Raw genomic sequence first — 57,671 nt, 5'->3', positions numbered from 1 at the left:
CCTTCGAACAATTGCAGAAACTGGTGAGCGACGAATGGCAGCGCAACAATACGGATTTGCTCAGCCCCGGCGAGGATGACTCTGGGCGCACCACCGCAGAAATTATTCAGGATGAGGTCAAAAATGACATGCGCAGCGCAGCGCTTGCCGCACATTTTGGCATCAGCCATTTACTGGAAAGGCGCTTTAAATATCTGTCTACCGGCGAAACGCGTAAAACCCTGTTGTGTCAGGCGCTGATGGCGGAGCCCGATTTATTGATCCTTGATGAACCGTTTGACGGGCTCGACGTTGCCTCCCGCCGGCAGCTGGCACAGCATCTCGCCAGCCTCAGTGATGCCGGTTATACGCTGGTGCTGGTTCTCAACCGCTTCGATGATATCCCCGATTTTGTGCCGTTTGCCGGGGTGCTGGCCGATTGTACGCTCACCGAAACCGGCGAGAAAAACGTGCTGCTGGCACAAACATTGGTCGCTCAACTGGCGCACAGCGAAAAACTGGCCGGCATGACCTTGCCCGAGCCTGACGCCCCTTCTGCGCGGTTATCCCTTGCCGACGATGAAGCACGCATTGTGCTGCGCGATGGCGTCGTCTCCTATAACGATCGGCCCATTATCAACCACCTGAGCTGGACCGTTGCGCCAAATGAGCACTGGCAGATTGTGGGGCCTAACGGCGCGGGGAAATCCACGCTATTAAGCCTGGTCACCGGCGATCATCCCCAGGGTTACAGCAATGATCTCACCCTGTTTGGTCGCCGTCGCGGCAGCGGCGAAACCATCTGGGATATCAAGAAGCACATTGGCTACGTCAGTAGCAGCCTGCATCTGGATTATCGCGTCAGCACCACGGTGCGCAACGTTATTCTCTCCGGCTATTTTGACTCCATCGGTATTTACCAGGCAGTGTCGGATAAGCAACGCAAGCTGGTCGAGCAATGGCTCGCGATTCTCGGTATGAACGCGCGTACCGCCGATGCGCCATTCCACAGTCTGTCGTGGGGCCAGCAGCGTCTGGCGCTGATTGTCCGCGCCCTGGTCAAACATCCTACGCTACTGATCCTCGACGAACCGTTGCAGGGGCTGGACCCACTCAACCGCCAGGTGGTGCGCCGCTTTATCGACGTGTTAATCAGCGAGGGGAAAACGCAGTTGCTGTTTGTCTCACACCATGCGGAAGATGCCCCAGACTGCATTACCCATCGGCTGGAATTTATTGCCGATGGCGAAGGATACCGCTATCAGTTAGGCAAAATATAAATATCAGGGCCCCAATTGAGGGGCCCGAATTATATATAAAGAGAACCTTAATCCTGCATTAACAAAAACTAAAAAGTGAAAAGCTAGCGCCCGGAATAAAATCCCGGTGCTCGTTTATTTTTTAGCGCTGACAATGAGGTCGGCTGTGTTACTTACAGGAAAATATATGAATCTGTCGTTTAGACTTCCCCGTACACGTTGCGTATTTCTCAGTTTTCTTTTTGCATTATCTTTTCAGGTTATTGCGGCTAATCAATCGGAACAGCAGCAGGCCGAAGACCCTGCAGAAATTGCCTTTGCCGCGATGAAGCGCGTGGCCGTTCCCGGTCCGGCGACCATTCCTCTGGGCAAAAAAGCCACCATTCAATTACCGAAAGACTACGTCTATTTCCCACCGAAAGAGTCGTCGGTATTTATGATTGAACTGGGGAATTACGTCGATGATGAGAATTTTTATGGTTTGGTTTTCCATAAAAACATCAATGGCTTTATTTCTATCGATTATGACAATTCCGGTTATATCAAAGACGATGATGCGAAAGACTGGGATGCCGATGAATTACTCAGCAGCCTTCGCGAAGGTACAAAAGAAGGTAATAAAGACCGTGTGAAAAAAGGCATTCCGGCCATTGAAGTGATTGGCTGGGTAGAAAAACCAGGCTACGATGCCGCCACGCATCGCCTGATTTGGTCTGCCGCCTTAAAAGACATTGGCAGCAATGTGCCCGTGAACGAACAGGGTGTGAACTACAATACCTATCTGCTGGGCCGTGAAGGTTATTTCGAGCTAAACCTGATTACCGATCGCGGTAGCGTGGAGGCCGCCAAACCTCTGACGAAAACGCTGCTTAACGCCGTAAACTTTAACGAAGGTCAGCGTTACAGCGACTATAACGCCAAAACCGATAAGCTGGCTGAATATGGTCTGGCCGCGTTGATTGGCGGGATTGCGGCGAAGAAAATCGGTCTGCTGGCGATGATTGGCATCACGCTGCTCAAATTCTGGAAAATTGCCGCCATTGCCGTGGTCGCTTTCGGCGCCGGGCTGAAGCATCTGGTGTTCCGTAAAAAATCTGACGACTAATCCGCCTTCCCCCTGCTGCGCCGGTGTGGCTTTACTGCGCTGGCGCAACATCAAGCTGTTCCACAAAAATTTCACCGCACATTTTTAAGATTTATACGATTAAGCATAACCAATTGAAAATAAAGAACTAATAATAAAATTCACTTTCATGCGCTTAGTGTAAACGATTCCACTAATTTATCCCATGTCACACTTTTACCTTCTCTGATATGCTATCTTCATTACATACCATATGCCTAATGGAGCGAAAAATGAGAGTACTGGTTACGGGTGGTAGCGGTTACATAGGAAGTCATACCTGCGTGCAGCTGCTGCAACAGGGTCACGATGTCATCATTCTCGACAACCTGTGTAACAGCAAACGCAGCGTCTTACCGGTGATCGAACGTCTGGGCGGGAAAAAGGCCACGTTCGTGGAAGGCGATATTCGCGATGAAGCATTGATGACCACGATCCTGACCGATCACGCCATCGAGGCGGTGATCCACTTCGCGGGCCTGAAGGCTGTTGGCGAGTCGGTGCAAAAACCGCTGGAGTATTATGACAATAACGTCAACGGAACACTACGACTGGTTTCCGCGATGCGTGCCGCGAATGTTAAAAACTTCATTTTCAGCTCCTCCGCCACCGTATATGGCGACCAGCCAAAAATCCCTTACGTTGAAAGCTTCCCAACCGGTACCCCACAAAGCCCGTACGGCAAAAGCAAACTGATGGTCGAGCAAATCCTGACCGACCTGCAAAAAGCACAGCCGGAATGGAGCATTTCGTTGCTGCGTTACTTCAACCCGGTAGGCGCACATGCGTCTGGCGACATGGGTGAAGACCCGCAGGGCATTCCAAATAACCTGATGCCGTATATCGCTCAGGTTGCCGTTGGCCGCCGTGAATCGCTGGCGATTTTCGGTAACGACTACCCCACGCCTGACGGTACCGGCGTGCGCGACTACATCCACGTGATGGACCTCGCCGACGGCCACGTCGCCGCGATGGAAAAACTGGCGAACAAAGCCGGTGTGCATATCTATAACCTCGGTGCTGGCGTAGGCAGCAGCGTGCTTGACGTGGTGAACGCCTTTAGCAAAGCCTGCGGCAAACCGATTAACTACCATTTCGCTCCGCGTCGCGATGGCGACCTTCCGGCCTACTGGGCCGATGCCACCAAAGCTGACAAGGATCTGAACTGGCGCGTAACCCGTAATCTCGATGAAATGGCGCAGGACACCTGGCACTGGCAGTCCCGTCATCCTCAGGGATATCCAGACTAAGGATTTGTGATGACGCAATTTAACCCCGTCGATCATCCCCACCGCCGTTATAACCCTTTAACGGGGCAGTGGATTTTAGTTTCACCGCATCGCGCAAAACGCCCCTGGCAAGGGGCGCAAGAGACACCGTCAAAACAGACGCTGCCCGCGCACGATCCGGACTGCTTTTTATGCCCGGGCAACACCCGGGTGACGGGCGACAAAAACCCCGACTACACCAGCACTTACGTCTTTACTAATGACTTCGCCGCGCTGATGACCGACACGCCTGATGCGCCGGAAAGCGACGATCCGTTGATGCGTTGTATGAGCGCGCGCGGCACCAGCCGCGTGATCTGCTTCTCGCCGGATCACAGCAAAACGCTGCCCGAATTAACGCTACCCGCGTTGCAGGACGTGGTCAAAACCTGGCAGGAACAAACCGCCGATCTGGGGCAAACCTACCCGTGGGTTCAGGTCTTTGAAAACAAAGGCGCGGCGATGGGCTGCTCTAATCCGCATCCGCACGGTCAGGTTTGGGCCAACAGCTTCCTGCCAAACGAAATCGAACGCGAAGATCGCCTGCAACGCGCCTATTTCGCCGAGCAGGGCGCGCCGATGCTGGTCGATTATGTTCAGCGCGAACTGGCAGACGGCAGCCGTACCGTCGTGGAAACCGAACACTGGCTGGCCGTAGTCCCTTACTGGGCGGCATGGCCGTTTGAAACGCTGCTGCTGCCGAAAACGCATATCTTGCGTATCACCGACTTAACGGATGCCCAGCGTGACGATTTGGCGCTGGCGCTGAAAAAACTGACCAGCCGCTACGACAACCTGTTCCAGTGCTCCTTCCCCTACTCGATGGGCTGGCACGGCGCGCCGTTTAATGGCGAAGAAAATGCACACTGGCAGCTGCACGCGCACTTTTACCCGCCGCTGCTGCGCTCCGCCACCGTGCGTAAATTTATGGTTGGCTATGAAATGCTGGCAGAAACCCAGCGCGACCTGACGGCAGAACAAGCCGCCGAGCGCCTGCGCGCGGTCAGTGATATCCATTTTCGCGAGTCCGGAGAATAACAATGAGTCTGAAAGAAAGAACACAATCCCTGTTTGCTGAAAAATTTGGCTACCCTGCTACCCACATCATTCAGGCGCCGGGTCGCGTTAACCTGATCGGCGAACACACCGACTATAACGATGGTTTTGTGCTGCCCTGCGCCATTGATTACCAGACGGTGATCAGCTGCGCACCGCGTCAGGATCGCACCGTTCGCGTGATTGCTGCCGATTACGATAACCAGACCGATGAATTCTCCCTTGATGCGCCGATCGTTACGCATGACACGCAACAGTGGTCTAACTATGTGCGCGGCGTGGTGAAACATCTGCAAAAACGCAACGCAGGCTTCGGCGGTGCGGATCTGGTGATCAGCGGTAATGTGCCGCAGGGCGCGGGCCTCAGCTCTTCCGCCTCGCTGGAAGTCGCCGTCGGCACCGTGTTCCAGCAGCTGTATCATCTGCCGCTGGATGGCGCGCAGATTGCGCTGAACGGTCAGGAAGCCGAGAACCAGTTCGTGGGGTGTAACTGCGGCATAATGGATCAGCTGATTTCCGCGCTGGGTAAAAAAGATCATGCGCTGCTGATCGACTGCCGCACCCTGGGCACCAAAGCGGTGTCCATGCCAAAAGGCGTGGCAGTGGTCATCATCAACAGCAACTTCAAACGCACCCTGGTCGGCAGCGAGTACAACACGCGCCGCGAACAGTGTGAAACCGGCGCACGCTTCTTCCAGCAGCCTGCCCTGCGCGATGTCACGCTGGATCAGTTCAACGCGGTTGCCAGCCAGCTTGACCCCATCGTTGCGAAGCGTGTGCGTCACGTGCTGACCGAAAACGCCCGTACCGTAGAAGCCGCTGAGGCGCTGGAAAAAGGTGACTTGCAACGCATGGGTAAACTGATGGCGGAATCTCACGCCTCTATGCGTGACGACTTTGAAATCACCGTACCGCAAATCGACACCCTGGTTGAGATCGTGAAAGCCACCATTGGCGACAAAGGCGGCGTACGTATGACCGGCGGCGGCTTCGGCGGTTGCATCGTAGCGCTGGTACCGGAAGAGATGGTGGATGCCGTACAGCAGGCCGTGGCTGACCAGTATGAAACCAAAACCGGCATCAAAGAGACATTCTACGTCTGCAAACCTTCACAAGGAGCTGGACAGTGCTAACCGAAACGCCAACTCTGGCCCCCGATGGCCTTCCCTATCGCCTTGTCACTCTGCGCAATGCGCAGGGTGTGGTGGTGTCACTCATGGACTGGGGCGCGACGCTGCTCTCCGCCCGTATTCCGCTGGCGGATGGTTCTATTCGCGAAGCGCTGCTGGGCTGCGCCTCGCCGGAACAGTACAGCCAGCAGGCCGCCTACTTCGGCGCGTCGATTGGCCGTTACGCCAACCGTATCGCCAAAAGTCGCTTTACGCTGGATGGCAAAACCTATGCGTTGACCCCAAGTCAGGGCGAAAACCAGCTGCACGGCGGCACCGAAGGGTTTGATAAACGTCGCTGGGCCATCAGCAACCAGAATGACACCCAGGTGCTGTTCACGCTGACGTCCGACGATGGCGACCAGGGTTTCCCGGGCACGCTCAACGCTTCGGCGCTTTACCGCCTGACGGAAGATAACCGTATCTCTATCGAGTATCGCGCAACGGTCGATAAAGCCTGTCCGGTGAATATGACCAACCACGTCTACTTCAACCTCAATGGCGAGCAGAGCGACGTGCGTAGCCACAAGCTGCAACTGCTGGCGGATGCCTACCTGCCGGTGGATGAAATGGGTATTCCCCATGACGGCCTGAAAGACGTGGCTGGCACCAGCTTCGATTTCCGCCAGCCGAAGGCAATTTCCGCCGATTTCCTTGCCGACGGCGATCAGCAGAAAGTAAAAGGTTACGATCACGCCTTCCTGTTACAGGCGAAAGGCGATGCTTCTCAGGTTGTCGCCCACCTGTGGTCGCCGGATGAGAAATTGCAGATGAAGGTCTATACCTCAGCCCCTGCCCTGCAATTTTACTCCGGCAACTTTCTCGATGGCACCCCATCGCGCAGCAGTGAAGCTTACACCGCGTGGCAAGGTCTGGCGCTGGAAAGCGAATTCCTGCCCGATAGCCCGAACCACCCGGAATGGCCGCAACCTGACTGCGTGCTCCTGCCAGGCGAAGAGTATGTCAGCCTGACGGAATATCAGTTTATTGCCGGTTAACCGCGCAGACCGGATGTCCCCCTGACATCCGGTCACTATTTTTTGCGCATTTTGCTGAATTTAGCGTCAACCATCGACAAATTCACAACCCTGCATTCACAACCACCTTACACTCAGCCACTATTTTCGCTATGGTTATGCATAAGCGTTGCCGTCGACACGATCACGGCAATATAATGAGAATTGTTATCATTCAAATAAAGCTTGAGGAGTGAGAGTATGGCTGTAACTAAGCTGGTACTGGTTCGTCACGGTGAAAGTCAGTGGAACAACGAAAACCGCTTTACCGGTTGGTATGACGTTGACCTGTCAGAGAAAGGCGTTGGCGAAGCGAAAGCGGCCGGTAAACTGCTGAAGGCTGAAGGCTACACCTTCGATTTTGCTTATACCTCTGTGCTGAAACGTGCCATCCATACGCTGTGGAACGTACTGGACGAGCTGGATCAAGCGTGGCTGCCGGTTGAGAAATCCTGGAAACTGAACGAACGTCACTACGGCGCGCTTCAGGGTCTGAACAAAGCGGAAACCGCAGCAAAATATGGTGATGATCAGGTAAAACAGTGGCGTCGTGGTTTTGCCATCACTCCGCCAGAGCTGACCAAAGATGACGAACGTTTCCCAGGCCATGACCCGCGTTATGCCAAACTGACCGACAAAGAGCTGCCGGTTACCGAAAGCCTGGCGCTGACCATCGATCGCGTAGTGCCGTACTGGAACGAAACCATTCTGCCGCGCATTAAAAGCGGTGAGCGCGTGATCATCGCCGCTCACGGTAACTCTCTGCGCGCGCTGGTGAAATACCTGGATAACATGGGCGAAGAAGAGATCATCGATCTGAACATCCCAACTGGCGTTCCGCTGGTGTATGAGTTCGACGAAAACTTCAAACCGATCAAACATTACTATCTGGGCAATGCTGACGAAATCGCTGCGAAAGCGGCGGCCGTTGCGAACCAGGGTAAAGCGAAGTAATTCGCCCTGTACCGGGCAGTCCTGACTGCCCGGTCTGTTCCACGTTTTACACCTCTACGCTGGTCATCCCCCCCGCTTTTCTATACACCACCATAAGTTGTCGCCCGATTGACGACGTAACGCATTTTTTCGCAACTGAATTACAAATGCTGATGTACATCACTTATCGTCTTTGACACTCCTTATATTATCGGCGGCACGTCCGAGTCTCGGAGTTCTTCCAACATGATTGCAGCCCATTCTTCAACTGCCCGCTTTTACGCGCTTCGTTTGCTTCCCGGGCAGGAAATATTTTCGCAGCTTCACACATTTCTTCAGCAACACTCCCTCCATGCCGCCTGGATCGCAGGCTGTACCGGTAGCCTGACTGATGTGGCATTGCGCTATGCAGGCAAGGATGAAGTCACCCTGATGCGCGGTAAATATGAGGTTATTGCGATGAACGGCACGCTTGAGTTAACCGGCGAACATCTTCATCTTGCCGTCGCGGACGCGCATGGTTCCATGCTGGGCGGGCATATGATGCCTGGATGTACCGTTCGCACCACGCTTGAATTGATCTTAGGCGAGCTTACGGAGCTGGCGTTCAGCCGCCAGCCTTGCGCCGTGTCCGGCTATGACGAACTTCATATCTCCCCCATTAACTGACTACCCTGTAAGAGGTGTTCTATGGCACGCCCGTTTTCAAGCCAATCGCTGGTTCTGATTGTTATCGCTATCGCCATCAATATGATCGGTGGCCAGCTTATCAGTATGCTTAAGCTCCCCATTTTCCTCGACTCTATCGGCACACTGCTCAGCGCAGTACTTCTTGGGCCGGTTATCGGTATGATCACCGGACTACTGACTAATTTGCTGTGGGGATTACTCACCGATCCGATTGCCGCAGCCTTTGCACCGGTAGCGATGGTTATTGGTCTGGTTGCGGGCTGGCTCGCACGAGCAGGCTGGTTTCGCACCTTACCCAGAGTGGTCTTCAGCGGCATCATTATTACGTTGGCCGTTACGATTGTGGCCGTACCGCTACGCACAGTGTTGTTTGGTGGTGTCACCGGTAGCGGTGCGGATTTGTTCGTAGCCTGGATGCATTCTGCAGGGCAAAATCTGGTGGAATCCGTCGCAGTAACGGTACTGGGCGCTAATTTGATCGACAAAATCCTGACCGCCGCGATTGTCTGGATATTGCTGCGCCAGCTACCGCTACGCACTACCCGACATTTCCCAACCATGTCAGCTGTACGCTAAATGCACCCATTCACCTCCCTGACCTTATGGGCGCTGATAGCCAGTACGACGCTGATTCTTCCAACACAGACGTTGCTTCCCGCCTTTAGCGTTTCCGCATTTCTCTGCTTGCTGTCGCTAAAATCGACGCGGCAACGAGCAAAGTATGTGGCCTGGCTGATGTTTTCATTGGGTGTGGGTCTGTGGTTGGTCCACGGGGGCTGGCTGACGGCGTGGATTAGCGGGCAGCCACGCGATCCGCAGAAATGGGTCTATGCCATCACGCTCTGGCTGCGGATCCTGGCTATTGTCTCAACATCCCAATTGTGGATGCAGTATGTGCCGATGCAACAATTTATTCGTGCGCTGTTTGCTTCGCGCCTGCCACCCGGCGTGGCCTACCTGTTTGCAGGGCCATTACTGGTCACCGAACAGTTAAAGCGCCAGTTGGCGATTGTCCACGAAGCGCAACGTGCGCGCGGTGTGCCGCTCGATGAAGGCTGGTATCAGCGCCTGCTTGCTATACCCGCGCTGATCGTGCCGCTCGCGCATAACGCGCTCAATGATTTAGCCGTGCGCAGCGCAGCGTTGGATATGAAAGGCTTTCGATTACACCGGCACCGCACAACGCTGTGGGCCCCGGCAGACAGCAGCTTACAGCGGTTTGTACGCTATACCCTGCTCTGCCTGATACTGGCTGAAATCGGAGTATGGATATGGTTACACTAGAACAGCTTCGTTATCACCCGGCGCAGACAACCCGCCCGGCGTTATGTTTTGATTTTCATTACTCAGCACCAGGCATGATTGCCATCTTTGGTGAGAACGGTAGTGGAAAAAGTACGCTAGCCCAACTAATGGCGGGTTGGTATCCCGATTTTCTGCCCGGCGACATTGAAGGTCATGGCTCCCTGCTCGGCGTCCCCGTTGGACAACATTCTCTGGTCGAGCGCTCGCCTTTCATCCAGTTGGTGCAGCAATCGCCCTATTTGCAGCTTTCAGGCTGCACCTTCAGCGTTGAAGAAGAGGTTGCCTTTGGTCCGGGTAATCTCTGTCTGGACGAAACAGAAATCCTGCGTCGCATCGATGCGGCCCTCACGTTCACCGGGTGTCAACCTTTACGCCATCGACATCCCGGCACACTTTCCGGCGGCGAGACTCAGCTCGTTGTGATCGCTTGTGCGTTAGCGATGCAGCCCAAGCTATTGATTCTCGACGAAGCATTCAGCCGCCTGACTTCACAGATGACCGAAATGTTGTTGCAGAGGTTGCAAAACTGGGCACAGGAACAGCAATCTCTGGTTATCCTTTTTGAACGTCAGCACATGCCATTTATCAACCAATGCCAGCAGGCATGGCATCTTCGTGAAGAGGGACTTTTTCCACTATGCTAACCCTGAATCAGGTAGTTTATCGCTGGCCTGGCGCGGCGGATAACTGCTTACGCAACATTTCACTGACGCTTGAAAAAGGGGAATGGCTGGCATTGACCGGGAGAAATGGTGCGGGAAAATCCACGCTGTTACGCATCATGGCCGGACTACTTTCACCTTCAACCGGAACGGTTACCTTCGATGGAAAAAATCTCACCTTGCTGAAGAATCGCCAACGCGCCGTAATATCAGGCGTTTTATTTCAGGAAGCAGAAAATCAACTCTTCCAGAGCAGCGTAATGGCGGAAGTCTCCTTCGGGCTCAGGCTGCAAAAACGTTCTGCTGCCGAAATAGCACAACGTGTACAGGCCGCGCTGGAGCTCTGCCAGCTGGCGGATGTTGCTGATGCGCACCCTCTGGACCTTCATTCGGCACAGAGACGCATGGTTGCCGTTGCCAGTCTGGAGGCGATGTCGCCAGACTTACTCTTGCTTGATGAACCCAGCAGAGACTTTGACGCCCACTGGTTAGCGGTATTCGAAAACTGGCTGGTTACGTGCAGAGAAAGAGGGCGCAGCGTGGTAGCAATTAGTCACGATGCCGCGTTTACCCGACGCCACTTCTCCTCGATTGTTCGTCTGGAGGAAGGTCAGTTACAGACACTCAGCAAACGCAGTCAGGCAGACTGAAGATCTGGCAGTCTCTTTTTCATTTCAATCAATAAACAAAAACCGGCGCAGAGGCCGGTTCCATTAAGCATAATGCGTATTAACCGCGACGTGCTTTTACCGCATTCGCCAACTGACGCAGGATGGTTTCCGTATCTTCCCAACCAATGCAGGCATCGGTAATACTTTTACCGTAAACCAGCGGTTCACCGTTGTCCGGGTTCTGATTGCCTTCAACAAGGTGGCTTTCAATCATCACGCCAATAATCGCCTGTTCTCCGCCCGCAATTTGCTGGCAGACGTCCGCGCCCACTTCCATCTGTTTTTTGAACTGCTTGCTGGAGTTAGCGTGACTGAAGTCGATCATTACCTGAGCGGGCAGATCGGCTTTTTTCAGGGATTCTTTTACGCTGGCCACGTGAGCTGCACTGTAGTTCGGCTCTTTGCCGCCGCGCAGGATGATGTGGCAGTCGCCGTTACCGCTGGTGTTAACGATAGCGGAATGCCCCCATTTGGTGACAGAAAGGAAGCAGTGTGGCGCGCCCGCGGCATTGATGGCGTCAATAGCCACTTTCATGGTGCCGTCGGTACCGTTTTTGAAACCAACCGGGCAGGAAAGGCCAGAAGCCAGTTCACGGTGCACCTGAGATTCGGTAGTACGCGCACCGATTGCACCCCAGCTCATTAAATCGGCCAGGTATTGTGGCGTAATCATATCAAGGAACTCACCCGCCGCCGGTAGGCCGGTGTCGTTAATATCGAGCAGCAGCTTACGCGCGATGCGCAGGCCGTCGTTGATTTGATAGCTGTGATCCATATGCGGATCGTTGATCAGCCCTTTCCAGCCCACCGTGGTGCGCGGTTTTTCAAAATAGACGCGCATGACGATTTCGAGCGAATCATTAAGCTCTTCACGCAACGCCAGCAGGCGTGACGCGTACTCTTTCGCCGCAGCCGGATCGTGGATAGAACATGGGCCAATCACCACCAGAAGACGATCGTCATTGCCTTTCAGGATTTTGTGAATCGCTTTGCGCGCACGGGAAACCGTATTAGCCGCGTTTTCTGTGGCGGGGAATTTCTCAAGGAGTGCGACCGGAGGCAATAACTCGTTGATCTCTTTGATACGTAAATCGTCGTTCTGATAATTCATGTTCGTTCCAGTGTTGCCATACTTATATGATTGAAAGCAATCCCCTCAATCTATATCTTTCGCCAGAAAGTGTAAACGGGGTTTTACACTTTGCGCAGAATAATCCTGGAATTAGCCTAAAAAACGCCAGAAAGTAGCGAATAACGAGATCTAACCTACAATTTTTAACTGTAACGACTCTGTTTTATTATTTTTTCGAGATTCTCTACTGGCCTAAGCAGCCTGTGGCGACATCTTCAACCATTGCCTGCCACCCTCGCTGGCATAAGTACGTCGGAAGATGCTATCCGGTACTGAATTCATAACAGGAGCACCTTATGAAAACGACTAAACTGGCCACACTTCTCCTTACCGCTACGCTCAGCCTCGCCAGCGGCGCGGCCCTGGCGGCCGATACGGGCGCGCAAAGTAACAATGGACAGGCGAATGCCGCCGCTGACGCCGGCCAGGTCGCCCCTGATGCGAAAGAAAACGTTGCGCCGAATGGTGTCGATAATAGCCAGATCAATACCGGTTCTGGCGGCACCATGCTGCACCCGAATGGCTCGGCCAGCGGTCATGACGGCATGACCAAAGATGAAGTGCACAAAAATTCGATGTGCAAAGACGGTCGATGCCCGGATATTAACAAGAAAGTTGAGACCGGTAATGGCGTCAATAACGATGCCGACACCAAAACGGACGGTACCACTCAGTAACGTTTGAAACACGGCGAAAACGGGAGAGCTTATGCTCTCCTTTTTTATTTTGTTGGCGCAAAAAAGGTATGATGTCATACAGTTAACAAAAGCATAAAAACGGATGACACTATGGCGCACTCACACTCGCACGCTTCCCCTCACCTTCCCGAAGACAAAAACGCCCGTCGTCTGCTACTGGCGTTTATTATCACCGCTGGTTTTATGGTGGTGGAGACCATCGGTGGGGTCATTTCTGGTTCGCTGGCGCTGCTGGCCGATGCCGGGCATATGCTGACCGACTCAGCCGCGCTGCTGTTTGCGCTGCTGGCCGTCCACTTTGCACGTCGTCCGCCAAATGCCCGTCATACCTTTGGCTGGCTGCGTCTCACCACCCTTGCTGCGTTTGTTAACGCCATCGCACTGGTGGTCATTACCATTCTGATCGTCTGGGAAGCTATTCAGCGCTTCTATCATCCGCAGCCCATCGCCGGGGCAACCATGATGATCATTGCCGTCGCAGGCTTGATTGCCAATATTCTTTCGTTCTGGATCCTGCACCGCGGCAGCGAAGAGAAAAACCTTAATGTACGCGCAGCGGCACTGCATGTGATGGGCGATCTGCTGGGATCGGTAGGCGCGATTGCCGCCGCGGTGGTGATCATGATGACGGGCTGGACGCCTATCGATCCGATTCTGTCAGTGCTGGTATCGTGCCTGGTGCTGCGCAGCGCGTGGTCGCTGCTGAAAGAGAGCGTTAATGAACTACTGGAAGGCGCGCCGCGCACCATGGACGTCCAGGCGCTGAAACGAGACCTGCGCCGGGCCATTCCTGAAGTCCGCGACGTGCACCACGTTCACGTCTGGCTGGTGGGCGAAAAGCCGATCATGACGCTGCATGTTCAGGTGGTACCGCCGCACGATCATGATGCGCTACTCGACAGTATTCAGCACTTTCTTGAACATCATTATCAGATTGAGCACGCTACCATCCAGATGGAGTATCATCCCTGTAGCGGCCCGGAATGCCATCTCAACGAGACGACAGCCGGACACGGGCATCATCACCATCATTAATGAGAAAACGCGCGAGAGCCTCGCTCACGCGCGCTGTTCATCCACATTCGACTACCGTTAAGCGCGATAAAGGTCAGAATCAGGTATTCCAGCGACATGGCGTACACGCCCTGAAGGGCAAAAATCACCACGCTGATAACGTTGATTATCACCCACAGCAGCCAGTTCTCCACGTATTTACGCGTCATCAGCACCATCGCCACAATCGACAACACCATCATGCAGGAATCCCAGAACGGGAACGCGTCAGGCTGCAGCGTGGGCTGCGTGACGTTCAGGCCAAAGAATTGCATCACGTTCACCGCCACGCGCGTCAGGAAAGCAAACACCGGGTCGATGTAAACCGTCATCAGGCCAATCGCCACCACACAGGCCGCCAGCCAGCCGATGGCTTTCGGCTTCGGCAGCCAGCGGATTTGCAGTTCAGCTTCATGTTGTTGCGTTTGCCGCGACCAGGCATACCAGCCATAAATATTTGCCGCAAAGAAGAAGAGTTGCAGCAGCAGGCTGGCGTAGAGCTGAATCTGGAAGAAAATAATCGCGAACAGGGTGACGTTAACCAGCCCGAAAAAGTAGTTCACGATTTTTTCCAGGCTTGCCAGCCAAATGCACAACAGCCCCGCTACCGTGCCGACGGCTTCAATCCACGAGAGATCGTAACCGCCCGCGCCGATAGGGATGTGCACCAGAATGTTTTGCGTACTAAAGAAATCCATTTTATCTCCAGAGGGTTATCACGCTATCCCCGAAGTGTAGCCGCAAAATCAAGCATGCGGTTCAGCGGCACCAGCGCGCCCTGACGCAGCGTCTCATCAACGTGGATTTCATGCGCGGCACCGCCCTGCTCCAACCCTTCAGCAATGGCTTTCAGACCATTCATCGCCATCCAGGGACAGTGTGCGCATGTGCGGCAGGTGGCACCTTCCCCCGCCGTCGGCGCTTCCAGCAGTTCTTTTTCCGGTACGGCCTGCTGCATCTTGTAAAAAATCCCACGGTCGGTCGCGACAATCAGCTGTGGATGCGGCAGCGTTTTCGCGGCGTTGATAAGCTGGCTGGTTGAGCCCACGGCATCAGCCATATCGACAATCGCCTGAGGCGACTCCGGGTGTACCAGAATGGCCGCCTGGGGATACAACGCTTTCATACGCGCAAGTGCCTGGGTTTTGAATTCATCATGCACGATACAGGCGCCCTTCCAGCACAGCACATCTGCGCCGGTCTGTTTCTGCACATAACTGCCAAGGTGGCGATCCGGTGCCCAGATGATTTTTTCACCTAAACTATCGAGATGCTCAATGAGTTCAACCGCGATGCTGGAGGTCACCACCCAATCCGCGCGCGCTTTTACCGCGGCGGAAGTATTGGCATAGACCACGACAGTGCGATCCGGATGCGCATCACAGAAGGCGTTAAACTCTTCACTGGGGCAGCCAAGATCAAGCGAACACTCCGCGTGCAGTGTGGGCATGAGAATGGTTTTCTCAGGGCTAAGGATTTTCGCCGTCTCGCCCATAAAACGCACACCGGCGACCAGCAAGGTCGTTGCCGGATGCTTTGCACCAAAACGCGCCATCTCCAGAGAGTCAGAGATGCATCCCCCTGTCTCTTCCGCCAGTTGCTGAATTTCCGGGTCGGTGTAGTAATGCGCCACCATCACCGCATTGCGTTCTTTCAGCAGGCGTTTGATTTTCTCGCGGTAGAACTGCTTTTCATCCACGCTGAGGGCCACCGGCTTTGGTGGGAAGGGGTAAATTGCGGCTTCTGGGTCAAACATCACGCTCATCATGCTGTCTCGTTTTACTGACTTAACGATATTGCCGATAACAGGCGTATAAAACGCATCAATCGGGCACCGGTGTTTTATATGCTAAACAAGATAGCTGAAATGAGGGGAAAAGTCGTGGAGATTTTAGGGAGAGTTTTGTGCGGGCGGTGCCGGGCGGCGCTGCGCTTACCCGACCTACAAGGCGATGCGGACAATTTCCTAAACCCCAGATAGCAAAAAGGCGCCTTTAGGGCGCCTTTTTACATTGATGGGTCGTGCAGGATTCGAACCTGCGACCAATTGATTAAAAGTCAACTGCTCTACCAACTGAGCTAACGACCCCTTGCGGGATTTTACTGCTTAAATCATTCAGGATGGTGGGTCGTGCAGGATTCGAACCTGCGACCAATTGATTAAAAGTCAACTGCTCTACCAACTGAGCTAACGACCCATTCGGGTGTTGCCTGAAAGATTTTTACTCGGTTACCAATCTAAAATTGGTGGGTCGTGCAGGATTCGAACCTGCGACCAATTGATTAAAAGTCAACTGCTCTACCAACTGAGCTAACGACCCGAGTGGTGGGTGATGACGGGATCGAACCGCCGACCCCCTCCTTGTAAGGGAGGTGCTCTCCCAGCTGAGCTAATCACCCGATACTGCGCTGGATACTACAAACTGCTTCCACCGACTCCACCAGAATGATGGTGGGTCGTGCAGGATGACTCGGCTTCGCCTCGCCCTACGGGCCGTTGCTATGCAACGTTATCCTACACGGTTAACATCGTCATTCGATGTTAAAGTGGTGGGTCGTGCAGGATTCGAACCTGCGACCAATTGATTAAAAGTCAACTGCTCTACCAACTGAGCTAACGACCCGGTGGTGGGTGATGACGGGATCGAACCGCCGACCCCCTCCTTGTAAGGGAGGTGCTCTCCCAGCTGAGCTAATCACCCGATACTGCGCTGGATACTGCTTTAAGTGGTGGGTCGTGCAGGATTCGAACCTGCGACCAATTGATTAAAAGTCAACTGCTCTACCAACTGAGCTAACGACCCACTTTTACGTTGTTTTCGAGATGTTTAATATCCCGTTGCAACGGCGGCATATATTACTGATTTCAGAATTGAGCGCAACAAATATTTCGACGAAGATCACTTAAGTGCTTATGTTTCATGCGGCATGACCAGAAATAACGCGATTCCTGGTCATGCTTCAGGCATTACATCCCATTAAGGCGTTTCTGAGCCTGTTTAGCACCATCGGTGCCTGGGTACTTCGTAACCACCTGTTGGTACACTGCCTTCGCCTTAGCAGTATCCCCTTTATCCTGCATGATCACCCCGACCTTAAACATCGCGTCAGCCGCTTTCGGTGATTTCGGGTAGTTTTTCACCACCGAGGCAAAATAGTACGCCGCATCGTCTTTTTTACCCTTGTTGTAATTCAACTGACCGAGCCAGTAATTGGCATTCGGCTGATACGTTGAATCAGGATATTTTTTGACGAAGTTCTGAAACGCCGCCATTGCGTCGTCCTGGCGAGAGGAATCCTTCACCAGTGCAATCGCTGCGTTGTAGTCCGTATTGGCGTCACCCGTCTGCGCAGGCACGCCAGAGGCCGCTGCGTCGGCTGCCGGTGCTGGCGTCGCCGTCGCGCTGCCGCCCTGCTCACCGGACGCCTGTTGCGTCTGTGCGCCAGCGCCGCCGCTCGTCAGACTGTCAATCTGCAACAGGATCTGCTTCTGGCGCTCAACAATCTGGTTCATCTGGTACTGACTTTCCTGGATTTGACCACGCAGAGAGTCGATATCAGATTGGTTATCAGAGAGTTGTTGCTGGAGTTGGGTCAAAAGTTGACTATGAGCATTAGAAATACGCTCAAGGGAGGTGACACGGTCTTCGACCGAGCCTGAGCCGACACTACTGATTGGCGCCTGAGCATTAGCGGCCCAGGGGGCCGCTATGCCAACCAGTAACGACAGACTCAACATGTGATGTCTGAAGTTACTGCTCATGCAATTCTCTTAGTAAACCAGTACGGCACGACGGTTTTTGGAGTAAGCCGCTTCGTCATGACCCAGTACTGCAGGTTTTTCTTTACCGTAAGAAACGATGGAGATCTGGTCAGCAGAAACGCCTTTACCCTGCAGGTACATTTTAACAGCGTTTGCACGACGTTCGCCCAGGGAGATGTTGTACTCAGGAGTACCACGTTCGTCCGCGTGACCTTCTACGGTGACTTTGTAAGACGGGTTGCTACGCAGGAAGTTAGCGTGCGCATCCAGCATTGCAGCGAAGTCAGAACGGATATCGTATTTGTCCAGATCGAAGTATACGATGTTGTTCTGCTGCAGCTGTTGCATCTGCAGACGAGCCTGCTCTTCGGAGGACATGTTGCCGCTGCCGTTTGCATCCATACCAGTGCCAGCGCCGTTCAGCATGCCGCCTTCGCTGCCATCGTTGCTTGCATTCTTGTTAGAAGAACACGCAGCGATTGCCATTACCGGCAGAGCCAGCATCAGTCCTTTCAGCACTTTGTTCAGTTGCATTTCTTTGATTCCTTTAATAATTCAATTATTTATTATTACAGATACGGCGACCAGGCAGGGAATTTGACCTGTCCATCAGTTGCCGGAAGACGCGCTTTGAAACGCCCATCTGTAGAAACCAGATTCAGCACGGATCCCATCCCCTGAGAAGAGCTGTAGATTACCATAGTGCCGTTAGGTGCCAGACTTGGCGTTTCGTCCAGGAACGTTGACGACAATACTTGTACGCCACCCGCTTCCAGATCTTGTTTGGCAATGTGCTGCTGCCCACCATTGGAGCTCACCATTACCATAAACTTACCGTCGCTGCTCACATCCGCATCCTGGTTCTGAGAACCTTCCCAGGTAATACGCTGCGGAGCACCGCCGTTTACATTAACTTTATACACCTGCGGACGACCGGCCTGGTCAGAAGTAAAGGCCAGATTCTGACTGTCCGGGAACCAGGTTGGTTCGGTGTTGTTGCTGCGACCATCGGTTACCTGACGGATCTGGCCAGAGCCGATATCCATCACATACAGGTTCAGGCTACCGGTTTTAGACAGGGCAAACGCCAGTTTGCTGCCATCCGGAGAGAACGCTGGCGCACCGTTGTGACGCGGGAACGACGCAACCTGACGAACCGCACCGTTGGACAGCGTCTGGATAACCAGCGCAGAACGGCCGCTTTCGAAGGTTACGTAAGCCAGTTTGGAACCATCCGGAGACCATGCCGGAGACATTAACGGCTGCGGTGAACGGTGAACCACGAACTGGTTGTAGCCATCGTAGTCAGACACGCGCAGTTCATACGGGAACTGACCGCCGTTAGTCTGCACAACGTAGGCAATACGTGTACGGAACGCGCCTTTGATGCTGGTCAGCTTCTCGAACACTTCGTCACTGGCAGTATGGCCTGCATAACGCAGCCACTGCTTGTTCACTTTGTAAGAGTTCTGTGCCAGAACGGTACCCGGCGCACCGCCGGTATCGACCAGCTGGTAGGCAACAGTATAGCTGCCATCAGCGTTAGGTGAGACCTGGCCGACGACAACCGCGTCAATACCCAGCGCAGACCATGCCGCAGGTTGAACTTCCTGCGCCGTACCTGGCTGCTGTGGCAGTTTGGCTCGGTCTAACGGGTTAAATTTACCACTATTACGCAGGTCTGCGCCGACGATACCGCCGACATCTTCAGGCGCTGCGCCCGGCCCGGCCCACTGGAAGGGAACCACGCCAATTGGACGTGCCGAGTCTACCCCTTGGGTGATCTCGATACGTACTTCTGCGTGCAGCACCGCTGCCCACAGCATTAAGAAACCAAATGCTACTCGTAATGCCTGCTTCATCATATCTCCCTTATCTGGACGGAAAGCCCACGATAATTTAGCAGAATGTTAACAAACTCAAATACACAAAACTACCAAAACCCTGCGACCGCGCTGCCTTTATTTTCCCCATTTACATGGGGAAAATATAACTTAAGGTTTGAAGTCCAGTGGTGCATTTTTGAACGTTTCCCATACAGCCTGTGAAGGCGGTTTGGGGAATTTGGTCATCCGACTGGTTGCTGACAGCATCTGCTGACAAAACGCCGGATCGCCGCCTTCCTGTTTAACGGTCAATACAGTTCCATCCTGCGCCAGGTTTACACGTAGCGTACAGGTTTTACCTTTGTAGGTATCCCAGTCATAGAGATGCCCACGGATCGCGGCCTGAACCTGTGCGATATAGGACGCGATTTCTGCCTGAGACGCACCACCCTGCCCCGGCTTATTACCTTTAGCAGGAGATGAGCCCCCAGCGGTACCACTGGTGTTACCTTTCGGCGCATTCTTACCTGAGCTGAGATCGCCCAGCAGGTCGTCAACGCCGGATGCGGCAGCGGCTTTATCTGCTGCTGCTTTCTTCGCCGCAGCCGCTTTGTCGGCAGCTGCTTTATCCGCTGCTGCTTTCTTCGCTGCAGCGGCTTTATCGGCAGCCGCTTTTTCTGCTGCTGCTTTCTTATCAGCAGCCGCTTTCTCAGCCGCAGCTTTCTTGTCTGCTGCCGCTTTCTCGGCGGCGGCAGCTTTTTCCGCTGCTGCTTTTTCAGCGGCAGCGGCTTTCTTATCAGCCTCTGCTTGCGCTTTCTTCGCAGCCTCGGCTTCGGCTTTTTTCGCCGCTTCAGCTGCCGCTTTCGCCGCTTCTGCTTCGGCTACTTTTTTCGCGGCCGCCGCCGCTTTGGCCGCTTCCGCTTCTGCCGCTTTCTTCGCATCAGCAGCCGCTTTTTTCGCAGCTTCTGCTTCGGCTTGTTTCTGTGCGTCAGCCGCTGCTTTGGCCGCATCGGCTTGCGCTTTCTTCGCGGCATCGGCTGCCGCTTTCGCGGCTTCTTCAGCCTGTTTCTGCGCGTCAGCTTCGGCTTTCTTCGCCGCTTCGGCTGCTTCTTTTGCTGCCTCTTTCGCCTGAGCGTCTGCTTTTTCTTTCGCTTCAGCCGCTGCTTTTTCGGCAGCTTCTTTGGCTTCTTTTTCTTTTTGCTGCTGCGCTTTCTTCGCGGCGTTATCGGCCTGCTGTTTAGCGCTGGATTTCTGCTGCTTCTGGTAATTTTCAACCACGGCACCGGGGTCGACCATCACAGCATCGATGGCCGAACCACCGCCGCCACCGGCCGCAGCATCCATGTGCTCATCGAACGAACTCCAGATGAGTGCTGCAAACAGGATAACGTGCAGCACTGCTGAAATAATTATCGCTCGTTTAAGCTTGTCGTTTTGTTCGGTTGCCTTTGACACTCTCGGTTCCCAAAAACTGCTCGCCCGTCAGCCTGTAAGCGTTGCCAATATGCATGCAACGCTTACAGACCACACGCCGAGGGTTAGATCGGCTGGGTCATTAACCCGACAGATTTAACACCGGCGCTGTGTAACAGGTTTAGCGCTTTAATTATTTCATCGTAAGGCACGTCTTTCGCGCCCCCAATTAAGAAGACCGTTTTCGGATTGGCCTGCAGGCGGCTTTTCGCTTCAGCGATAACCTGCTCTGGCGGCAGTTGATCGGAGCGATCCTTTTCAACCACCACGCTGTACTGCCCAACACCCGAAACTTCGATGATCACCGGCGGATCATCGTTGCTGCTAACGGCCTGCGATTCGGTTGCATCCGGCAGATCAACCTCCACGCTCTGTGTGATGATCGGCGCCGTCGCCATAAAGATCAGCAACAGCACCAACAACACATCCAGCAGCGGAACGATGTTAATTTCGGACTTCAGTTCGCGACGTCCGCGTCCACGTGCTCTGGCCATGGCTTACCCCTTGTTGCTCTCGCTAACGGTAAACGCCTGACGGTGCAGAATGGCGGTGAACTCTTCCATAAAGTTGTCGTAGTTCAGCTCCAGTTTGTTGACGCGCTGGTTCAGACGGTTGTAAGCCATAACCGCCGGGATTGCGGCAAACAGACCGATAGCCGTGGCGATCAACGCTTCTGCGATACCCGGCGCAACCATTTGCAGCGTCGCCTGTTTCACCGCGCCCAGCGCGATAAAGGCGTGCATGATCCCCCAAACGGTACCGAACAGACCGATATACGGGCTGATGGAACCGACGGTGCCGAGGAACGGAATATGCGTTTCCAGCGTTTCCAGTTCGCGGTTCATGGAGATACGCATCGCACGCGACGCCCCTTCAACCACGGCTTCCGGCGCATGACTGTTTGCACGGTGCAGACGGGCAAACTCTTTGAACCCGCTGTAGAAGATTTGTTCCGAACCGGCCAGACTATCGCGGCGTCCCTGACTCTCCTGATAAAGGCGAGAAAGTTCGATTCCGGACCAGAATTTATCCTCAAACGTTTCAGCTTCACGCGCTGCCGCGTTAAGAATACGGGTCCGCTGGATGATGATGGCCCAGGATGCGATTGAAAAACCAATCAAAATCAACATGATAAGTTTAACCAGAAGGCTAGCCTTCAGGAACAAATCAAGGATATTCATGTCAGTCACTGCTTAAACTCCGCGACAATAGACTTGGGAAGCGCACGAGGCTTCATGATGAGTGGATCAACACAGACAATCAGTACTTCAGCTTCGTTCAGCACTTTATTCTCAGCGTTGACAATCCGCTGCGTGAACACGAGTGACGTGCCGCGCATTGATGTAATTTCCGTCTGGACTTCGAGCATATCGTCGAGCCTTGCCGGCGCAAAATACTCCAGCGTCATTTTACGCACCACAAACGCGACGCGCTCTTCCAGCAACACTTGTTGGCTGAAATGATGATGACGCAGCATCTCTGTGCGTGCTCTCTCATAGAAAGCGACATAGCTGGCGTGATAAACCACACCACCGGCGTCGGTGTCTTCGTAATAAACACGAACCGGCCATCGAAACAGCGTTGTATTCACTTTACATCCCGGTAATGCAAAAAATTTTGAGCTTTTGAACTTCGCTACTATACGCGCGGTAATCGTGGTTTGGAATGGGGAGAGGTAAACGGAGAGTAAATTTTTATGGGCTATTGCAAGCCCATAAATATTTGCGGATGTTTCCTGGTTACAGGAAGAAAAAAATCAGACCTGCAAGAAGGACTAAATCGGCGATAAGCGGGCAGAAAATCCCTTGCCAGTGGAGCGCGCGAGGGCGGAAACCCACGCCATGAATGACGCCTGCACACACAGCCCACATCAGCAGAAAACCGTGCCAGATTTCAAGCTCGCTGGTCTTCGCCGCGAAACGCGTCGGGTCCCAGAAGATGCAACCTGCCAGCAGCAGGGCCATAACAAGGGAAAGCGCCCTCAGGGGGCGCTTATCCATTATCGCGTACAGCGTTGCGATAATTTTCATCACTATTTTTCTTCACCTGCTTTGGTCGCTTCGACGTGTTCCAGCGCCAGTGCAGTGATTATCCCAAAGGCACAGGCAAGAAGCGTTCCTAAAATCCATGCGAAATACCACATTTTAAGCTCCTTACTTAGTACAGAGAGTGGGTGTTGCGTTCAATGTCTTCTTTGGTGATACGACCAAACATTTTCCAGTAGCACCAGGTGGTGTACAGCAGAATGATAGGTACGAATACCGCAGCGACATAAGTCATCACGCTCAGCGTCAGCTGGCTGGACGTTGCATCCCACATGGTCAGGCTCGCGTTAAACATCGTGCTGGACGGCATGATGAACGGGAACATGGCGATACCGGCGGTCAGGATAATGCACGCCAGCGTCAGTGAGGAGAACAGGAACGCCCATGCACCTTTATCCAGACGTGTCATCAGGATAGTCAGCAGCGGAATCACCACACCCAGTACCGGAATCGCCCACAGCGCCGGCATGTTGTTAAAGTTGGTCATCCACGCGCCCGCTTCATGTGCGACTTCTTTGGTCAGCGGGTTAGAGGCAGCGGTGTGATCCATTACCGATTTCACCACATAGCCGTCAATGCCGTAGTAGACCCAAACGCCTGCCAGCGCGAAGCACACCAGCGTCACCAGCGCCGCCACCTGAGAGGTGGTGCGGGTACGCAGATGCAGTTCACCCACCGTACGCATTTGCAGGTAGGTTGCGCCCTGCGTCAGGATCATCCCTACGCTCACCACACCTGCCAGCAGACCAAACGGGTTCAGCAGCTGGAAGAAGTTACCGGTGTAGTAAAGACGCAGATACTCATCAACATGGAACGGTACGCCCTGCAGCAGGTTACCGAACGCCACGCCAATCACCAGCGGTGGAACGAAGCTACCCACAAAGATGCCCCAGTCCCACATGTTGCGCCAGCGGGTGTCTTCAATTTTCGAACGGTAGTCGAAGCCCACCGGACGGAAGAATAAAGACGCCAGCACCAGAATCATCGCGACATAGAAGCCGGAGAACGCAGCGGCATACACCATCGGCCAGGCAGCAAACAGCGCGCCGCCGGCAGTGATGAGCCATACCTGGTTTCCGTCCCAGTGTGGCGCGATAGAGTTGATCATGATTCGACGCTCGGTGTCATTACGACCGAGGAAACGGGTGAGCATGCCCACCCCCATGTCGAAGCCGTCAGCGACTGCGAAACCAATCAGCAAGATGCCGATTAGCAGCCACCAGATAAAACGCAATACTTCATAATCGATCATTTGACGACTCCTGTCTTAGCGTGCCGGCTGAGTAGTCGCAGAGGACTGCTCAAAGTGATAGCGACCGGTTTTCAGGCTGCTTGGCCCTTTGCGTGCGAACTTGAACATCAGGAACAGTTCGGCCACCAGGAACAGCGTGTAAAGACCGCAAATCAGCACCATTGAGAAGATAAGATCGCCTGCTGTCAGCGAAGAGTTCGCCACAGCGGTTGGCAATACTTCACCAATTGCCCACGGTTGACGGCCATACTCGGCGACAAACCAGCCCGCTTCCACAGCAATCCATGGCAGCGGTAAGCCGTAGAACGCCGCGCGCAGCAGCCATTTTTTCTCACCGATACGGTTACGAATAACGGTCCAGAAGGAGGCGCCGATAATCAGCAGCATCAGCACACCGCACGCCACCATGATACGGAAGGCAAAATAGAGCGGCGCGACACGTGGGATAGAGTCTTTGGTCGCTTTGGCAATCTGCTCTTCCGTCGCATCCGCCACGTTCGGCGTGTAGCGTTTCAGCAACAGGCCATAGCCCAGATCTTTCTTCACATCGTTAAACTGCTCACGCACAGCCGGATCGGTCGCGCCGGAACGCAACTGTTCGAGCAGCGAGTAAGCTTTCATCCCGTTACGGATACGCTCTTCGTGCTGCACCATCAAATCTTTCAGACCGGTAACCTGTTTATCAACAGAACGGGTCGCAATGATGCCCAGTGCGTAAGGGATTTGAATAGAAAGGTGGTTTTCCTGCTTATCCTGATCAGGAATACCAAACAGCGTGAACGACGCCGGCGCAGGCTGGGTTTCCCATTCTGCTTCGATGGCTGCCAGTTTGGTTTTCTGCACGTCGCCCATTTCGTAGCCGGATTCATCACCCAGAACGATAACGGAAAGAATCGCCGCCATACCGAAGCTTGCTGCGATAGCAAAGGAACGTTTAGCGAACGCGAAGTCACGGCCTTTGAGCATGTACCAGGAACTGATAGCGAGCACGAACATCGCGCCGGTGACGTAACCTGAAGCCACGGTGTGAACGAATTTCACCTGGGCTACCGGGTTCAGTACCAGCTCGGAGAAGCTCACCATCTCCATACGCATGGTTTCAAAGTTGAAGTCGGAAGCGATTGGGTTTTGCATCCAACCGTTTGCCACCAGGATCCACAGTGCGGACAGGTTTGAGCCCAGCGCAACCAGCCAGGTCACCGCCATGTGCTGCACTTTACCCAGGCGATCCCAACCGAAGAAGAACAGACCTACAAAGGTGGATTCGAGGAAGAAGGCCATCAGACCTTCAATGGCCAGCGGCGCACCGAAGATATCGCCCACGTAGTGGGAGTAGTAAGACCAGTTAGTCCCGAACTGGAACTCCATGGTCAGGCCGGTGGCCACGCCCAGTGCGAAGTTGATACCAAACAACTTGCCCCAGAACTTGGTCATATCTTTATAAATCTGTTTGCCGGAAAGGACGTAAACCGTTTCCATGATGGCCAGCAGGAACGCCATACCGAGCGTCAGTGGCACAAAAAGGAAGTGGTACATCGCGGTCAAGGCAAACTGTAAGCGCGACAGTTCGACTATATCTAACATCATGACTCCTTGCTCATCGCATGAAGACTCCGAGAATGAACCTGCGGACAGGGTTCATACACATGCCCCAATACAAATTTATTTGCGCCCTCCCCCACTCCTGACCGTTCGCGTTAGCCGATATCAGTCGTGAGCAAAGGTTACAAATACGTTAAAAAACAACTCAATTGATCCCTAAAATATATTACTCTGTAATATCCTTACAATAAACAGGTTTTTATTGTATTAGATTTACGATTTTCGACGGTGATCAATTTATAGCTAATCAGGCGGGTTGCAGCCACTTTGATCCAGGACAATTTAACTACTTTTATGGTGCATATCCAGTATTTACGTATTGATATAAATCAATTTTATCTATTTTTGTTAATAATGTTTTTATTAGATGTGATCAGTGAAATGAATGTTACATGTATGTTTAAAAATTATCTCAGAGAATTTTCATGAAGGGATAATGCGAAAAAAGAGACGAGAGTTTTTAACCGAAGAAGGAATTTAAAGAATGAAGTTATGCAGAATAGTTAATGTTAGCCGACTCACAGTATTTTGCCAGGAAACCTGAATCCTTTTTGAATAATTACATTTTATTCACTTGAAATGCAGACAAAATTAACACCATCACTTAATTATTCAAAAAAGAGGCAAAAACGGCCAGACCGGCTTTTGCCTCTCTACGGACTTATTTTACGCGCGCGATGCTAAAGGTGCGCGACTGACAAGGGCGGAAACGCACCGACTCGTGACAAATATCCCTCCCCTCTGCACCGGAACGTGGTCGTTCATCCATCCCCGTTTCAACGCTCTGCACCTGATGTTGATTGAACGTAATCTGCGCGTCCGAGCACTCCGTCGCCGACGGGTTATAGAGCCGAACAATCAGTTCAGGCCTGTCTTCTGCTTTCTTCAGCGCGCTGAGCGCACAGCCGACGGACGAGAGTGTGAGAAGGCTAAAGTGTTCCGGCACGGTTATGGCCGCGCGATTAAGCTTCATCGCATCCCAGGGAATTTTGTTATAGCACTGAACGGGCGTGAGCCAGCTTCGCGCCTGTTGCGCCACGCCCGTATTCAGCGGCGTTCCGCTAAACGGCCACAGGCTAAAGCGGCAGTGCAGCGTGCCGCGTAGCTGCGAATTCGGTACCGCCATTTTGATTCCCGAAGGACGACCGGGCCGCAGGAGCAGATCCTCTTTTCCCAGAAGCCCTACTCCACGCAACAGCGTTAACGCGAACGCGCTGTTATCTTCACCGATGATTTCCACCTCCCGCAGCCCTTCACTGAAGAGCGCTATACCGTTAACCCCATGCTGTAACGCCGCGTAATTAAGGAAATTCCACACCGGTACCGGAGCTTCTTTCCAGCCTTCCTGTTCCCACCCGTTCATGGCTTCATCCTTAACCGGGCGCATCATCGAACCAAACTGGGTGTCGGTCAGCACCGTTTGCGCGCGATACGGCACGGGCAGGCGAACGCGTAAACGATGATCGTCGGCCTGATTAACGACCTGCACGTCAAAATCAATCCGCTTACTGTTGTCGCTCAGTGTAATGGTGGTTTCGATTGCAACATGCCCGTTACGCTTGCGGGCGGCGCGCTCGGCCAGATTGAGTGGAACGGTCAGGGTACTGCGTAAAATCGCTTTGCTGCGCCAGCCTTCCTTCACGATCTCTACGTCATGTGGATAGGCAGCAGACGTTAATATCCAGTCCTCTCTCGGCGGAGAATAGTCATATTCATCGCCGTCATCACCGCTCTCTTCGAACTCCAGCGCCCGGTTGTAGACCAACCCGCTCTCTTTATCCTCCATTCTGAGCGTACCGTCGGCGTTGAGCGAGATACGCCATGCTATATTTTCCAGCATCGAACTCGCCGTCGCAGAGACGTTTTTCACCTCGCCCGTTTCGCCTGCAATCACCCGCAGCGAGATGTACCCCATCGCCGGAAGCACCCGCCGCAGCTGGATGTCATACTCCATAAACGGTTCATAATTCCCGTAGTGGACAATTTGCCTGTCAATCAGGCCAGGGTCGATTTCACGGCTGGCGCGAATAAAATAGGGCACTGCGTCACCCTGCTCATCCACCAGCCGGAACTGGCTGGCGCGCAGACGAATCGTGGTGTCGATAACTTCATCGCGCGGCCACGGCATCAGGTTGAATAACCCCAGCCGGTCATGTTCACAGGCGGGCATATTGTCGATAACTTTACGCAGATAAAAGCGAATCAGGTTGTCGGCCATATCCTCCGCCAGCCAAAAACGCGCGGCAATCTCCTGATGAACTTTATCGCTACAGCAGCAGCCAATGCTGTCGTGGGCGTGATTTTTGAGGATCTCCTTCCACATTTTCTCCAGCAGACCATGGTGATAGTCAAAGCCCAGCGACCAGGCAATCGTGGCGAGCGGTTCGAGGATATTGACGATTTTGTTTTCAATTCGCGCATGCGCAATTTTGATATCCATGCGCGTCGAGCCAATGGTGCGATGCACGCGCATATATTTACCGTCGTTAAATTCACCAGTCAGCGTCGCCAGCTTCTCGCGCTGCGCTTCGATGCGTTCAAAAACCGTTTCAAAACGACTCATCACAAATTCACGTTGCGGATAGATTTCGCGCAGTTTGTCCATCACCGCAAAGATATTCTGCTGAAGCGGCATCTGATCGTGACCGTTAGGCAGCAAAATCTCTTTGGTGATTGAGGCGTTTTCCAGCACCGTAAAATAGCTATCCAGGCGCTTACGCAGCCCTGTTTCATCGTCAGGTAAGTACTTACCAATGGCGTAACCCAGCGGCAGCACCTGCGCCACCACTTCGCTGCCATCGGGGCTTTGCCAGAGAAACTCGGTTTTATCGCTGCCGTGGCGCTCAGAGCAGCCACGCCAGAACATTGCCCGCTTGATACCAAAACCGTTGTAGATATGCGGGAGCTGCCCGGACATGCCGAACGAATCGGGCAGATAACCCATTTTCATCGGCTCACCAAACGCCAGGCAGTCGCGCATCCCGTACATCAGGTTGCGCACGATGGATTCACCCGCGACAACGGTAGTATCGGTTTGCGTATACCAGGGGCCGATAATCAGTTTTCCTGCCTGAACCAGCGCTTTGACGCGCTCGTGGTTTTCCGGTACCACGGCGAAGTAATCTTCCAGGATCGCCGTCTGCCCATCCAGCACGTAATATTTATACTCGTCATCCTGCTCAAGCCGGGCCAGGATTTCCGCCATATTGTTAACCAGCAAAATCCGCGACTCTTCAGTGGTGAAGTACCACTCTCTGTCCCAGTGCATATGCGGCGTAATGTGAACGCGAGATACAGCTTTCATCTTCGTTTCCTGAATCATTCAAAAAGTTAGTCAATGATTTGTGTGTTGTAGGTTCCAGCCTGAATCGCCTGACGTCGCCACAGCACCAGAATGCAGGTAGAAATTGCGGTTCCTATCAACGCCGCACCGAACCAGCCGGCCGCGGCCATCACGCGCCCCAGCCCGCCATCCTGCAATAAAAAGAGAGAGAAGATGCCTGCGCCGGGCGTTTGCAGGCCAATATTCATCGCACCGACGATCGCACCCGTTACCATTGAACCGATCACAAATGAGCCGATCACCCGCAGCGGATCTTCAATAGCCATGGGGATCGCCCCTTCAGTGATCCCCGCGAGGCCCAGCAGCCAGGTGGATTTGCCCGTTTCGATCTCAAACGATTTGAACTGCCGTGGCGCAATCATCGTGGATGCGGTTACGGTAAACGCGGATACCATTTTGACGGAAGCGAAGATGGCGTACGGGCCGTACACGCCATTTGCCATCGCCCCGAGACAGAAGGCATAAGCGGCTTTATTCACCGGCCCGCCGAGGTCAAACGAACACATAAAGCCAATAATGGCGCCAAGCACCAGCGCATTACTGCCCGATAAACCATTCAACCAGGCCGTAAGGCTGTTGTTGATCCATGCCACGGGTTCACCGATAACAAACAACATCAGGCTTCCCGCAGTCAGTGTGCCAATGACCGGGTAGAGATAGAACGTCAGGAAACCGTTAAAGCGGCTGCTCAGGCGGATGTGATTTTTTACCCAACGCATCAGATACCCGGCGATCAAACCACCCGCTATCGCCCCTAAAAATCCTGAACCAATCATGTTGGCGGCAAGCCCTGCGGCAAATCCCGGTGCCAGCGCCGGTTTATCGGCCAGGGAATATGCAGTGTAGGCCGCCAGCACAGGCACCATCAGAATCCCGAGCATGCCCCCTCCGAGTTTACGGTAGAGCCATAGCCAGGAGTTTTCCTGCTCGAAAAGAGGCTGGAGATTAAACATTTGCGCCAGAAGAACCGCCACTGCCAGCACCGTTCCCCCCGCCACAATCAGCGGAACCGCGAAGGAAATACCGCTAAGCAGCGCCTGTTTGAGTTCCGCTTTGACACCGCGCGTTGTCGGCTGCTGCACTGCGCCTGTCCGCTTCTCATGAGTCGATTCCAGCGCCAGCGCCTGCTGAATCAGTTTTTCCGCATGCTTAATCGGCTCGGCAACCGGGACGCTTAACGAGGGAATTCCGCGAAAACGTTCAACATCTTTAATCGCGACTTCAGCAGCGAAAATCGCCGCCTGTGCCGTTGTCAGTTGCTCTGGCGTCAGTCGCCCTTCAATCCCGTTCGCGCCCTGCTTTTCAACCACCACGCGCACGCCAAGTTTATGCCCGGCCTTTTCCAGATATTCCGCCGCCATATAAGTGTGCGCAATACCCGCCGGGCAGGCCGTCACGCAGACCACCAGCGGCGCATCGGCAGAGAGCGATACATCATGCGCGACGGTGGAAATTGAAATAGAAGACAGCAGCGCCTCCGGCGTCGTTGCCGCCATTACCGCCGCACGGACGTCATCATCTGCAAGGCGGGAAGTCAGCTGCGTTAAGATGTGAATGTGGGTTGAACCCGCTTCTGCCTGGGGAATTGCCAGCAGAAAAATCAGGCTCACCGATTCAGGGCCATCAATGCCTTCCCACTGCAACGGTTCCGCCAGCGTGGCAACCGCAAACGCCGCCTCCTTGACGGCACTACTTTTGCCATGAGGAACTGCCAACCCTTCTCCTAACGCCGTTGGACCCAGCGATTCCCGATGAAATACTTCCTGTAAGTAAACCTCCGCGTCAGAAATTTTTCCCAGCGCAACCAGCCGCTGCGCCAGCTCGCGAATTGCCTCGTCGCGGCTGTTAAACCGCGCATTCAGGCAGACCGCGTCAGAGTGTGTCAACGCCATCAGATTCATCACGTTCCTTCCTGTGCCATAAATTCTGCGCACCGCTGCGCAGAAAACACGCATTTTGCCCAGGAAATTAATACCTTTATGTGATCACTTTCACTTCACAGGAATAATTTGTATTTAATTTGTATTGTTTACAATTTCCTGTAACCGCGCATAATCAGCCGGAGTCGTATTATTTTTCTGATACATCATTGTGCGGAATGATCATGAGTAAAAAACCCCTTTACCGTCAGATTGCCGATGCCATTCGCCAGCGAATTGAGCGCGGAGAGTTAAAAGCGGGAGATGCCCTGCCCACGGAAGCCGCTCTGCAGACAGAATATGGCGTCAGCCGGGTAACGGTGCGCCAGGCGCTAAAACAACTCACCGAGCAAAAGGTGATTGAGAGTATTCAGGGCAGCGGCAGCTACGTAAAAGAGGAACGGGTAAATTACGATATCTACCAGCTCACCAGCTTTTACGAGAAAATCGCTGACCGCCATGTGCAAACCCACAGTGAAGTACGCGTGTTCGAAGTGATTACCGCCGATGACAGCCTGAGAGAAAAACTTCAGCTTCAGACTGGCGAGAAAGTCTGGCACATCAAACGCGTGCGTTTTCTAAAACAAAAACCAATGGCGCTGGAAGAGACGTGGATGCCGCTATCGCTATTTCCCGATCTCACCTGGAGCGTAATGGAAGGGTCGAAGTACCATTTTATCGAAGAGACGAAAAAGCTGGTTATTGATCGCAGCGAACAGGAAGTGATCCCTATTCTTCCTGACGCAGAAACCATAGACGCTCTGGAACTCGCACCGGGTAAACCCATTCTGGAGAAAATCTCGCGCGGTTTTCTGAGCGATGGGCGGAGCTTCGAATACAGCCGCAATGCTTTTAAAAGCGACGATTACCGTTTTACGCTGGTTGCCCGTCGTCAGCATTAAACGATCTGCGGCTGGATAAATCAGTGCACTGAATAAATATCAGCCATATTATTACACAGAATTTATAGTAAATTCTTATTTTACAATGAATTACATCTTTCTCGTTTTCCCTGACTCACGGCTGTTTTTATAATCGCGCCGCGAACTGAGTGCAATTTATGCGCACTTACACAGGGAATTCAGGAAAGGATACGCTATGGTTCATGTAAAATATCTGCTGGCGCCCGCGTTACTGTGCTGCACGTTGCACGCCTGGGCCGAAGACACCGTCGATAAAGCCAACAACCCGCTACATCTGGCAACATCATTATCCGTTCAGGATTACTACACGCCTAACCTCTACGACAGCGATCAGCACACCAACGATACGCTACTGCGTGCCACCATGCCTGTTGCCGCAGGCGATCTCATTCCGGTGCCGCAAATTCTGCGCTTAACGGCGCCCATCGCCACGCGCCCGCAGGTTTCCGGTGGTTATGACACCGGGCTGGGTGATATCAACCTGTTCGATATTTTTCTGCTCAAGCAAAAAGGCGTGATGCTGGGCGTCGGGCCGCTGATTACCGCCAACACCGCATCGCGCGATGAACTGGGGACCGGGCAGTGGCAGACCGGGCTTGCGGCGGTCGCCGTCGATACATCGCCTAAATGGTTAAAAGTGGCGCTGGTGCAATGGCAAAAAAGTTTCGCCGGCGATGATGACCGTAGCCATGTTGAAACCGCCACCTTCCAGCCATTTGTTATCTACAAAATGTCAAAGGGCTGGTATATGCGCTCCAGCGGCATCTGGACATATAACGTCAAAAACGATGATTACTATGTTCCGGTGGGGTTGGGTGTGGGGCGTGCGATGCCGATTGGCGGATATATCGTTAACAGCTTTGTCGAACCGCAGTGGACCGTCGCGCACAGAGGGGATTATCAGCCGCAGTTCACGCTTTATGCGGGGTTCAGCGTGATGCTGAAATAAAAAAGGCCATCATACGATGGCCAACCATGTCGAAATCGAACATATAAGGCTCCCCTGCTCCATATTTCTCGAAGCTTACCGGGGAGCTGAGAGGATTTTTATCCCAGTACTACTTTCAGCGCTTCGCCGATATCGGCCAGACTGCGAACGGTACGAACGCCAGCCGCTTCCAGTGCAGCAAACTTCTCGTCTGCCGTACCTTTACCGCCCGCGATGATGGCGCCAGCGTGGCCCATACGTTTGCCTTTCGGCGCGGTAACGCCTGCGATATAGCCGACAACCGGTTTGGTGACGTGATCTTTAATGTACGCCGCCGCTTCTTCTTCCGCGCTACCGCCGATCTCACCGATCATGACGATCGCTTCAGTCTGCGGATCTTCCTGGAACATTTTCAGGATATCGATGAAGTTAGAACCCGGGATCGGGTCGCCGCCGATGCCCACACAGGTGGACTGGCCGAAGCCGTAGTCGGTGGTCTGTTTAACGGCTTCATAAGTCAGAGTACCAGAGCGGGAAACGATGCCCACTTTGCCCGGCTTATGGATATGGCCTGGCTGGATGCCGATTTTGCACGCGCCCGGGGTGATAACGCCTGGGCAGTTCGGGCCAATCATGCGCACGCCTGCTTCGTCCAGTTTTACCTTCACGGTCAGCATATCCAGCGTCGGGATACCTTCGGTGATGGTGATGATAAGCTTAATGCCTGCATCGATGGCTTCCAGGATGGAATCTTTGCAGAACGGTGCCGGAACGTAGATAACAGATGCCGTTGCACCGGTCGCGTCTACCGCTTCACGCACAGTGTTAAATACTGGCAGGCCCAGATGCGTGGTGCCGCCTTTGCCTGGCGTTACGCCGCCAACCATCTGCGTACCGTAAGCAATCGCCTGTTCGGAGTGGAAAGTACCCTGGCTACCGGTGAAGCCCTGACAGATAACCTTGGTGTTTTTATCAATTAAAATGGACATTATTTCCCCTCCACTGCTGCAACAACTTGCTCTGCTGCATCCGTCAGACCTTTCGCTGCAATAATATTCAGGCCACTATCAGCCAGTTTCTTCGCGCCGAGTTCGGCGTTGTTACCTTCCAGACGAACGACAACCGGTACGTTTACGCCAACTTCTTCTACCGCGCCGATAATGCCGTCAGCGATCAGGTCGCAACGGACGATACCGCCGAAGATGTTAACCAGAACAGCTTTCACTTTGTCATCGGAAAGGATGATTTTAAACGCTTCGGTCACGCGCTCTTTGGTTGCGCCGCCGCCAACATCGAGGAAGTTAGCCGGTTCGCCGCCGTGCAGTTTAACGATGTCCATGGTGCCCATTGCCAGGCCCGCGCCGTTAACCATGCAACCGATGTTACCGTCCAGCGCAACGTAGTTCAGTTCCCACTGTGCAGCCTGTGCTTCACGCGGATCTTCCTGAGACTGGTCGCGCATTTCGCGCAGGTCAGCCTGGCGGAACAGTGCGTTACCGTCAGCGCCCAGTTTACCGTCGAGGCAGATCAGGTCGCCCTGTTTGGTGATAACCAGCGGGTTGATTTCGATCAGCGCCAGGTCGCGCTCAAGGAAGATAGTCGCCAGACCCATGAAGATTTTGGTGAACTGCTGAACCTGCTTACCTTCCAGACCCAGTTTGAACGCCAGCTCACGACCCTGGTACGGCATCGGACCCGCCAGCGGATCCAGTGCTACTTTGTGGATCAGGTGCGGGGTTTCTTCCGCCACTTTCTCGATTTCCACGCCGCCTTCGGTAGACGCCATGAAGACCACGCGACGAGAGGAACGATCTACAACCGCGCCCAGATAGAGTTCTTTATCAATATCCGTCGCTGCTTCAACCAGAATCTGGTTAACCGGCTGACCGTGCGCATCCGTTTGGTAGGTCACCAGACGTTTACCCAGCCAGTGCTCAGCAAAAGCGCGAATCTCTTCTTTGCTCTTCACGACTTTCACACCGCCCGCTTTACCGCGGCCACCAGCGTGAACCTGACATTTTACTACCCACGGACCTGCACCGATTTTTGAAGCGGCTTCTTCTGCTTCACGCGGAGTAGTACAGGCATAACCCACCGGAGCCGGTAAGCCATAGCGGGCAAAAAGTTGTTTTGCCTGATATTCATGTAAGTTCATGTGTTCTATCCATCCTTCAGGTAATCATCGCCAGGCTATATTCATCCTGACTTTCTTTGTTTCGCCGGAGAGCTTAACGCCCTCCGGCCTACAGGTGATGCTCCTGTCCGGCGACGCGCGCCGGACAAAATGACTACACGTCCAGCAGCAGGCGAGTCGGGTCTTCCAGCAGCTCTTTAATCGCCACCAGGAAACCAACCGACTCACGGCCATCGATCAGACGGTGGTCGTAAGAGAGAGCCAGGTACATCATCGGCAGAATTTCTACCTTGCCATCCACGGCCATCGGGCGATCTTTAATGGCGTGCATGCCCAGGATAGCGCTCTGCGGCGGGTTGATGATAGGGGTAGACATCAGAGAACCGAAAACACCACCATTTGTAATGGTAAAGTTGCCGCCGGTAAGATCTTCTACTGTCAATTTGCCATCACGCCCTTTCAGCGCCAGCTCTTTAATGCGTTTTTCGATGTCAGCCATGCCCAGAGAATCAACATCACGCAGAACCGGGGTCACCAGGCCGCGCGGCGTAGACACTGCCATGCTCACGTCGAAGTAGTTGTGATAAACCACATCTTCGCCATCAATGGACGCGTTCACTTCCGGGTAGCGTTTCAGCGCTTCAACAACCGCTTTCACGTAGAAGGACATGAAGCCCAGACGGATGCCGTGACGCTTCTCAAACACTTCACCGTACTGCTTACGCAGATCCATAATCGGCTTCATGTTGACTTCGTTGAACGTGGTCAGCATGGCGGTGGAGTTTTTCGCTTCCAGCAGACGCTCTGCCACACGCTTACGCAGGCGAGTCATCGGGACGCGTTTTTCGCTACGGCCAGCCAGCGGTGCAACCGGCGCTGCAGCTGCGGCAGCGGCAGGCGCAGCCGCTTTAGCCGGGGCTTTCGCCAGATGTTTTTCTACGTCTTCACGGGTGATGCGACCACCGACACCCGTGCCTTTAATGGCGCTGGCTTCGAGGTTGTGTTCACCCAGCAGACGGCGAATCGCCGGGCTGAGCGCATCGTTGTTTTGCTCTTCCAGAGACGCCTGCTGACGCTGCGCCGGAGTAGAGTCTTTTGCTTCAGACTTGGCGCTGGTTTCTTTCCCACCGCTGTTGCCTTCACGCAGGCGACCCAGGATCTGACGAGACGTTACGGTCGTGCCTTCGTCTTCCAGAACTGCATCCAGAATGCCGTCTGCCGACGCCGGTACTTCCAGTACCACTTTGTCAGTTTCGATTTCTACCAGCACTTCATCACGAACAACCGCGTCGCCCGGTTTTTTATGCCAGGTTGCGACGGTGGCATCTGCTACGGATTCAGGCAGGTCAGGGACCAGAATATCTACGCTACTCATTGTGTATCCTTTAATTAATCGACGTTCAGCGCGTCATTGACCAGATCTTGTTGCTGTTTCTGGTGAACGGACATGTAACCTACCGCAGGTGAAGCGGAGGCCGGGCGACCTGCGTAACGCAGAGACGCTCCAAAGGGAATGACTTCACGGAAATGGTGCTGGCTACAGTACCAGGCGCCCTGGTTGAGCGGCTCTTCCTGACACCAGACAAAATCATGTACGTGAGCGAAAGGCTTGAGCGCTTCCTGCATCGCCTGATGCGGGAACGGATAGAGCTGTTCAATACGCACGATGGCGACATCTTTCTGCTCGTTCTTACGACGCTGCTCAAGCAGGTCGAAATAAACTTTACCCGAACAGAGCACGACGCGTTTCACCGCTTTCGGATCCAGTTCGTCGATTTCGCCAATCGCCGGCATAAAGGTGCCGTTTGCCAGTTCATCCAGGCTGGAGACCGCCAGCGGGTGGCGCAGCAGGGATTTCGGTGACATAACAACCAGCGGACGACGCATTCCGCGCAGCGCCTGACGACGCAGCATGTGATAAACCTGTGCCGGGGTAGTCGGTACGCAAACCTGCATGTTCTGTTCAGCACAAAGTTGCAGATAACGCTCCAGACGCGCGGAGGAGTGCTCCGGGCCCTGACCTTCATAACCATGCGGCAGCAGCATCACCAGGCCACACATACGGCCCCATTTCTGCTCGCCAGAGGAGATGAACTGGTCGATAACTACCTGCGCACCGTTAGCGAAGTCGCCAAACTGTGCTTCCCAGATGGTCAGCGTGCGCGGCTCTGCGGTGGCATAACCGTATTCAAACGCCAGCACCGCTTCTTCAGACAGCACGGAGTCCCAGACTTTGAACTCGCCCTGGCCGTTGTGTACGTGCTGCAACGGGGTATAAGTAGAGCCGTTCGCCTGGTTGTGAATAACCGCGTGGCGGTGGAAGAAGGTACCGCGACCGGAGTCTTCACCAGACAGACGCACGGAAACGCCTTCATCGACCAGCGTGGCGTAAGCCAGGTTTTCTGCGCCGCCCCAGTCAAACAGTTTCTCGCCTGCGGCCATGGACTGACGATCGCCATAAATCTTCGCCACGCGAGACTGCATTTCGACCGCATCCGGCACCGTACTGATACGGTTAGCCAGTTCCTGCAAGCGCTTCATCTCAACCTTGTTCGGATAGCTTTCATCCCACTCGTGGTTGAGGTACGGCGACCAGGTAAAGGAGTGCAGGTTCATCTGACGCCACTCTTTCACCACGCACTCGCCCGCGTCCAGCGCGTCACGGTACAGGTTGACCATTTCGGTGGCATCTTCCAGCGTCGCGACTTTCTGCTGCTCAAGTTTGTCAGCATAGATCTTACGCGGAGTCGGGTGTTTCTTGATTTTCTGATACATCAGCGGCTGGGTTGCGCTCGGCTCGTCGGCTTCGTTATGGCCGTGACGGCGGTAGCATACCAGGTCGATGAAGACATCACGTTTAAAGGTGTTACGGAAATCGAGCGCCAGACGGGTGACAAACGCAACCGCTTCCGGGTCATCCGCATTCACGTGGAAAATCGGCGCCATCACCATCTTACCGATATCGGTACAGTACGGTGTGGAACGCGCATCCAGCGGGTTAGAGGTGGTAAAGCCGACCTGGTTGTTAATCACGATGCGAACGGTACCGCCCACTTCGTAACCACGCGCTTTCGACATGTTCAGGGTTTCCTGAACCACGCCCTGCCCTGCAACCGCCGCATCACCGTGAATGGTGATTGGCAGAACCATGTTGCTGCTCGGGTTGTCCAGACGATCCAGACGCGCACGCACGGAGCCGATAACCACCGGGCTGACAATTTCCAGGTGCGACGGGTTGAACGCCAGCGCCAGGTGTACCAGGCCGCCGTCGGTTTCAAAGTCAGACGAGAAGCCCATGTGGTACTTCACGTCACCGGTGCCGAGGTGCTCTTTATGTTTGCCGGAGAACTCGTCAAACAGGTCCTGAGATTTTTTACCCAGCACGTTAATCAGTACGTTCAGACGACCGCGGTGCGCCATACCCAGCACCACTTCACGCGTACCGTTGTTACCCGCGTGACGAATCATCTCTTTTAACATTGGAACCAACGCATCGCCGCCTTCCAGCGAGAAGCGTTTCGCGCCCGGGAATTTCGCGCCCAGGTAGCGTTCCAGACCTTCCGCCGCGGTGAGTTCGCTCAGGAAGCGTTTTTTCTCTTCCGCCGTAAAGGTGGCATGCCCTGCCTCGAAGCGCTGCTGAATCCAGCGTTTTTCTTCGGTGCTGGTGATGTGCATATATTCCGCGCCGATGGAGCCGCAGTAGGTTTGCTTGAGGGCTTCAAGCAGATCGCCCAGCTTCATCGTCTCTTTGCCGATAGCAAATGAGCCTACGTTAAAGCTTTCCTGGAAATCGGCCTCGGTCAGATCGTGGAAAGACGGATCTAAGTCTGCCACTTTATCTTGCTGCCACAGTCCTAACGGGTCGAGATTGGCCTGTTGGTGACCACGGAAGCGATAAGCGTTAATGAGCTGCAGGACTTTAACCTGCTTCGCATTGGTGTCAGGGTCGGAAATCGAAGAAGAGTAACGTGAGGCATCCTTCGCCAGACGACGGAAATATTCACGCGTTGTGGAATGGAGTTGATCCGGTTTGACTCCGGTACCAGGTAACTGCTGGAACGTCGAACGCCAGTTAGCGTCTACCGAGTCAGGATCGGTTAAGAAGTCTTCATAGAGCTGTTCTATCCAGCTCTGGTTCGAGCCAGAGAGGTAAGAAGAGTCCAACCAGGCTTTCAAAGCGCTGTTCTGCATCGTGATCCCTTAAGCATTTTTATGCTTACTTCGCCGTGGATACTACCACGTACATTGGCTGTACGTGCCGGGGTTCACCTGCGAGCTCTTGTCTAAGTAGTGGCTCGCGAAGGAACCTTTAAAAACTGTCGAACATAATCAGGGGCAGTTTTTAGAGGTTTCCTGCATATCTTTGTTACGCCTGATGGCGCTGCGCTTATCAGGCCTACGGGTACTCACTTGTAGGCCGGATAAGGGCGTTATTACTTACGCACTGCGCTGCAACAACATTGACTTAATATGACCAATCGCACGCGTCGGGTTCAGCCCCTTCGGACATACACTGACGCAGTTCATGATGCTATGGCAGCGGAATACGCTGAAAGCGTCACTCAGGCCATCAAGGCGGCTGTCGGTTTCGGTATCACGGCTGTCAATCAGGAAGCGGTACGCCGCCAACAGACCTGCCGGGCCGATAAACTTATCCGGGTTCCACCAGAACGATGGGCAGGACGTCGAGCAACATGCACACAGGATACACTCGTACAACCCATCGAGTTTTTCACGCTGCTCTGGCCCCTGGAGGTGCTCGCGAGCAGGAGGATTTTGCCCATTATTCAACAAGTAAGGCTTAATCTTCTCATATTGTGCATAGAATTGCCCCATGTCTACCACCAAATCACGAATGACTGGTAAACCTGGCAGCGGACGGATAACAATCTTCTGTTTGCCATTGCCCAGCGCCGAAATTGGCGTGATGCAGGCCAGACCGTTTTTGCCGTTCATGTTCAGGCCATCGGAACCACAAACCCCTTCACGGCAGGAGCGGCGGAACGACAGACTTGGGTCTTTCTCTTTCAGCTGGATGAGCGCATCCAGCAGCATCATGTCGCGCCCTTCTTCGCCTTCCAGGGTGTATTCCTGCATGCGCGGAGCGTCATCGACATCCGGGTTATAACGATAAATTGAAAATTCGAGTTTCATTGACCTGTCTCCGCATTAATAAGTACGAATCTTCGGCGGGAACGCCGGACGCAGTTTTGGTTCCATATTGACGCTACGACGCGTCATGGACTCAGACTCTGGCAGATACAGGGAATGGCACAGCCAGTTTGCGTCGTCACGATCCGGATAGTCGAAGCGGCTATGCGCGCCACGGCTCTCGGTACGGAAGTTCGCGGAAACAGCAGTCGCGTAAGCGGTTTCCATCAGGTTATCCAGCTCCAGGCACTCAACACGCTGGGTGTTAAATTCGCTGGAAGTGTCGTCCAGACGGGCGTTTTTCAGACGCTCACGAATCACTTTCAGTTGCTCAAGACCTTTCGCCATCGCATCACCTTCACGGAATACCGAGAAGTTATGCTGCATGCATTCCTGAAGCGCTTTACGAATTTCAACCGGATCTTCACCGTCACGGTTGCCATTCCAGCGATTCAGACGTTCCAGGGAAGCGTCAATCTCTTCTTCAGTGGCATCGCGCAGTGCGCCCTGCTCGGCAATAGACTCTTGCAGATGCAGGCCAGCCGCACGTCCAAATACTACCAGGTCCAGCAGCGAGTTGCCGCCCAGACGGTTAGCGCCGTGTACGGATACGCAGGCAATTTCACCCACCGCGAACAGCCCAGGGATCACCACATCTTCCCCCTGCTCGTTCACGGTCAGCGCCTGGCCGGTCACTTTGGTCGGAATACCGCCCATCATGTAGTGACAGGTTGGGATTACCGGAATCGGCTCTTTAACCGGGTCGACGTGGGCGAAGGTGCGAGAAAGCTCAAGGATGCCCGGCAGACGGGATTCCAGGACTTCTTTACCCAGGTGGTCAAGTTTCAGTTTCGCGTGCGGGCCCCACGGACCGTCGCAGCCACGACCTTCACGGATTTCGATCATGATGGAACGCGCCACCACGTCACGACCCGCCAGGTCTTTCGCATTCGGCGCATAACGCTCCATGAAGCGCTCGCCGTGTTTGTTCAGCAGGTAACCACCTTCACCACGGCAACCTTCTGTCACCAGCACGCCCGCACCGGCGATACCGGTTGGGTGGAACTGCCACATTTCCATATCCTGCACCGGAACACCGGCACGCAGGGCCATACCGACGCCGTCACCGGTGTTGATATGCGCGTTAGTGGTGGACTGATAGATACGGCCTGCGCCGCCGGTCGCCAGCACGGTGGCATTGGCTTTGAAGTAGACAACTTCACCGGTTTCGATACACAGCGCGGTACACCCGACTACTGCGCCATCGGCGTTTTTCACCAGATCCAGCGCGTACCACTCAGAGAAAATCGTGGTGTGGTTTTTCAGGTTCTGCTGATAAAGCGTGTGCAGCAGTGCGTGACCGGTACGGTCAGCCGCTGCCGCAGTACGTGCCGCCTGCTCGCCGCCGAAGTTTTTCGACTGGCCGCCAAACGGACGCTGATAAATTTTGCCATCGTCCAGACGGGAAAACGGCAGGCCCATATGTTCCAGCTCCAGAATCGCTTCCGGGCCGGTTTTACACATATACTCGATCGCGTCCTGGTCACCAATGTAGTCCGACCCTTTTACGGTGTCGTACATGTGCCATTCCCAGTTATCTTCATGGGTGTTACCCAGCGCTACGGTGATACCACCCTGCGCGGAAACGGTATGCGAACGGGTTGGGAAAACTTTAGAGAGCAGCGCACAGGTCTGGCCGCTCTGGGAAATTTGCAGTGCCGCACGCATACCCGCGCCACCGGCACCAATTACAACAGCATCAAATTCTCTTACTGGCAGTTTCATTACACACCCCACACCACAACAAATCCATAAATGACGTAAACCACCAGCGCAACAACGATTGCCAGTTGCAGCACCATGCGCAGTGCCAGCGGTTTAACGTAGTCGGTCAGCACCTGCCACATGCCAATCCAGGCATGAATCAGGATAGAAAACAGGGCCAACAAGGTGAACACTTTGGTGAACGCAGAGGAGAAGAAACCACTCCAGACTTCCCAGGTGAGGTCGCCGCTCGTCGCGAAAAAACCAACCATGTAGATGATGTACAGAGTCAGGACGATGGCGGTGGCACGTACCAGGATGAAGTCATGTACGCCGTTGCGTCCTAATGCTGAGGCGTTGCTTACCATACGAGGACTCCTGCAAGAATTGAAAGCACGACAGTAATAACAAAAGAAATTTTGGCGGAGCGCTTACCTGCTTCGAGGGTTTCTTCCAGATAGCCAAAATCCATCAGCAGATGGCGAATCCCCACGATGGCGTGATAAGCCAACGCCGTCAGGATGCCCCACATAATGAATTTAACGAAGAAGCTGCCCATAATGGATGACGCATAAAGGAAGCCTTCCGGAGAGGAGAGACTGGTGCCCAGCAGCCAAAGCAGAATACCGACAGCCACAAACGTTATGACTCCGGAGACGCGATGGAGAATGGACGCTATCGCCGTGATTGGGAACCGGATCGTTTGTAGGTCCAGGTTGACAGGTCTTTGTTTTTTCACATTTCTTATCATGAATAACGCCCACATGCTGTTCTTATTGTTTCCTTTCCTCCGGTCTGCTTGCGGGTCAGACAGCGTCCTTATCTATAACTTTGCGTCATATAAAAATCTGCTTCCAGATGCTAAATCGACGCGTTACAACGCTGGGTGGCTCGGGATTGCAGGGTGTTCCGGAGACCTGGCGGCAGTATAGGCTGTTCACAAAATCATTACAATTAACCTACATATAGTTTGTCGGGTTTTATGCTGAACAGTGATCAGCGTCACGATTACAACAATATTTTAAAAATTAATCACGTGATTTGACAAATATTAAACATTATTGTTACAACTATCACCTGAAAAAGCATATAATGCCCAAAAGTTATGGGGTCACTCTTTCACCTGATAATAAGTTATGTAACAGTGTGCTGCTATTGACCAAAGTTATCAGGAAAGTTATTAGTGATAGACAGGTTTGAATATTCGGACTGCTAATACCCTGATTTGCTGTTGTTTCACTGTAGATTAGACGCATACCGTCAAGCGCCATTTGCTCTGTACCCTGGTTCCACCTCTGCAGCAGAGCCTTGAGCCAAATAACAAAGTGGTAACGTCGAAATATCTTTTGAATGCAAACCAGGTAGCCGGCAGTCTTAAGCAATAAGGCGCTAAGGAGACCGTAAATGGCTGATACAAAGGCAAAAATCACCCTCGGTGGTGACACTGCTATCGAACTGGATGTGCTAAAAGGCACGCTCGGTGAGGATGTTATTGATATCCGTAGTCTTGGTTCAAAGGGCATTTTTACTTTTGACCCTGGTTTCACCTCTACCGCATCCTGCGAATCCAAAATCACATTTATTGATGGTGATGAAGGCATCCTGCTGCACCGCGGTTTTCCGATTGACCAGTTAGCCACTGAATCTAACTACCTCGAAGTTTGCTACATCCTGCTGCACGGTGAGAAACCGACGCAGGCAGAGTATGACGAATTCAAAACCACCGTGACTCGCCACACCATGATCCACGAGCAGATCACCCGTCTGTTCCACGCGTTCCGCCGCGATTCTCACCCGATGGCGGTAATGTGCGGGATCACCGGCGCGTTAGCGGCGTTCTACCACGACTCGCTGGACGTGAATAACCCGCGTCATCGCGATATCGCCGCATTCCGTCTGCTGTCCAAAATGCCGACCATGGCGGCGATGTGTTACAAATATTCCATCGGCCAGCCGTTCGTTTACCCGCGCAACGACCTCTCCTACGCGGGCAACTTCCTGAACATGATGTTCTCCACACCGTGCGAACCGTACGAAGTGAACCCGATTCTGGAACGCGCAATGGACCGTATTCTGATCCTGCACGCTGACCACGAACAGAACGCCTCTACCTCTACCGTGCGTACCGCAGGCTCCTCCGGCGCGAACCCGTTCGCCTGTATCGCAGCCGGTATTGCTTCCTTGTGGGGGCCGGCACACGGCGGCGCCAACGAAGCGGCGCTGAAGATGCTGGAAGAGATCAGCTCTGTTGAACACATTCCGGAATTCGTGCGCCGTGCGAAAGATAAGAATGATTCTTTCCGCCTGATGGGCTTCGGTCACCGTGTTTATAAAAACTATGACCCGCGCGCCACCGTGATGCGTGAAACCTGCCATGAAGTGCTGAAAGAGCTGGGTACCAAAGATGACCTGCTGGAAGTGGCGATGGAGCTGGAACACATCGCGCTGAACGACCCGTACTTCATCGAGAAGAAACTCTACCCGAACGTAGACTTCTACTCCGGTATCATCCTGAAAGCGATGGGCATTCCGTCTTCCATGTTTACCGTTATCTTCGCGATGGCGCGTACCGTAGGCTGGATTGCGCACTGGAATGAAATGCACAGCGAAGGCATGAAAATCGCCCGTCCTCGTCAGCTGTACACCGGCTACGAAAAACGCGATTTTAAGTCTGACCTGAAACATTAATGCACCAGGCTGCCGGGAAACCGGCAGCTTCCTCCCCTCTTTAAATTATTTTTCTTTTCAATATTTCTTTGTGTATTTATTTATCATTTCTATTTTTTCTTCTAAATAACCATCTTAATTAACACCCTCCGCACGAATTGCTTATCATTGACTTGAGCTTTCTTTTTGTTCAGCATCTAATTACACACTTTAAAAATAAAGATGCTAATGGAATGAGCAATATTATTTACCTGAGAATTACAGGTGAGCAGCAGGGAAACATTTCCGCTGATTGCGGGAGTGAGGCGTCAATCGGTAACCGCTGGCAACAGAATCATACGGACGAAATTTTCGCATTTTCACTTCGACACGATGTAACCAATACCGGTAGAGGATGTCATTTTCAAGCACTGGAATTCACAAAAACTATCGATAAAAGCAGTCCACTACTCAGTAATGCCATCAATAACAATGAACGATTATTTATCGAAATTGATTTTTATCGCATAAACCGCACCGGCCACTGGGAGCGCTATTATTATATTCAATTGAGGAATGCTTCCGTATCAAAAATTGATACAGACATTAATATCAAGCGTCTTCCTTACGAACATATTTCTGTTATTTATGACTACATTCTCTGTAAGCATCTTATTACTAATACTGAATATAGCTACTTAAATATACCGGCTGAATATAACAACCTATTTTTTCCCCAACCTAAAACCTCCGTCCTTAAAGTCCCGCTCAACAATGATGAGATTAAAACCCCACCTCCCGCCCCTGAAAAAGTTACACCGGTATACGCAAAATCCTGTCTGAAAGAAACGGGATGCACGGATGCGGGAGATGCTGAGGAGCCCGCAGAACATTTCGGCGAAATGGCGATATTTGCCCGGACTGACGTCGATGATTGCTGCGGATATGCTCATAAGCCAGACAGCAAACACTCTACACCCCCCGCTGAAGCGTCTTCCTTAGCATCAGTGTTGCCAGTGGCAATGAGCAGGGTATGGGGCTCAGAGTCGTTGGGAGGCCTTCTGGGTGCCGCCGAAAGCGTGCCATGGATAGGCGCGCTGGCATCAGCACTTTATATTCCTGCGGCGGGAGAAGGAAGCGCGCGTGTCCCAGGGCGCGATGAGTACTGGTACGACGATATTCTCCGGCAAAAGGCCGCCGTAGGCGGCACAACCACCACTCGCGTGCGTTTTTTCTGGCGAAACGATATTCACGGTAATCCTCAAGTCTACGGAGTACATACGGGTGAAGGTACGCCCTATGAAAATGTGCGCGTTGCTAATATGGTGTGGAACGCAACAACGGGTCGCTACGAATTTACCCCCGCAAACGGCGTAGATGGCCCGCTAATCACCTGGACGCCCGAACATCCCGAAAATGGCAATGCGCCAGCCCACACCGGAAATAATGTTCCCACGCTTGATCAACCGACCATACTGGTTACGCCTATCCCTGACGGGAAAGACGACTACACGACACCACCTTATCCGGTTCCGGACGTCACTGATTTTAATGATTACATTCTGGTCTTTCCCGCCGGTTCGGGAATTAAACCCATTTATGTTTATCTTAAAACAGCCAGAGATGAACCCGGTGTTGCCACAGGAAATGGGCAGGTCATTCCCGATAATGTACGCTGGCTTGAGGCGGCAAGCTCCGGAATCGGCGCACCGATACCTGCACAGGTGGCGGATAAGTTGAGGGGAAGGGAGTTCAGGGATTTTGATCACTTCAGGGGGGAGTTGTGGAGGGCTGTTTCTGAATGTCCTGAACTTCTGGGGCAGTTCAATAAATCTAACCAGAGGGTATTGAAAAAAGATGGTTCTCCATTTGTTGTCGAAGAACAAGCTGTAGGTGGGCGTAAGGTATTCGAAATACATCACATTGTACAAATACGGCAAGATGGACCTGTTTACAACATGGATAACTTGAGGATTAATACTCCTCGAAATCATATTCGCATTCATAAAGAGAATAAATAATGTTCAAAGAACGGTTAGAATATTACACAGAACAAGAAATGTTAGATTATCTTAATGAATTTTTTGATGATTCTCGTGAATTAAAAGGAAAAGCGTTAAATGATCACTTAAGTAAGCTTGTGCACCACTTAATCAAAATAACCCATCATCCTGAAGGTAGTAATCTTATATTCTACCCCCCCGATGACAGAGAAGATTCTCCTGAGGGTGTTTTAGAAGAAATCAAACGCTGGCGTAAATCCCAAGGACTCCCGTTGTTTAAAGACAGCGAGTAAATATGCCCACAGTGCAGGGCCGGATGATGAAGAAAACCATCATCCGGCAAAATCACCCTACTTCTGGCAATGCGGGCACCAGTAAAACGGCCTCGACGACATCGTCGTCTTCTCAATCACTCCCCCACACCGCTCGCACGCTTCGCCATCACGATGAAAGACTTTAAAGCGGAACAGCGCGCCGTGATGTTTATTCTCATCCACCCGCCCCCGCGTGTTGTAAGACAACCGCGGGATCGCCAGCAACGCCTGCGCCAGCGCATCAAGCTGTACATCAGTAAGCAGCGAGGCTTTACGCTGAGGGGCGAGCTGCGTCTGCCAGAGAATTTCAACGCGCAGGTAATTCCCTAATCCGGCGAGAAACGCCTGGTCCAGTAACAATCCGGAAAACTGACGATTGCGAAAACGTGGCGATAACAAACGCGCTTTAACATCGGCTTCCGTCAGCTTAAGGTCGAGCACATCCGGCCCAACGCGCTGTAAAAACGGATGCGTGGTCAGTTGCTCGGGCGTTAACATCTCGATGTCCGAGGCGCTGTAAAGCAGGATCGCTTTATCCGCCGTTTGCAGCTTCACACGCAAAACGCGCGTGGTTTGCGGCACGGAATTCACGTTCACCACTCGCCATACACCGTAGAGCTGATTATGGCTGTAGAGCGTCAGTCCGTTTGAGAAGTGGGTGAGAAGCGCCTTACCGCGCGTTTCGATATGGGTAATGCGCTGCCCCACCAGCTGAGATTCATAAGGTTTCAGTTGTTCGAAGGCAAACCACACCTCAGTGAGTGGTTTGCCTTTAACAGCTGCCTCCAGGCTATCCGCCGCGCGGCGGATCTCCGGGCCTTCAGGCATAATGTCATCCTTTGTTAATGCGTTGCACCGCCGGTAACCTGAATATCGTTTTCCACCTGCAAGGCAGTGGCAATCGCCAGCTCCAGGCCCTGACGTACGGTTTCTGCCGCCATGCTCGACGCACCAGGATGCGCCGCCGCCTGCTGCGGCAAATACGGAATATGGATAAAACCGCCCTTCGCTTCCGGTATACCGCTCAGTTTATGCAGCAGACCATACATCACGTGATTACACACGAAGGTACCCGCCGTTTGTGACACTGACGCGGGAATCCCCGCATCACGCAGCGCACTCACGATGGCTTTGATCGGCAGCGAACTAAACCACGCCGCCGGGCCACTCGCCACAATCGGCGTATCGACCGGCTGATTGCCCCGATTGTCCGGAATGCGGGCGTCATCGACGTTAATCGCCACGCGTTCAACGCTGATATCCGTGCGCCCCCCGGCCTGCCCGACGCTCAGGACAAGCGTTGGCGAGAGCGAATCGATGGCCGCGTTCAGTTCAATCAGCGCTTCGCCAAAGACGCACGGCAGCTGACGCGCCACGACGCGGCACCCGCCGATGATAGCATTATCAAGACGCGAAACGACTTCCCATGAAGGGTTAACCGCTTCGCCATCAAACGGCTCGAACCCGGTGATTAACACTGTGCGCATTTTCACTCCTTACAGGAACATCAGGAAATAGAGCAGGAAAACGTTAACCAGCAGCAATAGCACGCCCGTCGGCACCTGCGCTTTGATCACCGCGTTTTTATCCGGCAGTTCCAGCAATGCTGCCGGAACGATATTGAAGTTCGCCGCCATCGGCGTCATCAGCGTACCGCAGTAGCCTGAGAACATACCAATCGCCGCCATCACCGCCGGGTTGCCGCCGTGCTGCAACACCAGGATCGGAATGCCTATCCCCGCCGTGATAATCGGGAAGGCCGCAAAGGCGTTGCCCATCACCATCGTTAACAAGGCCATGCCAATGGTATAGACCGCCACGGCAATGAATCGGCTGTCGACCGCAAGATAGGTTTTGGTCAACCAGGAAATCCCTTCGCCCACGCCTGCGGCGGTAAACAGCAGGCCGAGGGTCGCCAGGATCTGCGGCAGAATAAACGCCCAGCCGATGGAGTCCAGCAGGCGACGGGCTTCCTGAATCGGTTGATGCACACGCTCGTGGGTCATTTTAATTGCCATTGCCAGACCAATCAGCGTGCCGACGGTCATCGAGAAAAGCGTGACCAGCGTGGAGTGATTGCCTTCGCCAAACAGCGAGGTCTGTAAGCCCGGCACGTTGTTAAACAGCAGCACGCCAATAACCGTCACCACCGGAATCGCCAGCGCCGGATAGAAAAGACGATTCCCCAGACGGCTGGCGCTCTCTTCACGCTGTTTCTGCGTGCGCTGAGAATAGCTCCCCAAACGTACGCCGCCGAAACCGGCAATCAGCGCCATCAGCACCACCGCCGCGCCAACCGCGATATGCACCGTACGCTTCTCGCCAACCAGTTCATAAGCCCAGTCGCCGAGTAAAAACAGCAGGCCGTAGACGCCCCAGAAAAGGCCCGTGGTCAGACGACGCGGGTTGGCTTTGTCGCCCCAGGACATCAGCGCTACAATCAGCAGCACGATCCCCGCCAGCCAGTAGAGGTAACTTTGTTGAAAATGCATTATGCGTCTCCCCTGGCGGCGGCAGCATGGGCTTTCGCCACTTCGCGATGCAGGTAATTATCCAGCCGCCACATCCGTGCGCCGTGGATCAGGAACGCGCACAGTGCGGTAGGAATACCCCACAGGGCGATGTGCAGCGGTTCAGTCTGAATACCGCCAGACTCCAGCATAAAGTTATGCATGAAGATCACCGCACCGAAGGCCACGAAGATATCTTCGCCAAAGAACAGCCCGACGTTATCGGTCGCCGCCGACATCGCGCGCAGGCGATAACGTACCGCGCCAGGCAGTTCGCCGTGCGTCTTCTCCGCCGCGCCTTCCGCCATCGGCGCCAGCAATGGGCGCACCATTTGCGGATGCCCGCCGAGGCTGGTCAGCCCCAGCGCCGCTGTGGCTTCACGCACGAAGAGATAAACCACCAGCAAGCGTCCCGCCGTGGCGCTGTGGATTTTGGCAATCCACGCCTGGGCGCGCTCTTTCAGGCCGTGGCGTTCCAGCAGGCCGATAACCGCCAGCGGCACCAGCAGAATAAACGGCAGGTTACGTGTGTTGAGAAAGCCCTCGCCGAGCTTTTCGAGGATAGTCAGCAGCGGCATATGCGCCGCCAGACCGGTGACGATACCGGCGGCAATCACCACCAGTACCGGGTTAAAACGCAATAAGAATCCAGCCACAATGACGGCGATACCCATCAGCGGCCAGAGAGATACCATCTCTCCCATTATATCCACCCTGCCTATGTTATGTTGTTGTAAACGTTCTAGTTATATATGCGCTTAAGCGCTAATTTTTATACTGCGCTCATCAAAAGCGCGACGCAAGCGGCGGGCAAAAAGAAGTGCGTGTTCCCCGTCACCGTGCAGACATACCGTTTGTGCCGTTACCGGCGTCCAGACGTCGTTAATGCTTTTCACCCGTCCTGATTCCACCATCTCCAGCGTTTGCGCCAGCGCCTGCTCTTCATCGCTGATGAGTGCGCCCGGCTGGCTGCGCGGCACCAGGCTGCCATCGTCCTGATAACCCCGGTCGGCAAACACTTCCTGGCGCGTGACCAGCCCGTAATGTTCGCCTGCCCGAATCAATTCGCTACCCGCCAGGCCCACTAAAATCAGCGATGACGAGCAGTCATGCACCGCGCGGGCAATGGCATCCGCCAGTTGTGGATCTTTGGCCGCCTGGTTATAGAGCATGCCGTGCGGTTTCACGTGGCGCAGGGTGCCGCCCTGCGCACGGGTGATGGCATCCAGCGCGCCAATTTGATACAGCGTCTGGGCGTAGACTGTTTCCGGCGGCAACTGCATTGCCGTACGGCCAAAGTTTTCGCGGTCAGGGAAGCTGGGATGTGCGCCAATCGCGACGCCGTTTTTCAGCGCTTCACGCACGCTTTCAACCATGGTTTGCGCATCGCCCGCGTGGAAGCCGCAGGCGATATTGGCGGAAGAGACCAGTTGTAACAGGGCGGCATCGCTGCCGCAGCCTTCACCTAAATCGGCATTTAAATCAATGAGCATCGTTCAGTCGCCATGCCAGTTGTTCCAGATAACGCTGCTGATCGTGGCGCGCTTTTAGCGCCTCTTCCAGCGTACTGGGAACGAAGTGGATCGGTTGCCCGAGGGGAATTTGCGCCAGCTGATACATATCGGCTTCGATAATGCAGGCAATGCGCGGATAGCCGCCGGTGGTTTGCGCGTCGTTCATCAGCACAATCGGCTGGCCGTTATGCGGCACCTGCACCACACCCGGCAGCAGGCCGTGCGAATACATTTCGCGATCGGTCTGGCGCATCAGTGGTTGCCCTTGCAGGCGATAACCCATGCGGTTGCTTTGCGGGCTCAGCTGCCACGGTGAACGCCAGAATGCTTCCTGGGACGCCTTATCGAATTCGTGATATTCCGGCCCCGGCAACGCACGGATGCGGTTGCTGTGCTGCAACTGTTTCACGCCCTGCGGCCCGTCGAACTGGCGCAATGCTTCACCCAGCGGCAGCGTATCGCCATCCTGCAATCGCCGCCCTTCCAGGCCACCAACGCCCACTTTCAGGTCGGTACTGCGCGACCCCAGCACCAGCGGAACATCAATGCCGCCCGCTACCGCAAGATAGCTACGAATACCGTGAACGGGGCGTTTGAGGACTAGCTGCTGCCCGGCTTTTGCCCACTGTCGCCAGCCGCTCCAGACCGGTTTATCATCCAGCTGCGCATCGCAGCCTGCGCCGGTTAAGGCAAACCAGCCGTCGCGGGTAAATTCAACGCTGACCTGCCCAAGGGTGATTTCCAGTGCAGCAGCGTTGGCGTCATTGCCCACCAGCAGGTTAGCGGTGATCAACGCGGGTTTATCCAGCGCGCCGCAGCGGCTGATCCCCGACTGCCTCAGCCCTTCTCGCCCGCTGTCCTGTACCGAGGTATAAAGCCCGGCGCGAATGAGTTTTAGCATACGCCCTCCTTTTGCGGCACAAAGCGCAAGGTATCGCCGGGGCGTAACAGCACCGGATCGTCTTTCTGTGGATCAAACAACGGCTGCGAAGTGAGGCCAATCAACTGCCAGCCACCCGGCGTCGCGAGCGGGTAGATCCCGGTTTGCGCGCCGCCGATCCCAACCGATCCCGCTGGAACCAACAAACGCGGTTCGGCACGACGCGGCATGGCGAGTTGTTCCGGCAGGCCGCCAAGGTACGGGAAGCCCGGCTGGAAGCCGAGGAACCACACCACGTAATCCACCGATGAGTGCAGTTCAACGACCTGTTTTGGCGTTAGACCGCTATGCTGCGCAACCTCATTGAGATCGGGCCCCTGCTCACCGCCGTAAATCACCGGAATTTCGATATAGCGGGATTCCGGCTCCAGCGCGTCACTCTCCTCCCACCAGCGCTGTAAACGCTCAATGGCATCAAGGGCCAGCTCCTGCGGATTACGCAAAATCACCGTAATGTTATTCATGCCCGGAATGGCTTCCACCACTTCCGGTTGCTCAGCCAGACGCTGAGTTAATCGCCAGATTCTTTTCTGGCTCGTCAGGGTGACCGGCGGCTCGAGTTCGAGCACCACAGCCGTTTCCCCTAATAGATAACAACGCGCTCGCTGCACTCTTTACCCTCTTTAATCAGGCCGGGTTAGGGATGTCGACAAAGGTCACATCCAGATCGGTCGTTTCATTCAGCCATTCGCTTAATGCGCGAATGCCGCCTCGTTCAGTGGCGTGATGCCCCGCCGCATAAAAATGCAGCCCCTGTTCACGGGCGGAGTGGATGGTTTGTTCGGACACTTCGCCGGTGATAAACGCATCCACCCCAAAACGGGCGGCGCTATCAATAAAGCCCTGTCCGCCGCCGGTGCACCACGCCACGCGGCTGACTTTATCCGGCCCGGTATCGCCGCTCCACAGCGGTTTACGCCCCAGGCGCGCTTCAATCCACGAAGCCAGTTCAAGCCCAGAAACCGGCATGGAGAGCTCGCCCCACGGTACCAGCGGCTCAATTTCGCCCATCACGTTGATGCCCAGCAACTGCGCCAGCTGCACGTTGTTACCCAGCTCCGGGTGCGCGTCCAGCGGTAAATGCCAGCCAAAAAGGTTGATGTCATTGCTGAGCAACGCTTTCAGGCGGTTGCGCTTCATGCCGCGAATCACCGGCGATTCGCCTTTCCAGAAGTAGCCATGGTGGACGATAACCGCGTCAGCCTGCTGGCGAACCGCTTCGTCAATCAGCGCCTGGCTGGCGGTCACCCCGGTGACAATTTTTTGAATCTCTTCGCGACCTTCGACCTGTAAGCCATTTGGCGCATAGTCGCTGAAGGCGGCGCTGCCGAGTTTGTCGTTAATCATTTGTTCCAGCTCGGTATTTTTCATCATCGCTCCCTTGTGCGCGAATGTCGTATCACAGACTAAAATAGCGTCCTCTGCGCCTGACGTCGATAACCCATTCTTTGTAGTCGAAATCGTGCGTCAAACTTGCCCTTTTCAACATTTAATCACACAAATTACTTTTCTTTACCTGAACGATATCCTGTATATTTATGCAAACAGACAGCATATTACATAAATATTTTGAGCTGCTTCGCAAAAATACATTACGAAAACAAATCTATCCGGCGCTGAGATGCCCGATAGAACCGAGGTTAGAGCACTATGAACACGTCACAGCCGCGAGCGATTTACTACGTTGTCGCCCTGCAAATTTGGGAATACTTCAGTTTTTACGGCATGCGCGCGCTGCTGATTCTGTATCTCACCAACCAGCTTAAGTACGATGATAACCACGCCTATGCGCTGTTCAGCGCGTACTGTTCGCTGGTCTATGTAACGCCTATCCTCGGCGGTTTTCTGGCCGATAAGCTATTAGGAAACCGTATGGCCGTGATGATCGGCGCATTCCTGATGGTGGTCGGGCATCTGGTACTGGGTGCCAGTGAGATAGCCCCGGTGTTCCTCTATTTGTCGCTGGCAATTATTGTCTGCGGCTATGGATTGTTTAAATCCAACGTCAGTTGCCTGCTCGGTGAACTTTATCACCCGGAAGATCCGCGCCGTGACGGCGGTTTCTCGCTGCTTTACGCCGCCGGGAATATCGGCTCCATCGTCGCACCAATTGCCTGCGGCTATGTGCAGCAGGAGTATAGCTGGGCGATGGGTTTCGCGCTGGCAGCCATCGGTATGCTGGCCGGGCTGGTGATTTTCCTTAGCGGCAACCGCCACTTCAGCCACACTGCGGGTGTAAATAAAGCGGCGCTGCACGCGAAAAAATGGGGTCTGCCTAACTGGGCCTGGCTGCTGGTGCTGCTGGTTGCCACGCCGTTACTGATCACCGTTCTGTTCTGGAAAGAGTGGTCGGTGTATGCGCTGATTGTCGCGACGATAATTGGCCTGTGTGTGCTGGCTAAGATTTACACCAAAGCGGAAAACAGCAAACAGCGTAAAGAGCTGGGGCTGATTGTGGTGCTGACTTTCTTCAGCATGCTGTTCTGGGCCTTCGCGCAGCAGGGCGGCAGTTCCATTAGCCTGTACATCGACCGTTTCGTGAATCGCGATATCTTCGGTTATGAGGTCCCTACCGCCATGTTCCAGTCGGTGAACGGCTTTGCAGTGATGCTGTGCGGCGTGGTGCTGGCGTGGCTGATTAAAGAAGGCGTGAGCGGTAACCGTACCGTGCGTATCTGGGGCAAATTCGCCCTGGGTTTAGGGCTGATGAGCGCAGGCTTCTGCATTCTGACTCTCAGCGCACGCTGGTCGGCGGCCTACGGTCACTCCTCTATGCCACTGATGGTGCTGGGGATGGCAGTGATGGGCTTTGCCGAACTGTTTATCGACCCGGTCGCCATGTCGCAAATTACGCGTATTGAAATTCCCGGCGTAACCGGCGTCCTGACCGGGATCTACATGCTGCTGTCCGGGGCGATTGCCAACTATCTGGCGGGCGTGATTGCCGACCAGACCTCGCAAAGCGCCTTCGATGCGGCGGGCGCGGTGAACTACGCTATCGACGCCTACATCGGCGTCTTTAGCGAGATAACCTGGGGCGCGCTGGCCTGCGTAGGTGCCGTGCTGGTGATTTGGCTCTATCAGGCGCTGAAATTCCGCGCCCGTCGTGTGGCGGTGCAAGCGTAATCTTTACCCTTTCCGCGCCGCCTCATAGGCGGCAAGGGTTTCACTCCGCGCCTGTTTGTGATCGACAATCGGGCGCGGATACGCAAGGGTAACGCCCTCTTTATCCGCCCATTTCCAGGGTTCATGAATCGATTTTTGCGGAACCTCCGCCAACTCACTCACCCACTGGCGGATAAACTCACCCGCCTTGTCAAACCGCTCTCCCTGCGTCGTCGGGTTGAAAATTCGGAAGTACGGCGCGGCGTCGGTGCCCGTCGATGCCGCCCACTGCCAGCCACCGTTGTTCGCCGCCAGGTCGCCATCTATCAACTGCGACATAAAGTAGCGCTCGCCTTCGCGCCAGTCGATAAGCAGATCTTTCACCAGAAAACTGGCGGCGATCATCCGCAGGCGGTTATGCATCCAGCCCGTGGCGTTAAGCTGTCTCATCGCCGCATCGACAATCGGATAGCCCGTTTGCCCTTCCTGCCAGGCTTTCAGATGCTCAGGCGAGATGCGCCATTTCACCCGTTCCGTCCAGCCGATAAACGGCCGGTGTTTACACAGCGCCGGGTTATAGGTCATCAGATGACGATAAAACTCACGCCAGATTAGCTCATTTAGCCAGACGCTTCCCGGCCCGTCATCCAGCGTTTTTGGCTGTTCAGTCAGCAGACGATGCAGACACTGACGCGGGGAGATAGCCCCGATAGCCAGTGCCGCAGACAAACGACTGGTACCCTCAATCGCCGGGAAATCGCGCTGAGACACGTACTCGCCCGCGCCCTGCTGGCAAAACTGCCGTAGCTGGTGAATGGCGCTTTTTTCATCGGCGGCAAAAAGAGACGCCTCAAAATCCTGCTGCGGATAGCTGAATTTGAAGGGCGCACTCGTCACGTTGTGCGCCGCGTTTTTTCGCTTGGCGGGGGCCGCGACACACTCAGGCATGCCATCATTCAGGCGCGTCAGCCACGCTTTTTTAAACGGCGTAAACACTTTGTACATCTCGTGATTGCCGGTCATCACCGCGCCCGGCGGCAGGATCACGCTGTCATCAAATCCCTGACAGCGCACCCCGTCCAGCGCTTTTTCTACCGCCGCATCGCGCTGACGTTCGTTCACTTCGTATTGATAGTTGTAGAAAAGAGAGCTCACCTCATGCTCATCGCAAAAGGTTTTTAACGCCTCTACGCTGGCAGCGAAGTCATCGACTTCCACAAACGCCAACGGAATACCCTTTTCTTCCAGCGACCCGCGCAGCGCGGTGAGGTGAGCATGAATATACGCCGCCTGTCTGGGCGACATCGCATGTTTTTGCCACTGCTTTGGTGTGGCGATGTACAGCGCTATTACCGTCGCATCGGCAGAGCGACAGGCAGCAGATAGCGCAAGATTGTCATTCAGGCGTAAATCGTGGCGAAACCACATCAGATGGGTGGGCATAGCGCTCCTGCATTAAGATCCATAACGTAAACGAAGGGCCTCCGGCCAGGGGTCGAAATAGCGTTGTGTGGCAAGATAAGTATCGGGAAATTCCGCCATATAGTGTTTGAGCAGGGTAACGGGCGCAAGCAGCGGCTGCGTGGCCAGACGGTAGCCCTCAATCAGGGTTGAAAGCTCCTGGCGCTGGCGACTGTTAAGCTGTTTACGGAAATAGCCCTGCACGTGCATCAGCACATTGGTGTGATTACGCCGGGTGGCCGGAATAGAAAGCAGGCTCATCAGCCGCTGGCGATAAGCAATAAACCACGCGTCCAGCGATTCCCATTCATGTAACGTGGCGACAAAACGCCCCAGTTCGCGGTAATCGGGCTGTGAATGGGCCAACAGTGAGAGTTTGTAGCGGCTGTGATACGCAATCAGTTTGCCGCGCGTGAGGCCATCTTCGCGCAGGCTGTTCAATTCATGAAGCGCGTAAATACGCTCAACGAAGTTTTCGCGCAGCACCGGATCGTGCAGCCGTCCGTCTTCCTCCACGGGAAGCCACGGAAAGCGCGCCATCAACGCTTCGGTGTAAATACCGCGCCCGGCTTTACGATTGTTTTTGCCGTCCGCCTCATAAATGCGCACCCGCTCCATACCGCAACTGGGTGATTTTGCGCAGACGATATAGCCGCACAGCGTCTCAAAGGTGGCGATCCGCTGCGCGCTAAACTCGCGCATGGCCTGGGTTAAATCCCCTTCCCGAGCATCGCTAAAACGCAGCGCAACCTCGTCTTCCGCCACCTTCACCAGCCGTAGCGCCGGGCGCGGCACGGGTAAGCCAATCGCCATCTCCGGGCAAACCGGCTCGAAACGCACCCACGGCGATAACTCTTCCACCGCAAAGGGTAAACGCTTATGGCCACCGTCAAAACGGACGGGCTCGCCTAACAGACAGGCGCTGATGCCAACGGGGATTTTCTTTTGCATACTGACTCCTTACTTCCTCTCTGTAAGTGTAGCCAGCAGGCATAAAAAAAACCGCCGTCAAATGACGGCGGTTCTCGTTGAAAAGTCTGA

At 54.0% G+C, this 57,671-nt stretch carries 55 protein-coding genes and 7 tRNA genes (1 of these 62 cut by a window edge); 21 read left to right on the top strand and 41 right to left on the bottom strand.

The features are described 5' to 3' along the window. From modF to ACWWFX_RS11535, 12 genes are all read left to right on the top strand, one after another. A protein-coding gene (gene modF, locus ACWWFX_RS11590) for a molybdate ABC transporter ATP-binding protein ModF (RefSeq protein ID WP_473223841.1) crosses the window boundary here: on the top strand, positions 1–1,259 show its 3' portion. Its footprint begins 211 nt before the window's first position; only the last 1,259 of its 1,470 coding nucleotides appear in the window; its start codon lies off the left edge, out of view; its stop codon occupies positions 1,257–1,259. Positions 1,260–1,431: 172 nt separating this feature from the next. Then, complete coding sequence (locus ACWWFX_RS11585; protein WP_473223862.1) at positions 1,432–2,343, top strand: DUF2167 domain-containing protein; 912 nt, start codon at positions 1,432–1,434, stop codon at positions 2,341–2,343. Positions 2,344–2,594: 251 nt separating this feature from the next. Then, positions 2,595–3,611, top strand: coding sequence for a UDP-glucose 4-epimerase GalE (gene galE / locus ACWWFX_RS11580; protein ID WP_276218308.1), 1,017 nt, complete (start codon positions 2,595–2,597; stop codon positions 3,609–3,611). Between the two features lie 9 nt (positions 3,612–3,620). After that, positions 3,621–4,667, top strand: a complete 1,047-nt coding sequence (gene galT / locus ACWWFX_RS11575; protein WP_473223840.1) for a galactose-1-phosphate uridylyltransferase — start codon at positions 3,621–3,623, stop codon at positions 4,665–4,667. 2 nt (positions 4,668–4,669) lie between these two features. Further along, complete coding sequence (gene galK / locus ACWWFX_RS11570; protein ID WP_276218312.1) at positions 4,670–5,818, top strand: galactokinase; 1,149 nt, start codon at positions 4,670–4,672, stop codon at positions 5,816–5,818. Next, the gene (galM, locus tag ACWWFX_RS11565) at positions 5,812–6,852 is read left to right on the top strand and encodes a galactose-1-epimerase (protein WP_473223839.1); all 1,041 of its coding nucleotides are present in this window, start codon (positions 5,812–5,814) and stop codon (positions 6,850–6,852) included. The genes galK and galM overlap by 7 nt, the downstream gene beginning before the upstream one ends. 219 nt (positions 6,853–7,071) lie before the next feature. Then, entirely contained in the window at positions 7,072–7,824 is a 753-nt protein-coding gene (gene gpmA / locus ACWWFX_RS11560) for a 2,3-diphosphoglycerate-dependent phosphoglycerate mutase (RefSeq protein ID WP_276218316.1), read from the top strand. Positions 7,825–8,049: 225 nt separating this feature from the next. Further along, positions 8,050–8,472, top strand: a complete 423-nt coding sequence (locus ACWWFX_RS11555) for a PPC domain-containing DNA-binding protein (protein ID WP_473223838.1) — start codon at positions 8,050–8,052, stop codon at positions 8,470–8,472. 21 nt (positions 8,473–8,493) lie between these two features. After that, on the top strand, positions 8,494–9,069 hold the full coding sequence (locus ACWWFX_RS11550) for an ECF transporter S component (protein WP_473223837.1): 576 nt from the start codon (positions 8,494–8,496) through the stop codon (positions 9,067–9,069). Next, on the top strand, positions 9,070–9,777 hold the full coding sequence (locus tag ACWWFX_RS11545; RefSeq protein WP_473223836.1) for an energy-coupling factor transporter transmembrane component T: 708 nt from the start codon (positions 9,070–9,072) through the stop codon (positions 9,775–9,777). Beyond that, positions 9,765–10,442, top strand: a complete 678-nt coding sequence (locus ACWWFX_RS11540; RefSeq protein WP_473223861.1) for an ABC transporter ATP-binding protein — start codon at positions 9,765–9,767, stop codon at positions 10,440–10,442. Before ACWWFX_RS11545 ends, ACWWFX_RS11540 begins: the two co-directional genes overlap by 13 nt. Further along, positions 10,436–11,110 (top strand): ABC transporter ATP-binding protein, encoded by a 675-nt coding sequence (locus ACWWFX_RS11535; protein ID WP_473223835.1) that lies wholly within the window; start codon positions 10,436–10,438, stop codon positions 11,108–11,110. Before ACWWFX_RS11540 ends, ACWWFX_RS11535 begins: the two co-directional genes overlap by 7 nt. Before the next feature lie 79 nt (positions 11,111–11,189). Here the strand turns inward: ACWWFX_RS11535 and aroG are convergent, their stop codons facing one another. After that, complete coding sequence (aroG, locus tag ACWWFX_RS11530) at positions 11,190–12,242, bottom strand: 3-deoxy-7-phosphoheptulonate synthase AroG (RefSeq protein WP_276218318.1); 1,053 nt, start codon at positions 12,240–12,242, stop codon at positions 11,190–11,192. A 317-nt stretch (positions 12,243–12,559) separates the two neighbouring features. Here aroG and ACWWFX_RS11525 point away from each other — a divergent pair, with 317 nt between their 5' ends. Both ACWWFX_RS11525 and zitB read left to right on the top strand, forming a co-directional pair. Then, on the top strand, positions 12,560–12,940 hold the full coding sequence (locus ACWWFX_RS11525; RefSeq protein ID WP_276218320.1) for a YbgS-like family protein: 381 nt from the start codon (positions 12,560–12,562) through the stop codon (positions 12,938–12,940). Between the two features lie 111 nt (positions 12,941–13,051). Beyond that, positions 13,052–13,996 carry a CDF family zinc transporter ZitB gene (gene zitB / locus ACWWFX_RS11520; RefSeq protein ID WP_473223834.1) on the top strand — a complete coding sequence of 315 codons (945 nt, stop codon included), beginning with the start codon at positions 13,052–13,054 and terminating at the stop codon, positions 13,994–13,996. Here zitB and pnuC read toward each other — a convergent pair. From pnuC to mngA, 22 genes are all read right to left on the bottom strand, one after another. Continuing rightward, positions 13,993–14,712 (bottom strand): nicotinamide riboside transporter PnuC, encoded by a 720-nt coding sequence (pnuC, locus tag ACWWFX_RS11515; RefSeq protein WP_231828132.1) that lies wholly within the window; start codon positions 14,710–14,712, stop codon positions 13,993–13,995. The two genes, zitB and pnuC, sit on opposite strands and share 4 nt — an antisense overlap. Before the next feature lie 23 nt (positions 14,713–14,735). Then, positions 14,736–15,779 carry a quinolinate synthase NadA gene (gene nadA, locus ACWWFX_RS11510; protein WP_473223860.1) on the bottom strand — a complete coding sequence of 348 codons (1,044 nt, stop codon included), beginning with the start codon at positions 15,777–15,779 and terminating at the stop codon, positions 14,736–14,738. Between the two features lie 251 nt (positions 15,780–16,030). After that, positions 16,031–16,103, bottom strand: a tRNA-Lys gene (locus tag ACWWFX_RS11505). Between the two features lie 33 nt (positions 16,104–16,136). After that, positions 16,137–16,212: transfer RNA gene (locus ACWWFX_RS11500), tRNA-Lys, on the bottom strand. Between the two features lie 47 nt (positions 16,213–16,259). Continuing rightward, positions 16,260–16,335: transfer RNA gene (locus ACWWFX_RS11495), tRNA-Lys, on the bottom strand. A 3-nt stretch (positions 16,336–16,338) separates the two neighbouring features. Then, positions 16,339–16,414: transfer RNA gene (locus ACWWFX_RS11490), tRNA-Val, on the bottom strand. 148 nt (positions 16,415–16,562) lie between these two features. After that, positions 16,563–16,638: transfer RNA gene (locus ACWWFX_RS11485), tRNA-Lys, on the bottom strand. Positions 16,639–16,640: 2 nt separating this feature from the next. Continuing rightward, a tRNA-Val gene (locus tag ACWWFX_RS11480) sits at positions 16,641–16,716 on the bottom strand. A gap of 26 nt (positions 16,717–16,742) precedes the next feature. Continuing rightward, positions 16,743–16,818: transfer RNA gene (locus ACWWFX_RS11475), tRNA-Lys, on the bottom strand. Positions 16,819–16,982: 164 nt separating this feature from the next. Continuing rightward, positions 16,983–17,777 carry a cell division protein CpoB gene (gene cpoB / locus ACWWFX_RS11470; RefSeq protein ID WP_231828133.1) on the bottom strand — a complete coding sequence of 265 codons (795 nt, stop codon included), beginning with the start codon at positions 17,775–17,777 and terminating at the stop codon, positions 16,983–16,985. A gap of 9 nt (positions 17,778–17,786) precedes the next feature. Next, positions 17,787–18,311: a peptidoglycan-associated lipoprotein Pal gene (gene pal / locus ACWWFX_RS11465; RefSeq protein ID WP_015965297.1), complete on the bottom strand. Its 525-nt coding sequence runs from the start codon at positions 18,309–18,311 to the stop codon at positions 17,787–17,789. A 35-nt stretch (positions 18,312–18,346) separates the two neighbouring features. Next, a complete protein-coding gene (gene tolB, locus ACWWFX_RS11460; RefSeq protein ID WP_015965298.1) occupies positions 18,347–19,639 on the bottom strand; it encodes a Tol-Pal system beta propeller repeat protein TolB in 1,293 nt (430 codons plus the stop codon). Positions 19,640–19,771: 132 nt separating this feature from the next. Then, positions 19,772–21,058: a cell envelope integrity protein TolA gene (gene tolA / locus ACWWFX_RS11455; protein ID WP_276218327.1), complete on the bottom strand. Its 1,287-nt coding sequence runs from the start codon at positions 21,056–21,058 to the stop codon at positions 19,772–19,774. A gap of 83 nt (positions 21,059–21,141) precedes the next feature. Next, complete coding sequence (tolR, locus tag ACWWFX_RS11450; RefSeq protein ID WP_015965300.1) at positions 21,142–21,570, bottom strand: colicin uptake protein TolR; 429 nt, start codon at positions 21,568–21,570, stop codon at positions 21,142–21,144. A gap of 3 nt (positions 21,571–21,573) precedes the next feature. Continuing rightward, complete coding sequence (gene tolQ, locus ACWWFX_RS11445; protein ID WP_015965301.1) at positions 21,574–22,266, bottom strand: Tol-Pal system protein TolQ; 693 nt, start codon at positions 22,264–22,266, stop codon at positions 21,574–21,576. Next, entirely contained in the window at positions 22,263–22,667 is a 405-nt protein-coding gene (gene ybgC / locus ACWWFX_RS11440) for a tol-pal system-associated acyl-CoA thioesterase (RefSeq protein WP_276218331.1), read from the bottom strand. The genes tolQ and ybgC overlap by 4 nt, the downstream gene beginning before the upstream one ends. Positions 22,668–22,815: 148 nt before the next feature. Next, complete coding sequence (gene ybgE / locus ACWWFX_RS11435) at positions 22,816–23,106, bottom strand: cyd operon protein YbgE (RefSeq protein ID WP_108473870.1); 291 nt, start codon at positions 23,104–23,106, stop codon at positions 22,816–22,818. Between the two features lie 2 nt (positions 23,107–23,108). After that, a complete protein-coding gene (cydX, locus tag ACWWFX_RS11430; RefSeq protein ID WP_015965304.1) occupies positions 23,109–23,219 on the bottom strand; it encodes a cytochrome bd-I oxidase subunit CydX in 111 nt (36 codons plus the stop codon). Between the two features lie 14 nt (positions 23,220–23,233). After that, positions 23,234–24,373 carry a cytochrome d ubiquinol oxidase subunit II gene (gene cydB, locus ACWWFX_RS11425; RefSeq protein ID WP_473223833.1) on the bottom strand — a complete coding sequence of 380 codons (1,140 nt, stop codon included), beginning with the start codon at positions 24,371–24,373 and terminating at the stop codon, positions 23,234–23,236. A gap of 15 nt (positions 24,374–24,388) precedes the next feature. Further along, on the bottom strand, positions 24,389–25,957 hold the full coding sequence (gene cydA / locus ACWWFX_RS11420; protein ID WP_149464558.1) for a cytochrome ubiquinol oxidase subunit I: 1,569 nt from the start codon (positions 25,955–25,957) through the stop codon (positions 24,389–24,391). 679 nt (positions 25,958–26,636) lie between these two features. Beyond that, positions 26,637–29,279 carry a mannosylglycerate hydrolase gene (gene mngB, locus ACWWFX_RS11415; RefSeq protein WP_473223832.1) on the bottom strand — a complete coding sequence of 881 codons (2,643 nt, stop codon included), beginning with the start codon at positions 29,277–29,279 and terminating at the stop codon, positions 26,637–26,639. Positions 29,280–29,305: 26 nt separating this feature from the next. Continuing rightward, the gene (gene mngA, locus ACWWFX_RS11410; RefSeq protein ID WP_473223859.1) at positions 29,306–31,219 is read right to left on the bottom strand and encodes a PTS 2-O-a-mannosyl-D-glycerate transporter subunit IIABC; all 1,914 of its coding nucleotides are present in this window, start codon (positions 31,217–31,219) and stop codon (positions 29,306–29,308) included. Positions 31,220–31,422: 203 nt separating this feature from the next. Between mngA and ACWWFX_RS11405 the strand changes: the two genes are divergently transcribed. Together ACWWFX_RS11405 and ACWWFX_RS11400 are read left to right on the top strand one after the other, a co-directional pair. Next, positions 31,423–32,139 (top strand): GntR family transcriptional regulator, encoded by a 717-nt coding sequence (locus tag ACWWFX_RS11405; RefSeq protein ID WP_473223831.1) that lies wholly within the window; start codon positions 31,423–31,425, stop codon positions 32,137–32,139. 196 nt (positions 32,140–32,335) lie between these two features. Further along, entirely contained in the window at positions 32,336–33,109 is a 774-nt protein-coding gene (locus ACWWFX_RS11400) for a hypothetical protein (protein WP_473223830.1), read from the top strand. A 98-nt stretch (positions 33,110–33,207) separates the two neighbouring features. Here ACWWFX_RS11400 and sucD read toward each other — a convergent pair whose 3' ends face one another. The 8 genes from sucD to sdhC all read right to left on the bottom strand — a co-directional run bounded on the left by sucD (position 33,208) and on the right by sdhC (position 42,903). After that, positions 33,208–34,077: a succinate--CoA ligase subunit alpha gene (gene sucD / locus ACWWFX_RS11395; RefSeq protein ID WP_276218338.1), complete on the bottom strand. Its 870-nt coding sequence runs from the start codon at positions 34,075–34,077 to the stop codon at positions 33,208–33,210. Further along, positions 34,077–35,243, bottom strand: coding sequence for an ADP-forming succinate--CoA ligase subunit beta (gene sucC, locus ACWWFX_RS11390; protein WP_015965313.1), 1,167 nt, complete (start codon positions 35,241–35,243; stop codon positions 34,077–34,079). The genes sucD and sucC overlap by 1 nt, the downstream gene beginning before the upstream one ends. Positions 35,244–35,376: 133 nt before the next feature. Further along, a complete protein-coding gene (gene odhB, locus ACWWFX_RS11385) occupies positions 35,377–36,597 on the bottom strand; it encodes a 2-oxoglutarate dehydrogenase complex dihydrolipoyllysine-residue succinyltransferase (protein WP_456147428.1) in 1,221 nt (406 codons plus the stop codon). A 14-nt stretch (positions 36,598–36,611) separates the two neighbouring features. Then, entirely contained in the window at positions 36,612–39,413 is a 2,802-nt protein-coding gene (gene sucA / locus ACWWFX_RS11380) for a 2-oxoglutarate dehydrogenase E1 component (RefSeq protein ID WP_276218343.1), read from the bottom strand. Between the two features lie 246 nt (positions 39,414–39,659). Continuing rightward, a complete protein-coding gene (gene sdhB / locus ACWWFX_RS11375; protein WP_015965316.1) occupies positions 39,660–40,376 on the bottom strand; it encodes a succinate dehydrogenase iron-sulfur subunit SdhB in 717 nt (238 codons plus the stop codon). Between the two features lie 15 nt (positions 40,377–40,391). Beyond that, positions 40,392–42,158: a succinate dehydrogenase flavoprotein subunit gene (gene sdhA, locus ACWWFX_RS11370; RefSeq protein ID WP_276218346.1), complete on the bottom strand. Its 1,767-nt coding sequence runs from the start codon at positions 42,156–42,158 to the stop codon at positions 40,392–40,394. Next, positions 42,158–42,505 (bottom strand): succinate dehydrogenase membrane anchor subunit, encoded by a 348-nt coding sequence (sdhD, locus tag ACWWFX_RS11365; protein ID WP_015965318.1) that lies wholly within the window; start codon positions 42,503–42,505, stop codon positions 42,158–42,160. Before sdhD ends, sdhA begins: the two co-directional genes overlap by 1 nt. Then, positions 42,499–42,903 (bottom strand): succinate dehydrogenase cytochrome b556 subunit, encoded by a 405-nt coding sequence (gene sdhC, locus ACWWFX_RS11360; RefSeq protein ID WP_015965319.1) that lies wholly within the window; start codon positions 42,901–42,903, stop codon positions 42,499–42,501. Before sdhC ends, sdhD begins: the two co-directional genes overlap by 7 nt. A 326-nt stretch (positions 42,904–43,229) precedes the next feature. Between sdhC and ACWWFX_RS11355 the strand changes: the two genes are divergently transcribed. From ACWWFX_RS11355 to ACWWFX_RS11340, 4 genes are all read left to right on the top strand, one after another. Beyond that, positions 43,230–43,337, top strand: coding sequence for a hypothetical protein (locus ACWWFX_RS11355; RefSeq protein WP_442961864.1), 108 nt, complete (start codon positions 43,230–43,232; stop codon positions 43,335–43,337). Positions 43,338–43,541: 204 nt separating this feature from the next. Next, positions 43,542–44,825 (top strand): citrate synthase, encoded by a 1,284-nt coding sequence (locus tag ACWWFX_RS11350; protein ID WP_276218350.1) that lies wholly within the window; start codon positions 43,542–43,544, stop codon positions 44,823–44,825. Between the two features lie 212 nt (positions 44,826–45,037). Continuing rightward, positions 45,038–46,804, top strand: a complete 1,767-nt coding sequence (tssD, locus tag ACWWFX_RS11345; RefSeq protein ID WP_473223829.1) for a type VI secretion system tube protein TssD — start codon at positions 45,038–45,040, stop codon at positions 46,802–46,804. Then, the gene (locus ACWWFX_RS11340; RefSeq protein ID WP_113857491.1) at positions 46,804–47,079 is read left to right on the top strand and encodes a bacteriocin immunity protein; all 276 of its coding nucleotides are present in this window, start codon (positions 46,804–46,806) and stop codon (positions 47,077–47,079) included. Before tssD ends, ACWWFX_RS11340 begins: the two co-directional genes overlap by 1 nt. A gap of 57 nt (positions 47,080–47,136) precedes the next feature. On the opposite strand, the gene nei is transcribed toward ACWWFX_RS11340, so the two are convergent. Genes nei through ACWWFX_RS11300 form a run of 8 tightly spaced genes read right to left on the bottom strand, consistent with a single transcriptional unit; the run spans position 47,137 to position 53,435 of the window. Beyond that, on the bottom strand, positions 47,137–47,928 hold the full coding sequence (gene nei, locus ACWWFX_RS11335; RefSeq protein WP_473223828.1) for an endonuclease VIII: 792 nt from the start codon (positions 47,926–47,928) through the stop codon (positions 47,137–47,139). Positions 47,929–47,942: 14 nt separating this feature from the next. Next, positions 47,943–48,587 (bottom strand): pyroglutamyl-peptidase I, encoded by a 645-nt coding sequence (gene pcp / locus ACWWFX_RS11330; RefSeq protein ID WP_473223827.1) that lies wholly within the window; start codon positions 48,585–48,587, stop codon positions 47,943–47,945. 9 nt (positions 48,588–48,596) lie between these two features. Continuing rightward, positions 48,597–49,592, bottom strand: a complete 996-nt coding sequence (locus tag ACWWFX_RS11325) for a DUF979 domain-containing protein (RefSeq protein ID WP_473223826.1) — start codon at positions 49,590–49,592, stop codon at positions 48,597–48,599. After that, positions 49,592–50,314, bottom strand: coding sequence for a DUF969 domain-containing protein (locus ACWWFX_RS11320; RefSeq protein ID WP_473223825.1), 723 nt, complete (start codon positions 50,312–50,314; stop codon positions 49,592–49,594). The genes ACWWFX_RS11325 and ACWWFX_RS11320 overlap by 1 nt, the downstream gene beginning before the upstream one ends. A gap of 54 nt (positions 50,315–50,368) precedes the next feature. Beyond that, a complete protein-coding gene (gene pxpA / locus ACWWFX_RS11315) occupies positions 50,369–51,103 on the bottom strand; it encodes a 5-oxoprolinase subunit PxpA (protein ID WP_473223824.1) in 735 nt (244 codons plus the stop codon). Further along, positions 51,093–52,025 carry a 5-oxoprolinase subunit PxpC gene (gene pxpC / locus ACWWFX_RS11310; RefSeq protein WP_456147421.1) on the bottom strand — a complete coding sequence of 311 codons (933 nt, stop codon included), beginning with the start codon at positions 52,023–52,025 and terminating at the stop codon, positions 51,093–51,095. Before pxpC ends, pxpA begins: the two co-directional genes overlap by 11 nt. Further along, on the bottom strand, positions 52,019–52,675 hold the full coding sequence (gene pxpB, locus ACWWFX_RS11305; RefSeq protein WP_456147420.1) for a 5-oxoprolinase subunit PxpB: 657 nt from the start codon (positions 52,673–52,675) through the stop codon (positions 52,019–52,021). The genes pxpC and pxpB overlap by 7 nt, the downstream gene beginning before the upstream one ends. 16 nt (positions 52,676–52,691) lie before the next feature. Then, a complete protein-coding gene (locus ACWWFX_RS11300; RefSeq protein ID WP_473223858.1) occupies positions 52,692–53,435 on the bottom strand; it encodes a type 2 GTP cyclohydrolase I in 744 nt (247 codons plus the stop codon). Between the two features lie 279 nt (positions 53,436–53,714). Here ACWWFX_RS11300 and dtpD point away from each other — a divergent pair, with 279 nt between their 5' ends. After that, positions 53,715–55,190, top strand: a complete 1,476-nt coding sequence (dtpD, locus tag ACWWFX_RS11295) for a dipeptide permease DtpD (RefSeq protein WP_473223823.1) — start codon at positions 53,715–53,717, stop codon at positions 55,188–55,190. Between the two features lie 3 nt (positions 55,191–55,193). Here dtpD and phrB read toward each other — a convergent pair whose 3' ends face one another. Beyond that, the gene (gene phrB / locus ACWWFX_RS11290; RefSeq protein ID WP_473223822.1) at positions 55,194–56,612 is read right to left on the bottom strand and encodes a deoxyribodipyrimidine photo-lyase; all 1,419 of its coding nucleotides are present in this window, start codon (positions 56,610–56,612) and stop codon (positions 55,194–55,196) included. Positions 56,613–56,624: 12 nt separating this feature from the next. Further along, positions 56,625–57,581, bottom strand: coding sequence for a YbgA family protein (locus tag ACWWFX_RS11285; protein ID WP_473223821.1), 957 nt, complete (start codon positions 57,579–57,581; stop codon positions 56,625–56,627). Positions 57,582–57,671: the final 90 nt, after the last annotated feature.

The sequence above is a fragment of the Pseudocitrobacter sp. 2023LY-00077 genome, assembly GCF_055796175.1.
Note: the sequence above shows the minus strand (reverse complement) of the source record. Positions and strands in the feature narration are given on the sequence as shown.

Excerpts from the sequence above, each read along its gene's own strand:
- ybgE (WP_108473870.1), bottom strand. The coding sequence starts at position 23,106 with ATGAAAATTATCGCAACGCTGTACGCGATAATGGATAAGCGCCCCCTG.
- ACWWFX_RS11300 (WP_473223858.1), bottom strand. The coding sequence starts at position 53,435 with ATGAAAAATACCGAGCTGGAACAAATGATTAACGACAAACTCGGCAGC.
- ACWWFX_RS11320 (WP_473223825.1), bottom strand. The coding sequence starts at position 50,314 with ATGGGAGAGATGGTATCTCTCTGGCCGCTGATGGGTATCGCCGTCATT.
- gpmA (WP_276218316.1), top strand. The coding sequence starts at position 7,072 with ATGGCTGTAACTAAGCTGGTACTGGTTCGTCACGGTGAAAGTCAGTGG.
- mngA (WP_473223859.1), bottom strand. The coding sequence starts at position 31,219 with ATGAATCTGATGGCGTTGACACACTCTGACGCGGTCTGCCTGAATGCG.
- ACWWFX_RS11550 (WP_473223837.1), top strand. The coding sequence starts at position 8,494 with ATGGCACGCCCGTTTTCAAGCCAATCGCTGGTTCTGATTGTTATCGCT.
- aroG (WP_276218318.1), bottom strand. The coding sequence starts at position 12,242 with ATGAATTATCAGAACGACGATTTACGTATCAAAGAGATCAACGAGTTA.
- pnuC (WP_231828132.1), bottom strand. The coding sequence starts at position 14,712 with ATGGATTTCTTTAGTACGCAAAACATTCTGGTGCACATCCCTATCGGC.
- sdhD (WP_015965318.1), bottom strand. The coding sequence starts at position 42,505 with ATGGTAAGCAACGCCTCAGCATTAGGACGCAACGGCGTACATGACTTC.
- sucA (WP_276218343.1), bottom strand. The coding sequence starts at position 39,413 with ATGCAGAACAGCGCTTTGAAAGCCTGGTTGGACTCTTCTTACCTCTCT.
- galT (WP_473223840.1), top strand. The coding sequence starts at position 3,621 with ATGACGCAATTTAACCCCGTCGATCATCCCCACCGCCGTTATAACCCT.
- galE (WP_276218308.1), top strand. The coding sequence starts at position 2,595 with ATGAGAGTACTGGTTACGGGTGGTAGCGGTTACATAGGAAGTCATACC.
- pxpA (WP_473223824.1), bottom strand. The coding sequence starts at position 51,103 with ATGCTCATTGATTTAAATGCCGATTTAGGTGAAGGCTGCGGCAGCGAT.
- ACWWFX_RS11555 (WP_473223838.1), top strand. The coding sequence starts at position 8,050 with ATGATTGCAGCCCATTCTTCAACTGCCCGCTTTTACGCGCTTCGTTTG.
- cydB (WP_473223833.1), bottom strand. The coding sequence starts at position 24,373 with ATGATCGATTATGAAGTATTGCGTTTTATCTGGTGGCTGCTAATCGGC.
- sdhC (WP_015965319.1), bottom strand. The coding sequence starts at position 42,903 with ATGTGGGCGTTATTCATGATAAGAAATGTGAAAAAACAAAGACCTGTC.
- tolR (WP_015965300.1), bottom strand. The coding sequence starts at position 21,570 with ATGGCCAGAGCACGTGGACGCGGACGTCGCGAACTGAAGTCCGAAATT.
- nei (WP_473223828.1), bottom strand. The coding sequence starts at position 47,928 with ATGCCTGAAGGCCCGGAGATCCGCCGCGCGGCGGATAGCCTGGAGGCA.
- cpoB (WP_231828133.1), bottom strand. The coding sequence starts at position 17,777 with ATGAGCAGTAACTTCAGACATCACATGTTGAGTCTGTCGTTACTGGTT.
- ACWWFX_RS11325 (WP_473223826.1), bottom strand. The coding sequence starts at position 49,592 with ATGCATTTTCAACAAAGTTACCTCTACTGGCTGGCGGGGATCGTGCTG.
- pxpC (WP_456147421.1), bottom strand. The coding sequence starts at position 52,025 with ATGCTAAAACTCATTCGCGCCGGGCTTTATACCTCGGTACAGGACAGC.
- sucC (WP_015965313.1), bottom strand. The coding sequence starts at position 35,243 with ATGAACTTACATGAATATCAGGCAAAACAACTTTTTGCCCGCTATGGC.
- pcp (WP_473223827.1), bottom strand. The coding sequence starts at position 48,587 with ATGCGCACAGTGTTAATCACCGGGTTCGAGCCGTTTGATGGCGAAGCG.
- zitB (WP_473223834.1), top strand. The coding sequence starts at position 13,052 with ATGGCGCACTCACACTCGCACGCTTCCCCTCACCTTCCCGAAGACAAA.
- ACWWFX_RS11540 (WP_473223861.1), top strand. The coding sequence starts at position 9,765 with ATGGTTACACTAGAACAGCTTCGTTATCACCCGGCGCAGACAACCCGC.
- ACWWFX_RS11525 (WP_276218320.1), top strand. The coding sequence starts at position 12,560 with ATGAAAACGACTAAACTGGCCACACTTCTCCTTACCGCTACGCTCAGC.
- dtpD (WP_473223823.1), top strand. The coding sequence starts at position 53,715 with ATGAACACGTCACAGCCGCGAGCGATTTACTACGTTGTCGCCCTGCAA.
- mngB (WP_473223832.1), bottom strand. The coding sequence starts at position 29,279 with ATGAAAGCTGTATCTCGCGTTCACATTACGCCGCATATGCACTGGGAC.
- sucD (WP_276218338.1), bottom strand. The coding sequence starts at position 34,077 with ATGTCCATTTTAATTGATAAAAACACCAAGGTTATCTGTCAGGGCTTC.
- odhB (WP_456147428.1), bottom strand. The coding sequence starts at position 36,597 with ATGAGTAGCGTAGATATTCTGGTCCCTGACCTGCCTGAATCCGTAGCA.
- ACWWFX_RS11400 (WP_473223830.1), top strand. The coding sequence starts at position 32,336 with ATGGTTCATGTAAAATATCTGCTGGCGCCCGCGTTACTGTGCTGCACG.
- tssD (WP_473223829.1), top strand. The coding sequence starts at position 45,038 with ATGAGCAATATTATTTACCTGAGAATTACAGGTGAGCAGCAGGGAAAC.
- phrB (WP_473223822.1), bottom strand. The coding sequence starts at position 56,612 with ATGCCCACCCATCTGATGTGGTTTCGCCACGATTTACGCCTGAATGAC.
- ACWWFX_RS11340 (WP_113857491.1), top strand. The coding sequence starts at position 46,804 with ATGTTCAAAGAACGGTTAGAATATTACACAGAACAAGAAATGTTAGAT.
- ACWWFX_RS11545 (WP_473223836.1), top strand. The coding sequence starts at position 9,070 with ATGCACCCATTCACCTCCCTGACCTTATGGGCGCTGATAGCCAGTACG.
- ACWWFX_RS11535 (WP_473223835.1), top strand. The coding sequence starts at position 10,436 with ATGCTAACCCTGAATCAGGTAGTTTATCGCTGGCCTGGCGCGGCGGAT.
- tolB (WP_015965298.1), bottom strand. The coding sequence starts at position 19,639 with ATGAAGCAGGCATTACGAGTAGCATTTGGTTTCTTAATGCTGTGGGCA.
- nadA (WP_473223860.1), bottom strand. The coding sequence starts at position 15,779 with ATGAGCGTGATGTTTGACCCAGAAGCCGCAATTTACCCCTTCCCACCA.
- sdhA (WP_276218346.1), bottom strand. The coding sequence starts at position 42,158 with ATGAAACTGCCAGTAAGAGAATTTGATGCTGTTGTAATTGGTGCCGGT.
- ACWWFX_RS11405 (WP_473223831.1), top strand. The coding sequence starts at position 31,423 with ATGAGTAAAAAACCCCTTTACCGTCAGATTGCCGATGCCATTCGCCAG.
- cydA (WP_149464558.1), bottom strand. The coding sequence starts at position 25,957 with ATGTTAGATATAGTCGAACTGTCGCGCTTACAGTTTGCCTTGACCGCG.
- pal (WP_015965297.1), bottom strand. The coding sequence starts at position 18,311 with ATGCAACTGAACAAAGTGCTGAAAGGACTGATGCTGGCTCTGCCGGTA.
- sdhB (WP_015965316.1), bottom strand. The coding sequence starts at position 40,376 with ATGAAACTCGAATTTTCAATTTATCGTTATAACCCGGATGTCGATGAC.
- cydX (WP_015965304.1), bottom strand. The coding sequence starts at position 23,219 with ATGTGGTATTTCGCATGGATTTTAGGAACGCTTCTTGCCTGTGCCTTT.
- ACWWFX_RS11285 (WP_473223821.1), bottom strand. The coding sequence starts at position 57,581 with ATGCAAAAGAAAATCCCCGTTGGCATCAGCGCCTGTCTGTTAGGCGAG.
- galK (WP_276218312.1), top strand. The coding sequence starts at position 4,670 with ATGAGTCTGAAAGAAAGAACACAATCCCTGTTTGCTGAAAAATTTGGC.
- ACWWFX_RS11355 (WP_442961864.1), top strand. The coding sequence starts at position 43,230 with ATGCCCAAAAGTTATGGGGTCACTCTTTCACCTGATAATAAGTTATGT.
- ACWWFX_RS11350 (WP_276218350.1), top strand. The coding sequence starts at position 43,542 with ATGGCTGATACAAAGGCAAAAATCACCCTCGGTGGTGACACTGCTATC.